Annotated in this window: 48 protein-coding genes (1 of these 48 running past the window's edge); 33 read left to right on the forward strand and 15 right to left on the reverse strand. The window is 71.7% G+C overall.

Features of this window, described 5'->3' with window-relative positions:
- Positions 1-310 precede the first annotated feature (310 nt).
- On the reverse strand, positions 311-1,567 hold the full coding sequence (locus tag OO62_RS41580) for a murein hydrolase activator EnvC family protein (protein ID WP_323135815.1): 1,257 nt from the start codon (positions 1,565-1,567) through the stop codon (positions 311-313).
- Positions 1,568-2,018: 451 nt separating this feature from the next.
- On the opposite strand from OO62_RS41580, the gene rpsB reads away from it, so the two are divergent.
- The 9 genes from rpsB to OO62_RS23010 all read left to right on the forward strand — a co-directional run bounded on the left by rpsB (position 2,019) and on the right by OO62_RS23010 (position 12,202).
- Entirely contained in the window at positions 2,019-2,915 is an 897-nt protein-coding gene (gene rpsB, locus OO62_RS22970) for a 30S ribosomal protein S2 (protein ID WP_033269444.1), read from the forward strand.
- 109 nt (positions 2,916-3,024) lie between these two features.
- Positions 3,025-3,861: a translation elongation factor Ts gene (gene tsf / locus OO62_RS22975; protein WP_033269445.1), complete on the forward strand. Its 837-nt coding sequence runs from the start codon at positions 3,025-3,027 to the stop codon at positions 3,859-3,861.
- 163 nt (positions 3,862-4,024) lie between these two features.
- On the forward strand, positions 4,025-4,795 hold the full coding sequence (pyrH, locus tag OO62_RS22980; protein ID WP_033269446.1) for a UMP kinase: 771 nt from the start codon (positions 4,025-4,027) through the stop codon (positions 4,793-4,795).
- Positions 4,796-4,970: 175 nt separating this feature from the next.
- Positions 4,971-5,528 (forward strand): ribosome recycling factor, encoded by a 558-nt coding sequence (frr, locus tag OO62_RS22985; RefSeq protein ID WP_033269513.1) that lies wholly within the window; start codon positions 4,971-4,973, stop codon positions 5,526-5,528.
- Positions 5,528-6,691 (forward strand): phosphatidate cytidylyltransferase, encoded by a 1,164-nt coding sequence (locus tag OO62_RS22990; protein WP_078617318.1) that lies wholly within the window; start codon positions 5,528-5,530, stop codon positions 6,689-6,691. The genes frr and OO62_RS22990 overlap by 1 nt, the downstream gene beginning before the upstream one ends.
- A gap of 266 nt (positions 6,692-6,957) precedes the next feature.
- Positions 6,958-8,064: a dual-specificity RNA methyltransferase RlmN gene (rlmN, locus tag OO62_RS22995; RefSeq protein WP_033269448.1), complete on the forward strand. Its 1,107-nt coding sequence runs from the start codon at positions 6,958-6,960 to the stop codon at positions 8,062-8,064.
- 257 nt (positions 8,065-8,321) lie between these two features.
- Positions 8,322-9,398: a thiamine ABC transporter substrate-binding protein gene (locus OO62_RS23000; protein ID WP_033269449.1), complete on the forward strand. Its 1,077-nt coding sequence runs from the start codon at positions 8,322-8,324 to the stop codon at positions 9,396-9,398.
- A complete protein-coding gene (locus tag OO62_RS23005; RefSeq protein ID WP_398742076.1) occupies positions 9,374-11,125 on the forward strand; it encodes an ABC transporter permease in 1,752 nt (583 codons plus the stop codon). Before OO62_RS23000 ends, OO62_RS23005 begins: the two co-directional genes overlap by 25 nt.
- On the forward strand, positions 11,126-12,202 hold the full coding sequence (locus tag OO62_RS23010) for an ABC transporter ATP-binding protein (protein ID WP_051733533.1): 1,077 nt from the start codon (positions 11,126-11,128) through the stop codon (positions 12,200-12,202). It abuts the gene before it with no gap.
- Positions 12,203-12,245: 43 nt separating this feature from the next.
- On the opposite strand, the gene OO62_RS23015 is transcribed toward OO62_RS23010, so the two are convergent.
- The 3 genes from OO62_RS23015 to OO62_RS23025 all read right to left on the reverse strand — a co-directional run bounded on the left by OO62_RS23015 (position 12,246) and on the right by OO62_RS23025 (position 14,992).
- On the reverse strand, positions 12,246-13,295 hold the full coding sequence (locus OO62_RS23015) for a DMT family protein (RefSeq protein WP_051733534.1): 1,050 nt from the start codon (positions 13,293-13,295) through the stop codon (positions 12,246-12,248).
- Positions 13,296-13,428: 133 nt separating this feature from the next.
- Positions 13,429-14,583, reverse strand: coding sequence for an LOG family protein (locus tag OO62_RS23020; RefSeq protein ID WP_033269450.1), 1,155 nt, complete (start codon positions 14,581-14,583; stop codon positions 13,429-13,431).
- Position 14,584: 1 nt separating this feature from the next.
- Entirely contained in the window at positions 14,585-14,992 is a 408-nt protein-coding gene (locus tag OO62_RS23025; protein ID WP_033269517.1) for a MarR family winged helix-turn-helix transcriptional regulator, read from the reverse strand.
- 145 nt (positions 14,993-15,137) lie between these two features.
- Here OO62_RS23025 and OO62_RS23030 point away from each other — a divergent pair, with 145 nt between their 5' ends.
- Together OO62_RS23030 and OO62_RS23035 are read left to right on the forward strand one after the other, a co-directional pair.
- Positions 15,138-15,554, forward strand: coding sequence for a RidA family protein (locus tag OO62_RS23030; RefSeq protein ID WP_033269451.1), 417 nt, complete (start codon positions 15,138-15,140; stop codon positions 15,552-15,554).
- Positions 15,555-15,650: 96 nt separating this feature from the next.
- Positions 15,651-16,082 carry a protein-tyrosine phosphatase family protein gene (locus OO62_RS23035; RefSeq protein ID WP_033269452.1) on the forward strand — a complete coding sequence of 144 codons (432 nt, stop codon included), beginning with the start codon at positions 15,651-15,653 and terminating at the stop codon, positions 16,080-16,082.
- A 120-nt stretch (positions 16,083-16,202) separates the two neighbouring features.
- Here the strand turns inward: OO62_RS23035 and OO62_RS23040 are convergent, their stop codons facing one another.
- The 4 genes from OO62_RS23040 to OO62_RS23055 all read right to left on the reverse strand — a co-directional run bounded on the left by OO62_RS23040 (position 16,203) and on the right by OO62_RS23055 (position 20,180).
- The gene (locus tag OO62_RS23040; RefSeq protein ID WP_033269453.1) at positions 16,203-17,375 is read right to left on the reverse strand and encodes a hypothetical protein; all 1,173 of its coding nucleotides are present in this window, start codon (positions 17,373-17,375) and stop codon (positions 16,203-16,205) included.
- Positions 17,357-18,097 carry an ABC transporter ATP-binding protein gene (locus tag OO62_RS23045; protein ID WP_033269454.1) on the reverse strand — a complete coding sequence of 247 codons (741 nt, stop codon included), beginning with the start codon at positions 18,095-18,097 and terminating at the stop codon, positions 17,357-17,359. Before OO62_RS23045 ends, OO62_RS23040 begins: the two co-directional genes overlap by 19 nt.
- 245 nt (positions 18,098-18,342) lie before the next feature.
- Positions 18,343-19,704: an aspartate aminotransferase family protein gene (locus tag OO62_RS23050; protein WP_033269455.1), complete on the reverse strand. Its 1,362-nt coding sequence runs from the start codon at positions 19,702-19,704 to the stop codon at positions 18,343-18,345.
- Between the two features lie 2 nt (positions 19,705-19,706).
- Positions 19,707-20,180: an Lrp/AsnC family transcriptional regulator gene (locus OO62_RS23055; protein WP_033269456.1), complete on the reverse strand. Its 474-nt coding sequence runs from the start codon at positions 20,178-20,180 to the stop codon at positions 19,707-19,709.
- A gap of 178 nt (positions 20,181-20,358) precedes the next feature.
- Between OO62_RS23055 and OO62_RS23060 the strand changes: the two genes are divergently transcribed.
- Both OO62_RS23060 and OO62_RS23065 read left to right on the forward strand, forming a co-directional pair.
- Positions 20,359-21,813: a gamma-aminobutyraldehyde dehydrogenase gene (locus tag OO62_RS23060; protein ID WP_033269457.1), complete on the forward strand. Its 1,455-nt coding sequence runs from the start codon at positions 20,359-20,361 to the stop codon at positions 21,811-21,813.
- A 146-nt stretch (positions 21,814-21,959) separates the two neighbouring features.
- Positions 21,960-23,141 carry a polyamine ABC transporter substrate-binding protein gene (locus OO62_RS23065; protein WP_033269458.1) on the forward strand — a complete coding sequence of 394 codons (1,182 nt, stop codon included), beginning with the start codon at positions 21,960-21,962 and terminating at the stop codon, positions 23,139-23,141.
- 84 nt (positions 23,142-23,225) lie between these two features.
- Here the strand turns inward: OO62_RS23065 and OO62_RS23070 are convergent, their stop codons facing one another.
- Together OO62_RS23070 and ybiA are read right to left on the reverse strand one after the other, a co-directional pair.
- The gene (locus OO62_RS23070; protein ID WP_033269459.1) at positions 23,226-24,248 is read right to left on the reverse strand and encodes an adenosine deaminase; all 1,023 of its coding nucleotides are present in this window, start codon (positions 24,246-24,248) and stop codon (positions 23,226-23,228) included.
- A 65-nt stretch (positions 24,249-24,313) separates the two neighbouring features.
- Positions 24,314-24,922, reverse strand: coding sequence for a riboflavin biosynthesis intermediates N-glycosidase (gene ybiA / locus OO62_RS23075; protein ID WP_033269460.1), 609 nt, complete (start codon positions 24,920-24,922; stop codon positions 24,314-24,316).
- Between the two features lie 201 nt (positions 24,923-25,123).
- Between ybiA and OO62_RS23080 the strand changes: the two genes are divergently transcribed.
- From OO62_RS23080 to OO62_RS23105, 6 genes are all read left to right on the forward strand, one after another.
- The gene (locus OO62_RS23080) at positions 25,124-26,641 is read left to right on the forward strand and encodes a gamma-aminobutyraldehyde dehydrogenase (protein ID WP_033269461.1); all 1,518 of its coding nucleotides are present in this window, start codon (positions 25,124-25,126) and stop codon (positions 26,639-26,641) included.
- Between the two features lie 104 nt (positions 26,642-26,745).
- Positions 26,746-27,993 (forward strand): ABC transporter substrate-binding protein, encoded by a 1,248-nt coding sequence (locus tag OO62_RS23085; protein WP_033269462.1) that lies wholly within the window; start codon positions 26,746-26,748, stop codon positions 27,991-27,993.
- A 55-nt stretch (positions 27,994-28,048) separates the two neighbouring features.
- Positions 28,049-29,212, forward strand: a complete 1,164-nt coding sequence (locus OO62_RS23090; protein WP_033269463.1) for an ABC transporter ATP-binding protein — start codon at positions 28,049-28,051, stop codon at positions 29,210-29,212.
- Positions 29,209-30,147 (forward strand): ABC transporter permease, encoded by a 939-nt coding sequence (locus tag OO62_RS23095; RefSeq protein ID WP_033269464.1) that lies wholly within the window; start codon positions 29,209-29,211, stop codon positions 30,145-30,147. The genes OO62_RS23090 and OO62_RS23095 overlap by 4 nt, the downstream gene beginning before the upstream one ends.
- Positions 30,147-30,995, forward strand: coding sequence for an ABC transporter permease (locus OO62_RS23100; RefSeq protein ID WP_033269465.1), 849 nt, complete (start codon positions 30,147-30,149; stop codon positions 30,993-30,995). The genes OO62_RS23095 and OO62_RS23100 overlap by 1 nt, the downstream gene beginning before the upstream one ends.
- Before the next feature lie 14 nt (positions 30,996-31,009).
- Positions 31,010-32,431 carry an NAD(P)/FAD-dependent oxidoreductase gene (locus tag OO62_RS23105; RefSeq protein ID WP_033269466.1) on the forward strand — a complete coding sequence of 474 codons (1,422 nt, stop codon included), beginning with the start codon at positions 31,010-31,012 and terminating at the stop codon, positions 32,429-32,431.
- Between the two features lie 59 nt (positions 32,432-32,490).
- Here OO62_RS23105 and OO62_RS38265 read toward each other — a convergent pair whose 3' ends face one another.
- Positions 32,491-33,300 (reverse strand): phosphatase PAP2 family protein, encoded by an 810-nt coding sequence (locus tag OO62_RS38265; protein ID WP_228332544.1) that lies wholly within the window; start codon positions 33,298-33,300, stop codon positions 32,491-32,493.
- Positions 33,301-33,866: 566 nt separating this feature from the next.
- The gene (gene gabT, locus OO62_RS23115) at positions 33,867-35,216 is read right to left on the reverse strand and encodes a 4-aminobutyrate--2-oxoglutarate transaminase (RefSeq protein WP_033269467.1); all 1,350 of its coding nucleotides are present in this window, start codon (positions 35,214-35,216) and stop codon (positions 33,867-33,869) included.
- Between the two features lie 336 nt (positions 35,217-35,552).
- On the opposite strand from gabT, the gene OO62_RS23120 reads away from it, so the two are divergent.
- The 10 genes from OO62_RS23120 to OO62_RS23165 all read left to right on the forward strand — a co-directional run bounded on the left by OO62_RS23120 (position 35,553) and on the right by OO62_RS23165 (position 51,273).
- Positions 35,553-37,784: a type IV secretory system conjugative DNA transfer family protein gene (locus OO62_RS23120; protein ID WP_033269468.1), complete on the forward strand. Its 2,232-nt coding sequence runs from the start codon at positions 35,553-35,555 to the stop codon at positions 37,782-37,784.
- A gap of 190 nt (positions 37,785-37,974) precedes the next feature.
- Positions 37,975-39,636, forward strand: a complete 1,662-nt coding sequence (locus OO62_RS23125) for a PucR family transcriptional regulator (protein WP_033269469.1) — start codon at positions 37,975-37,977, stop codon at positions 39,634-39,636.
- A 282-nt stretch (positions 39,637-39,918) separates the two neighbouring features.
- Positions 39,919-41,379, forward strand: a complete 1,461-nt coding sequence (locus tag OO62_RS23130; RefSeq protein WP_033269470.1) for an aldehyde dehydrogenase family protein — start codon at positions 39,919-39,921, stop codon at positions 41,377-41,379.
- 541 nt (positions 41,380-41,920) lie between these two features.
- Positions 41,921-43,840, forward strand: coding sequence for an acyl-CoA dehydrogenase family protein (locus OO62_RS23135; protein ID WP_033269471.1), 1,920 nt, complete (start codon positions 41,921-41,923; stop codon positions 43,838-43,840).
- 112 nt (positions 43,841-43,952) lie between these two features.
- Entirely contained in the window at positions 43,953-45,218 is a 1,266-nt protein-coding gene (gene dxr / locus OO62_RS23140) for a 1-deoxy-D-xylulose-5-phosphate reductoisomerase (protein ID WP_033269472.1), read from the forward strand.
- The gene (locus tag OO62_RS23145) at positions 45,215-46,516 is read left to right on the forward strand and encodes a M50 family metallopeptidase (RefSeq protein ID WP_033269473.1); all 1,302 of its coding nucleotides are present in this window, start codon (positions 45,215-45,217) and stop codon (positions 46,514-46,516) included. The genes dxr and OO62_RS23145 overlap by 4 nt, the downstream gene beginning before the upstream one ends.
- 172 nt (positions 46,517-46,688) lie before the next feature.
- On the forward strand, positions 46,689-47,846 hold the full coding sequence (gene ispG, locus OO62_RS23150; RefSeq protein ID WP_033269474.1) for a flavodoxin-dependent (E)-4-hydroxy-3-methylbut-2-enyl-diphosphate synthase: 1,158 nt from the start codon (positions 46,689-46,691) through the stop codon (positions 47,844-47,846).
- 197 nt (positions 47,847-48,043) lie between these two features.
- Complete coding sequence (locus tag OO62_RS23155) at positions 48,044-48,889, forward strand: GNAT family N-acetyltransferase (RefSeq protein ID WP_033269475.1); 846 nt, start codon at positions 48,044-48,046, stop codon at positions 48,887-48,889.
- Between the two features lie 48 nt (positions 48,890-48,937).
- Positions 48,938-49,474: a GNAT family N-acetyltransferase gene (locus OO62_RS23160; protein ID WP_033269476.1), complete on the forward strand. Its 537-nt coding sequence runs from the start codon at positions 48,938-48,940 to the stop codon at positions 49,472-49,474.
- An 89-nt stretch (positions 49,475-49,563) separates the two neighbouring features.
- Positions 49,564-51,273, forward strand: coding sequence for a proline--tRNA ligase (locus tag OO62_RS23165; protein ID WP_033269477.1), 1,710 nt, complete (start codon positions 49,564-49,566; stop codon positions 51,271-51,273).
- A gap of 57 nt (positions 51,274-51,330) precedes the next feature.
- On the opposite strand, the gene OO62_RS23170 is transcribed toward OO62_RS23165, so the two are convergent.
- From OO62_RS23170 to OO62_RS23180, 3 genes are all read right to left on the reverse strand, one after another.
- Complete coding sequence (locus OO62_RS23170) at positions 51,331-52,242, reverse strand: aminoglycoside phosphotransferase family protein (RefSeq protein WP_033269478.1); 912 nt, start codon at positions 52,240-52,242, stop codon at positions 51,331-51,333.
- An 86-nt stretch (positions 52,243-52,328) separates the two neighbouring features.
- Complete coding sequence (locus OO62_RS23175; RefSeq protein ID WP_078617321.1) at positions 52,329-52,853, reverse strand: ferritin-like domain-containing protein; 525 nt, start codon at positions 52,851-52,853, stop codon at positions 52,329-52,331.
- A gap of 66 nt (positions 52,854-52,919) precedes the next feature.
- The gene (locus tag OO62_RS23180; RefSeq protein ID WP_078617322.1) at positions 52,920-53,423 is read right to left on the reverse strand and encodes a hypothetical protein; all 504 of its coding nucleotides are present in this window, start codon (positions 53,421-53,423) and stop codon (positions 52,920-52,922) included.
- Between the two features lie 160 nt (positions 53,424-53,583).
- Here OO62_RS23180 and rimP point away from each other — a divergent pair, with 160 nt between their 5' ends.
- The 4 genes from rimP to infB form a co-directional block, all read left to right on the forward strand.
- Positions 53,584-54,126, forward strand: coding sequence for a ribosome maturation factor RimP (rimP, locus tag OO62_RS23185; protein ID WP_033269480.1), 543 nt, complete (start codon positions 53,584-53,586; stop codon positions 54,124-54,126).
- A 2-nt stretch (positions 54,127-54,128) separates the two neighbouring features.
- On the forward strand, positions 54,129-55,118 hold the full coding sequence (nusA, locus tag OO62_RS23190; RefSeq protein WP_033269481.1) for a transcription termination factor NusA: 990 nt from the start codon (positions 54,129-54,131) through the stop codon (positions 55,116-55,118).
- A 137-nt stretch (positions 55,119-55,255) separates the two neighbouring features.
- Positions 55,256-55,534: a YlxR family protein gene (locus OO62_RS38270; protein ID WP_077193586.1), complete on the forward strand. Its 279-nt coding sequence runs from the start codon at positions 55,256-55,258 to the stop codon at positions 55,532-55,534.
- 176 nt (positions 55,535-55,710) lie between these two features.
- Positions 55,711-57,671 carry the 5' portion of a translation initiation factor IF-2 gene (infB, locus tag OO62_RS38275; protein ID WP_077193587.1) on the forward strand. Its footprint extends 1,138 nt past the window's final position, so the window shows 1,961 of its 3,099 coding nt (coding positions 1-1,961); the start codon lies at positions 55,711-55,713; its stop codon lies off the right edge, out of view.

Genomic DNA, 57,671 nt, shown 5'->3' on the forward strand with positions numbered 1-57,671 from the left:
ACCCCCACCCCCTCCACACCCGCCTCAAGTTGTCGGCGCAGCCCGCAGCCCGCAGCCCGCAGCCCGCAGCCCGCAGCCCGCAGCCCGCAGGGCAGCGCGGTGCTGCCTGGTGTCGCCTGGCCCGGGCAGGGCGTGGCACTGCTCCTGTGCCGCCGGGCCCCGCCTTTGCCGTCAGGTCCTGCCGACCGGGCCATGCCCTGCCGTCAGCCGGGCACTGCACCCCGCGCCCCTCGCCTCACCCCCTTGCCCCTGACGCCACGACCCTGGGCCCTCTCGCTCTGCTCACTTCCCGGGCGCGACCCGCGCCCGCTCACGCCGCCGGACCAGCGGTACCCGCCCTGCCTGCGGAAACGCCCTCATCGGGGCCTGCCGTCGCGCCCCTACTGGCCCCCTTGTGCCCCGCACGGCCCCGCTTCCTCGCTGAGCGAGCGGGAGAGAGCCGGCCGACGGCCCAGAGGGTTGCGGCCGCGAGCGCGACTGCTCCGGTCAGAGCGGTGCCCGACGGTTTTGATCTTGTCTCTTCGGCTGCGGACTTCGGTGGGCCCGGCACCTGAAGGCGGGTGTGGCCGCCTGCCGGCAGGGGGATTCCGAAGACCGGCAGCAGTCGGGACGGGCCGCTGTTTCGCATGCTCGGGGGCAGTAGCGACAAGGGATCCAGGTAGGTCTTGCCGCGGCGCAGGCCCCAGTGGAGGCACGGTTCGCGGCAGTGGAACGGGCCACGTTGCAGTACACCGACAGGCTGGCCCGCGGTGACGCGCTGGCCCCTGTGGACCGTGGCGCGTACGGGCTCGTACGTGGTTCGTAAGGGAGGGCGGCCCGAGCGGGACAGTTCGATGGTCAGGACGCCACGGCCGGCGACGTTCCCGGCGTAGGCCACCCGGCCCGGCGCGGCGGACCGTACGGTCGCGCCGACCGAGGAGGCCAGGTCCACGCCTCGATGCCCGGCGGCCCAGGGAGCCGGGGGTGGCTCCCAGCCGCGTAGCACCGTGGGCCGTATGCCGCTCTGCCCCTGTCCGTCCACCGGCCAGGACCGGTCCGTCGGGTGGCCCGCCCGGTCTGCCGCCTGCTGTTCGCCGTGCCTGGTGTCCTCGGCCCCCGTTGTTTGCCGTGCCCGCTCCGGTGTGGCCGTTTCGGTGTGCGCGACCCGCGGCGCCGTCGCTGCAGGCGACGTTGCCGCCAAGGGCGGAGCCGTCGCGGGGGACAGCTGGGAGAGGACGGTCGCCGTGGGGAGGGTGAGGAGCAGGGCCGCCGTGGCGGGGGTCAGGAGTGCGGTCGCCGCGCGGGCCGGGAAGAAGCAGCTGGCGCCGGGGGCGCGCGGCTGCTGGTGGGGAAGCGGGCGTAAGGGGGCGCGCCGGGGAGCGGTGGGCGGGGGAGCGGGGCGCTGCCTGTGGTGGGGGTTGCCCCGGCTCGTGGTCTGCGCGCGCCGGAGGAATCGGGGGAGTGTGCCCCGGCGGGCGGCCCCGGTCCTGAGCTGCATGTCTCGCACGGGGTGCGGCAGCTGCATGCCGTGGACCGGGCGGCGCGGGTGTCGGGTGGGTCGGCGTGTTTCTCGGGTCGGTCGTCGCATGGCTCGACAGTGACGTAGGCCGGGTGCGGCGTGGGGATCTTGGTCCGGAGCTGTGGACAAAGGGCCGCTTGTGGACAACGGCGTCACCCGGGAGAGGGGGATCCCGTCGGTCAGGGGCCGGGAATGTGGCCGGCTGCCCGCGCCGCTCCCTCACCCGGTCGGCCCCCGGTTGTCACTCGGTCGGGCTGCCGGGCTCACTCGCTCGGGGCTCGAAATGGTGCGTGTCGCCCGGTGCATCGGCAGTCCCGTACACTTCTGATGGCGATCCGGGTCACCGGGTCGACTTCGCACGCCCCGCCGTAAGTGCCCAGTCCCGTTCGGGCAGCACGACGGCCGCGCCCCTCGGTCCTCGGACGGCTCCGCAAGGTGTCTTCCCCGGCAGGCGCGTCGGGGCGTCAGGCACCGCGGCCGACCGGCCGCAGTGGAACCGAGAACAACGAGGAGTACGGCCATGGCCGTCGTCACGATGCGGGAGCTGCTGGAGAGCGGCGTCCACTTCGGGCACCAGACCCGCCGCTGGAACCCGAAGATGAAGCGCTTCATCTTCACCGAGCGCAACGGCATCTACATCATCGACCTGCTCCAGTCGCTGTCGTACATCGACCGCGCCTACGAGTTCGTCAAGGAGACCGTCGCCCACGGCGGCTCCGTCATGTTCGTCGGCACGAAGAAGCAGGCCCAGGAGGCCATTGCCGAGCAGGCGACCCGCGTGGGCATGCCCTACGTGAACCAGCGCTGGCTCGGCGGCATGCTGACCAACTTCTCGACCGTCTACAAGCGCCTGCAGCGCCTGAAGGAGCTCGAGCAGATCGACTTCGAGGATGTGGCCGCGTCCGGCCTCACCAAGAAGGAGCTCCTGGTTCTCTCCCGCGAGAAGGCCAAGCTGGAGAAGACCCTGGGCGGTATCCGCGAGATGCAGAAGGTGCCCAGCGCCGTCTGGATCGTGGACACCAAGAAGGAGCACATCGCCGTCGGTGAGGCGCGCAAGCTCAACATCCCGGTCGTCGCGATCCTCGACACCAACTGCGACCCGGACGAGGTCGACTACAAGATCCCGGGCAACGACGACGCGATCCGCTCCGTCACCCTGCTCACCCGCGTGATCGCCGACGCCGTCGCCGAGGGCCTCATCGCCCGCTCCGGTGCCGCCACCGGCGACCAGAAGCCCGGCGACAAGGCTGCCGCCGAGCCGCTGGCCGAGTGGGAGCGCGACCTGCTCGAGGGCGAGAAGAAGGCAGACTCCGAGGACGCTGCCGAGAAGCCCGCCGAGGCTCCGGCCGCCGAGGCCCCGGCTGCTGAGGCCCCGGCCGCCGAGGCTGAGAAGCCGGCGGACGCCGAGCAGGCCTGACCTCAGGACCGGTGATGACGGCGGGGGAGGGCGCCACGAGCGCCGCCCCCGCCGTTCACCAGTAGATCTTTCGACTGACTTCGAGATTTCGAGAAGAGATTCACAGACCATGGCGAACTACACCGCCGCTGACGTCAAGAAGCTCCGCGAGCTCACCGGCGCCGGCATGATGGACTGCAAGAAGGCCCTGGACGAGGCCGAAGGCAACGTCGACAAGGCCGTCGAGGCGCTGCGCATCAAGGGCCAGAAGGGCGTCGCCAAGCGCGAGGGCCGCTCCGCCGAGAACGGCGCCGTGGTCTCCCTGATCGCGGACGACAACACCTCCGGCGTCATCGTCGAGCTGAAGTGCGAGACGGACTTCGTCGCCAAGGGTGACAAGTTCCAGGCCGTCGCCAACGAGATCGCCGCGCACGTCGCGAAGACCTCCCCGGCCGACCTCGACGCGCTGCTCGCCTCCGAGATCGAGGCCGGCAAGACCGTCCAGGCGTTCGTCGACGAGGCCAACGCCACGCTGGGCGAGAAGATCGTCCTGGACCGCTTCGCGCAGTTCTCCGACGGCTACGTGTCGGTGTACATGCACCGCACCATGCCGGACCTGCCGCCGCAGATCGGTGTCCTCGTCGAGCTCGACAAGGAGAACGCCGAGGTCGCCAAGGGCGTCGCGCAGCACATCGCCGCCTTCGCGCCGAAGTACCTCTCCCGCGAGGACGTCCCGGCCGAGGTCGTCGAGGCCGAGCGCCGCGTCGCCGAGGAGACCACCCGCCAGGAGGGCAAGCCCGAGGCCGCCCTGCCGAAGATCGTCGAGGGTCGCCTCAACGGCTTCTTCAAGGACGCGACGCTGCTCGGCCAGCCGTACGCGCTCGACAACAAGAAGTCCGTCGAGAAGGTCCTCCAGGAGGCCGGTGTCACCCTGAAGCGCTTCTCGCGCATCAAGGTCGGCATCTGAGAGCCTGCCGCAAGGCAGCGAATGACCTGCGACCCCGCTAGGGTCGTACGCAGTCGGCCGCTCAACGGCCGGCCGCAGATGTGACGAGGAGGCCATTGCCGCACAGGGATCTGGTACAGACCCACGGCAATGGCCTTCTTCGTATGTGCACGAGGAGAGCTCAATGAATCACGGTGCCGACGGCGCGCACACAGACCATGCCGGTCACGGAGGCAGGCGACGCTTCCTGCTGAAGCTGTCGGGCGAAGCCTTCGCCGGTGGCGGCGGACTCGGTGTCGACCCCGACGTGGTGCACGCGATGGCCCGCGAGATCGCCGCCGTGGTGCGCGACGGTTACGAGATCGCCATCGTGATCGGCGGCGGCAACTTCTTCCGCGGTGCCGAACTCCAGCAGCGCGGCATGGACCGGGCCCGGTCCGACTACATGGGCATGCTCGGCACGGTGATGAACTGCCTCGCCCTCCAGGACTTCCTGGAGAAGGAAGGCATCGACTCGCGCGTCCAGACGGCGATCACCATGGGACAGGTGGCGGAGCCGTACATTCCGCTGCGCGCGGTGCGTCACCTGGAGAAGGGCCGGGTCGTGATCTTCGGCGCCGGCATGGGCATGCCGTACTTCTCCACGGACACCACGGCCGCCCAGCGCGCCCTGGAGATCGACGCCGAGGCCATGCTGATGGGCAAGAACGGTGTCGACGGCGTCTACGACTCCGACCCCAAGAAGAACCCCGACGCGGTGAAGTTCGACGCGCTCGAGTACGGCGAGGTCATCGCCCGCGACCTGAAGGTCGCCGATGCCACCGCTATCACGCTGTGCCGGGACAACAAGCTCCCGATCCTCGTGTTCGAACTGCTCGCCGAGGGCAACATCGCGCGTGCGGTGAAGGGTGAGAAGATCGGCACGCTCGTCAGCGATCAGGACACCCGGGCCTGACGGCCCCAACTGCCGTGATTCCGTACGGGCATCGGCCCGTACGGGCGGCAACTCCCGGCCGGGGGAAGACCTCGGTACGGGGATGGACAACTGCCTGCCGGTCGGACACCGTGCAGGAGAAGACGCGCGGCAGGGGCGAGGCTCTGCTTCTTACCGATAAGACCAGGAGCAAGTGGTGATCGAAGAGATCCTCCTCGAGGCCGAGGAGAAGATGGAGAAGGCCGTCGTGGTCGCCAAGGAGGACTTCGCCGCGATCCGCACCGGGCGTGCGCACCCGGCGATGTTCAACAAGATCGTGGCGGACTACTACGGCGCGATGACGCCGATCAACCAGCTGGCGTCGTTCTCGGTTCCCGAGCCCCGCATGGCCGTGGTGACCCCGTTCGACAAGAGCGCGCTGCGCAACATCGAGCAGGCCATCCGCGACTCCGACCTCGGCGTCAACCCGAGCAACGACGGCAGCATCATCCGGGTGACCTTCCCCGAGCTGACCGAGGAGCGCCGCAAGGAGTTCATCAAGGTCGCCAAGAACAAGGCCGAGGACTCGAAGATCTCGATCCGCAGCGTCCGGCGCAAGGCCAAGGAGGCGCTGGACAAGCTCGTCAAGGACAAGGAGTCCGGCGAGGACGAGGTGCGCCGTGCGGAGAAGGAGCTCGACGACACCACCGCGAAGTACGTCGCGCAGGTGGACGAGCTGCTCAAGCACAAGGAATCCGAGCTCCTCGAGGTCTGATGAACGAGTCATCCTGGGGGGCCTCGCCCGGCGCCGGTCGATGGGGACCGCCCGACCACGGACCGGCCTCCTCGCTTCGCGGGGCGGCGCCGCCCTCGGCGGGTCCCGTGCACGACTGGGGCGACGCGGCGCAGACTCGGCCCATGCCCATCGTGCCCGAGCCAGGCGGACACCAGGACGACGACCGGGAACATCGGGACATCCGGAATGACCGGCACGACCCGGACGACCGGGGGGCTGCTCGCCTGAGCGGCCCCCTGTTCCGCGATGAAAAGCCGCAGGAGCCCATGCCCACCTCTTTTCCCGGGTCCGACCGCACGGCGGACTCTGAGAAGCCGAAGAAGAAGAGCGCGGGCCGCAACCTGCGGGCCGCGATAGGGGTCGGTGTCGGCCTCGGCGTGGTCATCCTCGCGTCGCTCTTCGTCTACAAGCCCGTGTTCATCGGCGTGATCGCGATCGCCGTCGTCGTGGGCCTGTGGGAGCTGACCTCGCGGCTGGCGGAGCGCAAGGACATCCGGGTGCCGCTGGTGCCGCTGGCGGTCGGCGGCACGGCCATGGTCGTCGCCGGATACGTACGCGGCGCCGAGGGCGCGTGGGTGGCCATGGCGCTCACCGCGCTGGCCGTCCTGGTCTGGCGGATGACCGAGGCCCCCGAGAACTACCTGCGGGATGTCACCGCCGGCGTCTTCGCGGCGTTCTATGTGCCCTTCCTCGCGACGTTCGTGGCGCTGATGCTCGCCGCCGGGGCCGACGGGCCGCAGCGGGTGCTGACGTTCCTGCTGCTGACGGTCGTCAGCGACACCGGCGCCTACGCGGTCGGCTGGCGCTTCGGCACGCACAAGCTCGCGCCGCGCATCAGCCCCGGCAAGACCCGGGAGGGCCTCGTCGGCGCGGTGCTCTTCGCGATGGTCGCCGGCGCCCTGTGCATGCAGTTCCTGATCAAGGACGGCGCCTGGTGGCAGGGCCTGATCCTCGGTTTCGCGGTCGCGGCCAGCGCCACCCTCGGGGACCTCGGCGAATCCATGATCAAGCGCGACCTGGGCATCAAGGACATGGGCACCTTGCTCCCCGGCCACGGCGGCATCATGGACCGCCTCGACTCCCTGCTGCCGACCGCCCCCGTGGTCTGGCTGCTGTTCGTCGTCTTCGTCGGGGCGGGCTGACCGCGCCCGGCAACCGGAAGCCCCTCACCTCAGCGGCGAAAGCGCTGGTGTGAGGGGCTTCTCGAATGAGCGCCGGCCGTTGCGACGGCGGGTTCGGCCCCGGGCGGCCACCGGAGCGGCGACGTCATCCACGTCACAGGGGCCCGCGGACAGGGCGCGCCCCGGCCGTCCCCGGGCCTCGTTCCGGCCCGGCGCGTGGCCCGCCGGCTCGTACCCTCACCGCTCCGGACGGGCCTCCCCGGACGATCTGCCACACTGGACGGACCATGCCTGCACCCGGAGAACTCACGTTCGTCGCGCCTCGTGGCGCCAAGAAGCCCCCTCGGCACCTTGCCGATCTCAGTCCTGCCGAGCGCCGCGAAGCGGTGGCCGCGATCGGTGAGAAGCCGTTCCGTGCCAAGCAGCTCTCGCAGCACTACTTCGCCCGTTACGCGCACGACCCGGCGGAGTGGACCGACATCCCGGCGGCGGCGCGCGAGAAGCTGGCGGGCGAGCTGCTGCCGGACCTGATGAAGGTCGTACGGCACATTTCGTGCGACGACGACACCACCCGCAAGACGCTGTGGAAGCTGCACGACGGGACGCTCGTCGAGTCGGTGCTGATGCGCTACCCGGACCGGGTCACGATGTGCATCTCCTCGCAGGCCGGCTGCGGCATGAACTGCCCGTTCTGCGCCACGGGGCAGGCGGGGCTGGACCGTAACCTCTCCACCGCCGAGATCGTGCACCAGATCGTCGACGGGATGCGCGCGCTGCGCGACGGCGAGGTGCCGGGCGGGCCGGCGCGGCTTTCCAACATCGTCTTCATGGGGATGGGCGAGCCGCTGGCCAACTACAAGCGGGTGGTCGGTGCCATCCGGCGGCTGACGGACCCCGAGCCGGACGGGCTGGGGCTGTCCCAGCGGGGGATCACGGTCTCCACTGTCGGTCTCGTGCCGGCGATGCTGCGGTTCGCCGACGAGGGCTTCAAGTGCCGGCTGGCCGTCTCGCTGCACGCGCCGGACGACGAGCTGCGGGACACGCTCGTCCCCGTCAACACGCGCTGGAAGGTGCGTGAGGTGCTCGACGCGGCCTGGGAGTACGCGGAGAAGTCCGGGCGGCGCATCTCGATCGAGTACGCGCTGATCCGGGACATCAACGACCAGGCGTGGCGCGGTGACCTCCTCGGACGGCTGCTGAAGGGCAAGCGCGTCCATGTGAACCTGATCCCGCTGAACCCCACGCCCGGCTCGAAGTGGACCGCCTCGCGCCCGGAGGACGAGCGGGCGTTCGTGCGCGCCATCGAGTCGCACGGCGTTCCGGTCACGGTGCGCGACACCCGCGGGCAGGAGATCGACGGTGCGTGCGGGCAGCTGGCGGCCTCGGAACGCTGACCGCCCGCTGGTACTGTGTGATCGAACAAATACACATTCCGACAGGGGAGCGCCACAGCGCTGAGAGTGCGGAAGCGTCGTAGTCCTACGGTGCCCGCAGACCCTTGAACCTCGCCCGGGTCATTCCGGGTAGGAAGTTCGGTCGTTACTCATGCTGTTGCGCCCTGCCCCGGGTCCGCTCCCGACGTCACCGGACGCCGCGAGCCGCCGACCCGGGGCGGGGCCGCGTCTCTTCCTGGCCAGCCAGGAGGACATCAGTGAGCACCACCAGCAGAATCGCCGCCTCGGCCGTCGCCGCCGCGGTCGGCATGACCGCGCTCGCCGGATGCGGCGGCTCGGGCGGCGGGAGCGCGGACGCCAAGACCGTCACGCTCGTCAGCCATGACTCGTTCAACGCCTCCAAGTCCGTGCTCGCCGCGTTCGAGAAGGAGAGCGGCTACAAGGTGAAGGTCCTCCGGGGCGGGGACGCCGGCAAGGCCGTCAACCAAGCGATCCTGTCGAAGGACAACCCCCAGGGGGACGTCTTCTTCGGCATCGACAACACCCTGCTGTCGCGCGGCCTCGACGCGGGCCTCTTCACTCCGTACAAGGCCAAGGGGCTGGCGAACGTGCCGGCCGGGCTGCAGCTCGACAAGGGGCAGCACCGCGTCACGCCGCTCGACTACGGCGACATCTGCGTGAACTACGACCGCGGCTACTTCACCCGGCACAAGATCGCGCCCCCGAAGACCCTCGACGACCTGATCAAGCCCCGGTACAAGGGGCTGCTCGTCACCGAGAACTCCGCCACCTCCTCGCCCGGCCTCGCCTTCCAGCTCGCCACCATCGCCGCGTACGGCAACGAGGGCTGGCAGGGGTACTGGAAGAAGCTCAAGGCCAACGGTGTCGAGGTCGTCGACGGCTGGGAGCAGGCGTACAACGACCGGTTCTCCGGCTCCGCGGCCGGCAAGAACAAGGGCGACAAGCCGCTGGTGGTGTCCTACGCCTCCAGCCCGCCCGCCGAGGTGCTCGGCAAGAAGCCCGCGCCCAAGGAGGCACCGACCGGCGTCGCGACCGGCACCTGCTTCCGGCAGATCGAATTCGGCGGGCTCCTGAAGGGCGCGAAGAACGAGAAGGGCGGCAAGGCGCTGCTGGACTTCCTGCTGAGCCGGACGTTCCAGGAGGACGAGCCGCTGCAGATGTTCGTCAACCCGGCCCGTAAGGACGCCAAGGTGCCGGAGCTGTTCACCAAGTACGGCGCGACGATCGACAAGCCCGCGACGCTGGCCCCCGGGACGATCACCAAGAACCGCGAACAGTGGATCAAGCAGTGGTCCTCGCTCGTCCTGAAGTAACGCCCACGGACGCCGCGGACGGCGCGGGCGCCCGGCGCGGACGGCCCGCGCGGGGAACGGCGGTGCGGCTCGGCCTGATGGCGGTGCCGTTCGCCTTCTTCGCGCTGTTCTTCGCCTACCCGGTCGTGGCGATCGTCGGACGCGGACTGAAGAACGGCGCGCAGTGGCAGCTCGGCCGGTTCGGCGACGTGGTCACCGACCCCGACGTCGTGCACGTCCTGTGGTTCACCGTCTGGCAGGCGGCGGCCTCGACCGGCTTGACGCTGCTGATCGCGCTGCCCGGCGCGTACGCTTTCGCGCGCTTCGACTTCCCGGGCAAGCAGCTGCTGCGGGCGGTGGTGGCGGTGCCGTTCGTGCTGCCGACCGTCGTCGTCGGCTCGGCCTTCCTGGCGCTGCTCGGGCGGGGCGGTCTGCTGGACGACTTGTGGGGCATCCGCCTGGACACCTCGGTCTGGGCGATCCTGCTGGCGCACGTCTTCTTCAACTACGCGGTGGTGGTACGGACCGTCGGCGGGCTGTGGGGGCAGCTCGACCCGCGGCAGGAGGAGGCCGCGCGGGTGCTGGGCGCCGGCCGGTTCGCGGCCTGGCGGCGGGTGACGCTGCCCGCGCTGGCGCCGGCCGTCGCGGCCGCCGCCCTGATGGTCTTTCTGTTCACCTTCACCTCCTTCGGGGTGGTGCAGATCCTCGGCGGCCCCACCTTCTCCACGCTGGAGGTGGAGATCTACCGGCAGACCGCGGACTTCCTCGACCTGCCGACGGCCGCGGTACTCACCCTGATCCAGTTCGCCGCCGTGCTGGGCGTCCTGGCGCTGCACGCCTGGACCGTACGCCGCAGGGAATCGGCGCTGCGGCTGGTGGACGCCGCGCGGACCGCACGCCGGCCGCACGGCCGCGGCCAGTGGGCCCTGCTGTGGGGAACGCTGCTGGTCATCGCCGTCCTGCTCATCGCGCCGCTGGCGGTGCTCGTGGAGCGGTCGTTCGCCGGGCCCGACGGCTACGGCACGGTCTTCTACGCGTCGCTGCGCTCCGCCGCGACCGCCGACAGCACCTTCGCCGTCGCCCCCCTGGACGCCCTGTGGAACTCGCTCGCCTACGGGGCAGCGGCCACCGCGATCGCGCTGGTGGTGGGCGGGCTGGCGGCCGCCGCCCTGACGCTGCCCCGGCTGCGGCGCGGCAGGTCCGGACGGATTCCGCTGGTCAGCCGGCTGGTCCGGGGCTTCGACGCGCTGCTGATGCTGCCGCTCGGCGTCTCCGCGGTCACCGTGGGCTTCGGCTTCCTGATCACCCTCGACCGGCCGCCGCTGGATCTGCGCGCCTCGTGGTGGCTGGTGCCGCTCGCCCAGGCCCTGGTCGGAGTGCCCTTCGTGGTCCGGACCATGCTGCCCGTCCTGCGGGCCGTCGACGGACGGCTGCGGGAGGCGGCCGCGGTGCTCGGCGCCTCGCCGTGGCGGGTGTGGCGGGAGGTCGATCTGCCGCTGGTGCGCCGGGCCCTGCTGATCGCCGCGGGCTTCGCGTTCGCCGTGTCGCTCGGTGAGTTCGGGGCGACGGTGTTCATCGCACGGCCGGACCAGCCGACGCTCCCGGTGGCCGTGGCCCGTCTGCTGGGACGTGCCGGGGAGCTCAACTACGGGCAGGCGATGGCTCTGTCGACCATTTTGATGGTGGTGTGCGCCGGTGCGCTGCTGCTCCTGGAGCGCGCCCGAACCGACCATTCCGGGGAGTTCTAGATGACGGCACGGCACGGGACCACGGCGCCGCGGCCACCGCAGCTGCTGCGGCTGGGCGGCGTGACCGTCCGTTTCGGCGCCTCCGGGCGGCCCGCCCTCGACGCGGTGGACCTGGACGTCGCCGCGCACGAGATCGTGTGCGTACTGGGGCCGAGCGGCAGCGGCAAGTCCACCCTGCTGCGCGTGGTCGCGGGGCTCCAACAGGCGGACGCGGGGCAGGTGTTGCTGGAGGGACGAAATCAGGCGGGTGTGCCCACGCACCGGCGCGGGGTCGGCCTGATGTTCCAGGACCACCAGCTCTTCCCGCAGCGCGACGTCGCCGGCAATGTCGCCTTCGGGCTGCGGATGCGGGGCTCCTCGCGCACCCACCAGGAACGTACGGTCGCCGGCCTGCTGGATCTCGTCGGGCTGCCGGGCGCCCAGCGGCGCGCCGTGGCCTCGCTGTCCGGCGGCGAACAGCAGCGGGTCGCCCTGGCCCGCGCACTGGCACCGAGCCCCCGTCTGCTGATGCTGGACGAGCCGCTCGGCCAGCTCGACCGCGGTCTGCGCGAGCGGCTGGTCGTGGAACTCCGCCGGCTCTTCCACGAGTTGGGCACGACGGTGCTCGCCGTCACCCACGACCAGGGCGAGGCGTTCGCCCTCGCCGACCGGGTCGTGGTGATGCAGGACGGGCGGATCGCGCAGACCGGCACCCCGTTGGAGGTCTGGCAGCGGCCGGCCACGGAATTCGTCGCCCGCTTCCTCGGCTTCGACAACGTCGTCGAGGCGACCGTGCAGGGCGAGGCCGCGGCCACACCCTGGGGGAAGGTGCCGGTCCCGGACGGCACCCCCGACGGCCCGTGCCGTCTGCTGGTCCGCCCGGCCGGCGTACGGCTGACCTCCGCGGCCGAGGGACTGCCCGCCACGGTGGCCGCCCGGACCTTCCGCGGCACCCATGTCGCGCTGCTGCTCCAGCCGGCCGGCGGCCCCCAGGTGGAGGCGGCCTGCGCCCTGCGTGACGCGCCGGAGACGGGGGAGCGGGTGGGCATCGCCTTCGCCGCGCCGGACGTCGTGGTGCTGGACGCGGCGGACGGCTAGGAGGGGCGGAGCGCCGCCCCGTTACGGGCCGGGGCCGGCGGAGTCAGCGCTTGGGGGAGGCCGCGAGGGAGTGCGCGGACGGGCCGGCGGCTGAGCGTCCGGAGCCGGCTTCCGTGCCGGTACCGGCTTCCGTGCCCGCGGCCGGGCCCGCACCGGCGTGCTCCGTGTCCGTACCGGGCTGCGTGTCCGTGTCGTGCTCCATGCCTGTACCGACCGGCTCCGACGGCTCCGGCTCGCCGAACCAGGCGACCGCGACCGCGCCCGCCACCGCCACCACGAAGCCGAGGACGGCGACCCAGGCGAAGCCCGGACGGGAGGCGTCCCCGAGCCAGACGACGCCAAGGATGCCGGGGACCACCGTCTCACCCACCACCAGCGCCGCCGTGGCCCCGTTGACCGAGCCGATCTGCAGGGCGACCGTGTGCAGATACATCCCGCCGAGGCCCGCGACGAGAATCGCGTACAGGGCGGGGTCGGCGAGCAGGGTGGGCAGGTGGAACGGGTCGGCGCCGTTCAGCACCCGTACGCCGACGCCGAGCGCGCCGAAGCCCAGGCCGGACAGCAGGCCGGCGAGGATCGCGGCCCGGCTGCCCATCAGGCGCACGATCAGCGTGCCGCCGCCGATGAGCACGACGGCCGCGGCGAGCAGCCACCAGTGGGTGGCGATCGGGGTGTGCCCGCTGCCCTCCGGCCCGGCCGCCGTGGCGAGCAGCACCAGCGCCGCACAGACCACCGAGATCGAGCCCCACTCGGCCCGGCTGAGCCGGATGCCGAGGAGCTTGATGCTCAGGACGGCGGTGATCACGAGGTTGGCGCTGATCACGGTCTGGGACAGGAACAGCGGCAGCAGGCGCGCCGCCAGGGCGCCGAGCCCGAAACCGATGAAGTCCAGCACCGTGCCCACCATGAACTCCCAGGTCACCGCGGCCTTCGCGGTGGAGGAGAGGCTGGGGCCGCCGTGCTGTGTGACACCGGTGGTGGACGCCTTCGCCGCCTCCTGGCGGGCGGACTTGCGCGATCCCACCGCCTGGAGGACCGAACCCGTGCCGTAGCAGGCCGACGCCGCCACCGCCGTCAGAAGGCCGATGATCACCAAGAGCTCCGTTCGCCCGCTGTCTGCATTACCTGTTCATTACCTGGCCTGGCAGACGCGCATTTCGGGACGGAAGTTGCCTCGGCAGGGCAACATACCCGGCGGGCGCCGTGGGAACGGGTGGAAGCGCAGCTCAGGCCGGCTTCCCGTGCGCGAGCCGGGCCAGTGCCTCCGGGACCTCGTCCACCTCGTCGACCAGGGCGATCCTGCTCTCCATGGGCCGGTCCGACGCCAGGGCCTGGAGCAGCGGCCAGGCAGGCAGCTTCGCCGTCCAGTGCGCGCGGTTCACCAGCACCATCGGCGTGGGCTCGCCCCGCGACCCGTAGTAGTTCGGCGTCGCGTTGTCGAAGATCTCCTGTACGGTCCCGGCCGCGCCCGGCAGGAACACCACGCCCGCGTTGCAGCGCGCCAGCAGGCCGTCCTCGCGCACCGCGTTGACGAAGTACTTGGCGATATGGGTCGCGAAGGCGTTGGGCGGCTCGTGCCCGTAGAACCAGGTGGGGATGCCGACCGAGGCGCCGCCGTTGGGTTGGCTCCGGCGTACGTCGAAGGCGGCGCGTGCCCACTCGGTGACCGAGGGGGCGAAGTGCGGTGCCTTGGCGAGGACTTCCAGCGCCGCGTCGAGCATGCCGTCGTCGAAGGGCGCGGCGTACGCCCCGAGGTTCGCCGCCTCCATCGCGCCGGGGCCGCCGCCCGTCGCCACGGTCAGCCCGTCGCGGGCCAGCCGGCGGCCGAGCCGGGCGGCGCCGGCGTAGGAGGCGGAGCCGCGCTCCAGGGCGTGCCCGCCCATGACGCCCACGACCTGTGCGCCGTCCAGGAGTTCGTCCAGTGCGTCGGAGACGGCGTCGTCGTGGATGCTGCGCAGCATGGAGGCGAAGATGTCGCCGTCCGACTTGGTCCGCTGGTACCAGTGGTAGGCGCGGGCGTCCGGTGTGGCGTCGTAGCCGCCGTCGGCCAGCCCGGTGAAGAGCTCGTCCGGCGCGTACAGGCTGCCCCGGTACGGGTCGAAGGGCAGGCCGGGTATCGGCGGGAAGACCAGGGCGCCGCCGGCGCGTATTTTCGCGGCGGCGTCCGGCTCCATGGGGCAGCCGAGAAAGACGGCCTCCGTGGTGTCCGTGCTGAGCAGAGCGAAGGTACGGTCCGTCAGATCGACCGACTGGACACGGTGTCCGGCGAGACTGCCCGAGGCGACGACCTGGTCGAACTCTTCGAGGGACTCGATCTCCCGGTCGTCGTCGCGGCGGGGGCGGGGCGCTGGGGACTCTGAATTCGGCTGCACGCCCGCCATGTTAGGACCGCAGGGATTCCACCAGCGGGCCGAGGTGCCCGTCGGCGGCAGCGGCGTCGAGCGCTTCCCGCAGCGCGCCGTCATACGTCGGCCGCGCCTTCTTCTGCACCTCCCGCCCCTCCTCCGTGATGACGCTGTAGACGCCGCGCCGGTCGTCCGGGCACAGGTCCCGGCGCGTCAGGCCGGAGGTCTCCAGGCGGGAGGCCAGCCTGCTGACCGAGCTCTGGTTCAGGCCGATGAGGTCGGCGAGTTCCTGCATGCGCAGTTCACCGTCGTCCGCCTCGGCCAGCCGGGACAGTGCGCGGTACTCGGAGAGCCCGATGCTGTGGTGTTTCTGCAGGGCTCGTGCCAGCTCCTGCTCGACGCGTGTGTGCAGCGCTCCGAGCCGGTCCCAGTGCTCCGCGTCCATCGCCATCCGCTTTCTGCTGCCGTTGCCGCTCTTCCGCCGATTGCCGTTCGTGGGCGGGGCCTTGACAGCAGCGTACATGCATCGGAAACTAATGCATGCGCATGCAAGTGATGCAGGTGCATGGAACCGGAGAGGGGACACGACCATGGCAGTGACCGAAGCGAGGGTCGCGCAGGAGATCGAGCGCATCGCCACCACTCCGGACTGGTACGAGCAGTACCGGATCTCCCAGGCCGTCAGGGCAGGCGGCTGGATTCATGTCTCGGGCCAAGCCGGGATCGACGAACAGGGCAGGACCGTCTCGGACGACTTCCTCACGCAAGGGCGGCAGGCGTTCGCGAACGTCGAACGGGTCCTCGCCGCGGCCGGGGCCTCACTCGCGGACGTGGTGAAGGTGGGCATCTTCGTCACGGACATGGCCGCCCACCTCGACGACGTCATCAGGCTGCGCGAGGAGTTCCTCTCCCGGCCCTACCCCGCGGACACCCTCCTGGAAGTGTCTTCGCTGGCCCAGCCGGACTGGCGCATAGAGATCGAGGCGACGGCGCTCGCCCGCGGCTGACCGGAGCCGGCGGCTGACCGGAGCCTGTCGCGGGCCCTGCTTCCCGAGCTGTCCGAACGCGCTCCCCTTCGCCACCCGCGCACGTACGGTGGCCGGATGACCGAGACCTGGCAGACAACCGACGACGGGGTTCTACGGCTTCCCTCCGGGCGGCTGATCCGGGGCCGCGGGCTGAGCCGCCCGCTGCCGTCCGGGCCGGCGCCGACGTATGCCGTCTATCTGCTGGGCAAGCAGCCTCCCGAGGTCGCCTGGGAATCCAAGTGGCTGCGCTGGCCGGACTTCCGGCTGCCGAGCAGTGACGCACAGGCCCGGGCTCTCCTCGGTGAGGCATGGGCGCGCGCCGACCGCGAGCGGGTCGAGGTCGCCTGCGGGGGCGGGCGAGGGCGCACCGGCACGGCACTGGCCTGCCTCGCGGTCCTCGACGGCGTCCCCGCCGATGAGGCGGTGGACTACGTACGCCGGAACTACCACCCCCGCGCCGTCGAAACCCCCTGGCAGAAGCGCTACGTCCGCCGCTTCGGCGACTGACCGGGCGAGCCCGCCCCGGCCGTCCTCGCCGAACCGGGGCCGGCCCGTCCTCAGCCGGCCGTCAGGCCGGGAGCGATGAGGGCTCGCTCCCGGCCGGCCCCGTCAGGGGCCAACGGGGGCTCAATGCACCAGCGGCAGGGTTGCCATTTCGGCGACCGTCCAGGTCAGGGGGGCCAGGACGAGCAGGAGGGAGAGGGTGCGCAGGGCGGCGGCGCGGTGGAGGACCGAGGCGGAGGCGCCGAGGCGGCGGAGCGCGGCGGTGGTGTGGGCGCGCGCCGAACGGGATTCGAGGGCGGCGGTGAAAGCGCTGGCCGTGACACAGGCGAGGACGACCGCCGCGCCGATGGCGGTGAGCGGCCCGAACGGACGGGTGGGAGAAGCCTCGTAGACCTTGACCGCGGCGTAGGCGGCGGAGGCGACCGCGCACAGGACGCCGAGCGGGCGGCCGAGGCGGTGCGACTCCTCCTGGAGGACGCGGCCGGACAGCAGCCGCAGCGCGCCGGGGCGGCCGGCGCAGAGCAGGCGGCCGCACAGATGGACCAGGCCGGGGCCGGCGAGGACGAGGCCGAAGGCGGACAGGGCCCAGCCGGCCAGGACGCCGGGCGGGCTGCCGATGAGCCGGCCGGGAAGGGGGAGCAGCCCGCCGGAGCCCGCCGTGCCGGGGCTGGTGTACGCCTCGATGGCCAGGCCCGCCGCGGCCAGCGCGATGCCCCACGGGAGGCCGGAGGGCGGGGCGGTCCTGGGGAGGCCCTCGTCGTCGGGGGAGCCGGCCTCGTTGCGGGGGCGGAGTGAGAAGGCGGTCGCGACGGCGGCGGTCAGCGGGACGAGCGCCAGCAGCATGAGGGCGCCGACGAGCGGCACGGGGTGGCCGGCGCCCAGCAGGTCGGAGTCGATGCCGAAGGGGGAGTCGCCGGCCGGGCCGCCGAGGTCGCCGCGCAGGCGGAGGAAGCCGAGCAGCGCGAGGAGGACGCCGAGGAAGCAGGTCAGGGCGGTGGAGGCGGTGGCCAGCAGGGTGAGGCGGAGGGGGCCGAGGCCGGCGGCGGTCATTCCGCGCTGGAGTCGGGCGGCGGGGTCCGTACGGGCCGTGGACACCGCGAACTGGGCGGTGGCGGCGAGCGGTGCGGCGCACCACAGCAGGCGCACCAGGGACTCGTCCGCCGCGGCGGGGTGGCCGGCGGCGTGACCGACGGTGGACAGCAGCAGGAAGCCGGTACCGGCCGCGGCGGCGGAGACGCCGAGGCGGCGCAGCAGGACGAGGGGGTGGGACCCGCGGGCTAGACGGAGAGCGAGCACTCTGCCCTGCTTTCCTCGTCGGAGGCACCGGTGGTGACGGGCGCGGCGGTCGACGGGCGGCCGTCGAGCAGCGCGAGGGAGCGGTCGGCGAGTGTGGCGACGTCGGCGTCGTGGGTCGCCAGGACCACGGTGATCTGGTGCGAACGGGCCGCGGTGGTCAGGGTGCGCAGCACCTGGGTGCCGTCGGCGTGGTGCAGCGGTGCGGTGGGCTCGTCGGCGAACAGCACCTGGGGGGTGGTGGCGAGGGCGCGGGCGATGGCGACGCGCTGGCGCTGGGACTGGTCGAGCTGGCCGGGGCGGCGGCGGGCGCACATGCCGACGTCGAGGCGGTCCAGCCATTCGAGGGCGGTGTGCTTGGCCGAGCGGGCGCCGGTGCCGCGCAGCAGCAGCGGGAGCGCGGCGTTCTCCCAGGCGGAGAGTTCGCGGACGAGGTGCGGCTGGGTGTCGATCCAGCCGAACCGGTCCAGACGCAGCCGTTCGCGGCTGGGGGAGGAAAGGGTGTGTACGGGTGCGCTGTTGAACCAGACCTCGCCCTCGGTGGGGACGAGTTGACCGGAGAGACATTTCAGGAGGGTCGTCTTGCCGCTGCCGCGCGGGCCGGTGACGGCGAGGATCTCGCCTTCGCGGACGCCGAGGGAGACTCCGGCGAGGGCGGTGGTGCCACCGAGCGTGTGGTGCAGGCCGCGGGCCCAGAGAACGTCGTTGTCAGGCGGGGCCACCATCTGCGCACCTCTTGATAGTTCGCGTCGACTCGTTCCCCCAAGCGGGTGAACGACCATGGAGGGTATCGGTCACTAGCACGGTAAGGACTGGTGACCCCCGGTATTCGTGGCTTGGCAGCACAACGGCCCAGATTCACTCGTATGGCTTGAAGTGAGTGAATCCGGGCCGATGGATGTTCAGTTGTGCCGCTGAGGCTGTAGGGCCGTCAGGAGCGCCTCGGTGAACCGGGACGCGGCCGCCTCGGTCAGAGCTTGGTCCACGCCTCGGTGAGGACCGTGCGCAGGATCTGCTCGATCTCGTCGAAGACCGACTGGTCGGCGATCAGCGGCGGGGCGAGCTGGATGACCGGGTCGCCACGGTCGTCGGCGCGGCAGTAGAGGCCGTTGTCGTACAGCGCCTTGGAGAGGAAGCCGTACAGGACGCGCTCGGTCTCCTCGTCGTTGAAGGACTCCTTGGTGGCCTTGTCCTTGACGAGCTCGATGCCGTAGAAGAAGCCGTTGCCGCGGACGTCGCCGACGATCGGCAGGTCGTGCAGCTTCTCCAGGGTGCTCTTGAAGGCGCCTTCGTTGTCGAGGACGTGCTTGTTGAGGCCCTCGCGCTCGAAGATGTCGAGGTTGGCGACGCCGACGGCCGCGGAGACCGGGTGGCCACCGAAGGTGTAGCCGTGCAGGAAGGTGTTGTCGCCCTTGTAGAACGGCTCCGCCAGGCGGTCGGAGATGATGCAGGCGCCGATCGGGGAGTAGCCCGAGGTCATGCCCTTGGCGCAGGTGATCATGTCCGGGACGTAGCCGAACTTGTCACAGGCGAAGGTCGTGCCCAGACGGCCGAAGGCGCAGATGACCTCGTCGGAGACGAGCAGTACGTCGTACTGGTCGCAGATCTCGCGGACGCGCTGGAAGTAGCCGGGCGGCGGCGGGAAGCAGCCACCGGCGTTCTGCACCGGCTCCAGGAAGACCGCGGCGACGGTCTCGGGGCCCTCGAAGAGGATCTGCTGCTCGATCTGGTCGGCGGCCCAGCGGCCGAACGCCTCGGGGTCGTCGCCGTGGATCGGGGCGCGGTAGATGTTGGTGTTCGGCACCTTGTGCGCGCCGGGGACCAGCGGCTCGAAGGGGGCCTTCAGGCCGGGCAGACCGGTGATGGACAGGGCGCCCTGCGGGGTGCCGTGGTAGGCCACCGCGCGGGATATCACCTTGTGCTTCATCGGCTTGCCGACGAGCTTGAAGTACTGCTTGGCCAGCTTCCAGGCGGTCTCGACGGCCTCGCCGCCACCGGTGGTGAAGAAGACCTTGTTGAGGTCGCCAGGGGCCTCGTTGGCCAGGCGCTCGGCAAGCTCCACAGCCTTGGGGTGGGCGTACGACCACACGGGGAAGAAGGCCAGCTCCTGCGCCTGCTTGTAGGCGGTCTCGGCGAGCTCGACCCGCCCGTGGCCGGCGTTGACCACAAAGAGGCCGGCAAGGCCGTCGATGTAGCGCTTGCCCTTGTCGTCGTAGATGTTGGTGCCCTCACCGCGCACGATCGTCGGCACGGGGGCGTTCTCGTACGACGACATGCGGGTGAAGTGCATCCACAGGTGGTCGTATGCCGTCTTGGAGAGGTCCTGGCTCATTGCTATCTCGTTCCCCAGGTGTAGGTCTGCTTCCGGAGCTTGAGGTAGACGAAGCTCTCGGTGGTCCGGACGCCGGGAAGCGTGCGGATCCGCTTGTTGATCATTTCCAGAAGGTGGTCGTCGTCCTCGCAGACGATCTCGATGATGAGATCGAAGGAGCCTGCCGTCATGACGACGTACTCGACTTCTTCCATGGTCGTCAGGGCGTCGGCCACGGGGTCGAGGTCACCCTCGACGTTGATGCCGACCATTGCCTGCCGACGGAAACCGACCGTGAGGGGGTCGGTGACCGCGACGATCTGCATCACGCCTTGGTCGAGCAGTTTCTGTACGCGCTGCCGCACCGCCGCCTCGGACAGGCCCACGGCCTTGCCGATCGCGGCGTACGGACGGCGCCCGTCCTCCTGGAGCTGCTCGATGATCGCCAGGGAGACGGAGTCGATCGTCGGAGTGCCGTTTCTGTCACGAGTGGCCACGTCCCTCACTGTGCACGAGCCTCGTCAGTCTTGCAACCCCGAATCGATGAAATTAGTCGTGTCGAGGTCTAAAAATCACTGATTCCGTTGTCTCCGAGTGGCGGGTGTGTTGAAAACGTGGGTTCCGCGGCTAGGGTGGAGGCAAACCACCGGACATCTGACTGAAGGGGGCGCCACAGTGACCACCGCACTGCGTCGTCTGCGCAACTACATCGACGGGGAGTTCCGGGACGCCGCCGACGGGCGGACCACGGAGGTGGTCAACCCGGCCACGGGCGAGGCGTACGCCACCGCCCCTCTCTCGGGCGCCGCGGACGTCGACGCGGCGATGGCTGCCGCCGAGGCAGCCTTCCCCGCCTGGCGTGACCTGGTACCGGCCGAGCGCCAGAAGGTCCTGCTCAAGATCGCCGACCGCTTCGAGGAGCGCGCCGAGGAACTGATCGCCGCCGAGTCCGAGAACTGCGGCAAGCCGATCGCGCTCGTACGCTCCGAGGAAATCCCGCCGATGGTGGACCAGATCCGCTTCTTCGCGGGCGCCGCCCGGATGCTGGAGGGGCGCTCGGCCGGCGAGTACATGGCCGGCTTCACCTCGATCATCCGCCGCGAGCCGGTCGGCGTCTGCGCCCAGGTCGCGCCGTGGAACTACCCGATGATGATGGCCGTCTGGAAGTTCGCCCCGGCGCTGGCCGCGGGCAACACCGTCGTCATCAAGCCCTCCGACACCACGCCGGCCTCCACGGTGCTGATCGCCGACATCATCGGCAGCGTGCTGGACGAGCTCGGCCACTCCCGCGGCGTCTTCAACGTCATCTGCGGTGACCGCGAGACCGGCCGCCTGATGGTCGAGCACAAGGTCCCGGCGATGGCCTCCATCACCGGCTCGGTGCGCGCCGGCATGCAGGTCGCCGAGTCCGCGTCCAAGGACCTCAAGCGGGTCCACCTGGAGCTGGGCGGCAAGGCGCCGGTCGTGGTCTTCGAGGACACCGACATCGCCAAGGCCGTCGAGGACATCTCGGTCGCCGGCTACTTCAACGCCGGCCAGGACTGTACGGCCGCGACCCGGGTGCTCGTCCAGGACTCCATCCACGACGAGTTCGTCGCCGCGCTGGCCAAGGCCGCGTCGGAGACCAAGACCGGCGCGGTCGACGACGAGGACGTCCTCTACGGGCCGCTGAACAACGCCAACCAGCTCAAGCAGGTCAAGGGCTTCATCGAGCGGCTGCCCGCGCACGCCAAGATCGAGGCGGGCGGCGAGCAGGTCGGCGACAAGGGCTACTTCTTCGCCCCGACCGTCGTCTCCGGCCTCAAGCAGGACGACGAGATCGTCCAGCAGGAGGTATTCGGCCCGGTCATCACCGTCCAGTCCTTCTCCGACGAGAAGCAGGCCGTGGAGTGGGCCAACGGCGTCGAGTACGCGCTGGCGTCCTCGGTGTGGACCAAGGACCACGCCCGCGCCATGCGGATGTCCAAGACCCTCGACTTCGGCTGCGTGTGGATCAACACCCACATCCCGCTGGTCGCCGAGATGCCGCACGGCGGCTTCAAGAAGTCCGGTTACGGCAAGGACCTCTCCGCCTACGGCTTCGACGACTACACCCGCATCAAGCACGTGATGACCTCGCTGGACGGCTGAGCCGGCCGCGCGGCCGGACCGGCCGATCCGGGGGATCCCCACCGTCGAGCGGCACGGAACGCTCGACACACCGTCGCGGGCGGAGGCCCGGCAACTGACGCTCTGTCGCTTGCCGCCTCCGCCCGCGACGCGTGAGAGTGCTCGCCATGGCTGATCTTTCGCGGCGTGCGCTGCTCCGGGGTGTGGGCGGAATGGGTGTGACGGGGGCGCTGGCCGCCATGACGGGGTGCGGGGTGCCGCCGGCGTACGTCGAGGCGGCCGACCGCGGCAGCCCGGACCGATCGGCACGGGACCACAGGCTCGTCTTCGCCAACTGGCCGCTCTACATAGACGTCGACGACCACGACAAGCAGCGCCGTCCCACCCTCGACGCGTTCCAGCGGCGCACCGGGATCTCGGTGACGTACACCGAGGAGATCAACGACAACGACGAGTTCTTCGGCAAGGTCAGCCCGGCGCTGATGAACCACCAGAGCACCGGCCGGGACCTGATCGTCATCAGCGACTGGATGTGCGCCCGGTTCGTCCGGCTGGGCTGGGTGCAGGAGATGGACCGCGCCGCCCAGCCGCACGTCGCCAAGTACCTCGACCCGCTGCTGCGCACCCCGCACTTCGACCCCGGCCGCAGGCACTCCGTGCCCTGGCAGTCCGGGATCACCGGCATCGCCTACAACCGCAGGAAGCTCGGCCGGGAGATCAAGCACACCTCGGACCTGTGGAAGGCCGATCTGCGCGGCCGGGTCACCCTGCTGTCCGGTCTCGACGAGGCGTTCGCCCTGCTCATGCAGGGCAACGGGGCCGACATCACCCGGTGGACCGCGGACGACTTCCACCGGATGACCGACCAGATCCGCGGGCTCGTGCGAAAGGGCCACATCCGGCGCTTCACCGGCAACGACTACATCAAGGACCTGGACTCCGGGGACGTGCTCGCCGCGCAGGCGTACTCGGGCGATGTGATCCAGCTCCAGGCGGACAACCCGGACATCGAGTTCGTCGTGCCGCAGGAGGGCGCCGAGCTGTGGGCGGAGAGCCTGATGATCCCCAACCTCGCCGACCACAAGCGCGACGCCGAGCGGCTCATCGACTACTACTACGAGCCGGCGGTCGCCGCCGAGCTGGCCGCCTGGGTCAACTACGTCTGCCCCGTGCCGGCCGCGCGGGACGTCCTGGCCTCCTCCAAGGACAAGGAACGCGCCGCGCTCGCCGAGGACCCGCTGATCTTCCCCGACGACGCGATGCGCAGGCGACTGGCCATCGCCCGCGACATCACCTCCAAGGAGCGCATCGAGTTCGCGAAGGAGTGGAACGCCATCGTGGGGCTGTAGCCGCTGTAGCCGCTGTAGCCGCTGTAGCCGCTGTGGCTGCTGTGCCCGCTGTGGCCGATGGCGCCGCTTTCCGCGGGCGGGGGGTCAGCCGCGCCAGGACGCCGTGTACGTGTCGATCTCGGCGGACAGCCGGGTCTTCGCGGCGGCGTCCATGAAGGAGGCCGCGACGGCGTTCTTGGCCAGGGCGGCGAGCCCGGTGGTGTCCAGGTCCAGCAGGCGGGCGGCGACGCCGTACTCGGTGTTGAGGTCCGTGCCGAACATCGGGGGGTCGTCGCTGTTGATGGTGACCAGGACACCCGCGTCGACCATCTCCTTGACCGGGTGCTCCTCCATGGTGCGCACCGCGCGGGTGGCGATGTTGGAGGTGGGGCAGACCTCCAGCGGGATGCGGTGCTCGGCGAGGTGGGCCAGCAGCTTCGGGTCCTGGGTGGCGCTGGTGCCGTGGCCGATGCGCTCGGCGCGCAGATCGTTCAGCGCGTCCCAGATCGTGCCGGGGCCGGTGGTCTCGCCGGCGTGCGGCACGGAGTGCAGCCCGGCGGCGAGGGCGCGGTCGAAGTACGGCTTGAACTGCGGCCGCGGGACGCCGATCTCGGGGCCGCCGAGCCCGAACGAGACCAGGCCCTCGGGCTGCAGGTCGCACGCGATGCGGGCGGTCTCCTCGGCGGCCTCCAGGCCGGCCTCGCCGGGGATGTCGAAGCACCAGCGCAGCACCACGCCCAGCTCGGCCTCCGCCGCCTTGCGGGCGTCCTCGATGGCCTCGACGAACGCGGCGTCGGGGATGCCGCGGCGGGTGGAGCTGTAGGGCGTGATCGTCAGCTCGGCGTAGCGGATCTGCTGGCGGGCCATGTCCCGGGCGACCTCGTACGTCAGCAGCCGGACGTCCTCGGCGTCGCGGATCAGGTCCACGACGGAGAGGTAGACCTCGATGAAGTGCGCGAAGTCGCGGAAGGTGAAGTAGTCGGCCAGCGCCTCGGGGTCCGTGGGCACGGTCGAGTCGGGGTGCCGGGCGGCGAGTTCGGAGACGATGCGCGGCGAGGCCGATCCGACGTGGTGGACGTGCAGCTCCGCCTTGGGCAGGCCCGCGATGAAGGCATCGAGATCGGACAACGCTTCCTCCTGGTCGAAGAGCGCGCCACGGTGCGCGGCACGGCCTGGTCATGCTATGCGGGTCGCTACGGCTGCCCGTCGGCCGCCTCCCGCAGCCGCTGGCGGGCCTCCATCAGGGCGAAGCCGAGAAGATTCAGCCCCCGCCAGCGCCTCGGGTCCCCGGCCCGCTCGTCGTCGGCGGCGAGGCCGATGCCCCATATGCGGTCCAGCGGGCTGGCCTCGACCAGCACCCGGGAGCCCGTGCCCAGCAGGTACTCCCGCAGCGCCGGGTGCTGCCCGAATTTGTGGACGCTGCCGGTGACGACCAGGCCGAAGCGGTGCCGCTGCCAGGTCTCGTCGTCGAAGCCGCGGACCGCGCGGCCGGCGTCCTTGGCCTGCTTGGGGTGCTTGGCGGCGAGCGCCCGCCGCTCAGCCTCCGCGTCCCCGAACAGACGGGCCTTGCCGGCCATCATCCAGTGCTCCGCGGTGGCGTAGCCGACCCCGTCGACGGTGAAGGGGGCCGGCCACCACTGGCTGAAACAGCTCGGCCCCGGGCTGCCGTCGCGCCGTGGGCTGTGGCCCCAGAAGTGGACGTACTTCACCCGCCGGCCGGTGGCGGTCTCCCGGCGCAGCTCCTCGACCGAGCGCGGTCCGTCCGCCGCCCGGCCCTTCGTCGTCCCCGTGTCGTGCATCATGCCGGGATTCTGTCAGCGGGCACTGACAACGTGTCGGGGCTCAGGACCGGTAAATCACAGAATTCGTCGCGTAACCAAAAGGCAACAACGGAATCACTTGTTGAGGCTCCCTTCCTCTGTCAAGATCGGCCATCAATTCCGGAAGTAGCTACGCCAGGCAGTGCCGCTGAGCGGCCCCGGCGCCCGGCGGAGGAGAGCACCATGGACCACCGTTTCGATGTCACCGAGCGCTTCGCCCCGGGCGCGCAATTCATCGCGGGCAGTCTCCGCGGTGGTACTTCCGGCCGTACCCAGGCCGTCGTGGACCCGGCCACCGGCGAGACGGTGTACTCCTACGAACTCGCAGGTACGGCCGATGTGGACGCCGCCGTCGAGGCGGCGGAGCGGGCCTTCCCGGAATGGGGCGGCGCGACGCCCGGTGAGCGCTCCGACACCCTGCACCGGTTCGCCGCCGCGCTCACCGAGGACGCCGCCGATCTCGCCTACGCCGAATCGCTGAACTGCGGAAAGCCGATCAAGCTCAGCAATGAGTTCGACGTACCGGGCTCCATCGACAACGCCGCATTCTTCGCCGGTGCCGCCCGTCATCTGGAGGGCAAGGCGGCCGGCGAATACAGCGCCGACCACACCTCCGTCATCCGCCGCGAGCCGATCGGTGTCGTCGGCTCGATCGCACCGTGGAACTATCCGCTGCAGATGGCCGCCTGGAAGGTGTTGCCGGCCATTGCCGCCGGCAACACCATCGTCCTGAAGCCCGCCGAGATCACCCCGCTGACCTCGCTGCTCTTCGCGCAGGCCGCCCAGCGCGCCGGTCTGCCGGACGGCGTGCTCAACATCGTCTCCGGCGCGGGCCGGGACGCCGGCGAGCGGCTGGTGGGCCACCCCGCCGTCGCGATGACCTCCTTCACCGGCTCGACCGCCGTCGGCAAGCGCGTCGCCGAGATCGCCACCGGCAGCGTCAAGCGCCTGCACCTCGAACTCGGCGGCAAGGCCCCCTTCGTCGTCTTCGACGACGCCGACCTGGAGGCCGCCGTCCACGGAGCGGTCGCCGGCGCGCTGATCAACACCGGCCAGGACTGCACCGCCGCCACCCGCGCCTACGTCCAGCGCCCGCTCTACGACGCGTTCGTCAGCGGGGTCGCCGACCTGATGGCGACCGTACGGCTCGGCGACCCCTTCGACCCGTCCACCGACCTCGGACCGCTGATCACCCACGCCCAGCGCGACCGGGTGGCCGGCTTCGTCGAGCGGGCCCGCGGCTACGCCACCGTCGTCACCGGCGGCGAGTCCCCCCAGGGCGACCTGGCCAAGGGCGCGTACTACCGGCCCACGCTGATCGCCGGGGCCGCGCAGGACAGCGAGATCGTGCAGTCCGAGATCTTCGGCCCGGTGCTGGTCGTGCTGCCCTTCGACAGCGACGACGAGGGCATCGCGCTGGCCAACGACACGCCCTACGGGCTCGCCGCCTCGGCCTGGAGCCGGGACGTCTACCGCACCGGCCGCGCCACCCGCGAGATCAACGCCGGCTGCGTCTGGGTCAACGACCACATCCCGATCATCAGCGAGATGCCGCACGGCGGCGCCAAGGCGTCCGGCTTCGGCAAGGACATGTCGGCCTACTCCTTCGAGGAGTACACCCAGGTCAAGCACGTGATGTACGACAACACCGCGGTCGCCAGGAAGGACTGGCACCGCACCGTCTTCGGGGACCGCGCGTAACGGAACGCCCGCCCCCCACCGGGCCCCACGCCTGCGGCCAGCGCCGCGCGCCATCGTCACCACCGGCCGAGCGCCGGGCTCACCCCCTTGAAAGGGCACCGCGCATGGACCATCACGAGCAGCCCGAACCCCTGTCCCCGGCGGAACTCACCGCCATGCGCCGGAGCCTGACCGACGGCCGGCTCGCCATGACCCGCCGCTCGCTGCTGCGCGCGACCGGCGCCATGGCCACCGCGATCGGCGGCCTGGGCGCCCTGTCGGCCTGCGGCATCCCGCCCGCCGGCCGTACCGACGCCGCCCGGACCACGGACCATTCCAGGGCGGAGAAGCGCCTGAACTTCTCCAACTGGACCGAGTACATGGACGTCAGCGACAACGGCAAGCACCACCCCACGCTGGACGCCTTCACCCGGCGCACCGGCATCGCCGTCAACTACACCGAGGACATCAACGACAACGACGAGTTCTTCGGCAAGATCCAGGCGCAGCTGGCGGCCGGCCAGGACACCGGCCGCGACCTGATCGTGCTCACCGACTGGATGTGCGCGCGGATGATCTCCCTCGGCTGGATCCAGGAGCTGGATCCGGCCAACCTGCCGCACGCCTACGCCAACCTCTCCCCGCAGTTCCGCGACCCCGCCTGGGACCCCGGCCGCGCGCACTCCTACGTCTGGCAGGGCATCCCCGCGATCATCGCGTACAACAAGAAGGCCACCGGCGGCAAGAAGGTCGACTCGGTCAGCCAGCTGCTGGAGGACCCGCAGCTCAAGGGCCGGGTCGGCTTCCTCTCCGAGATGCGCGACAGCGTCGGGCTGACCCTCCTGGACATGGGCAAGAACCCCGAGGACGTCACCGCCGACGACTACGACGCGGCGATAGCCCGGCTCCAGAAGGGCGTCGACTCCAAGCAGATCCGCCGCTTCACCGGCAACGACTACACCACCGACCTGGACAAGGGCGACCTCGCCGCGTGCGTGGCGTGGGCCGGCGACATCGTCCAGCTGCAGAGCGACAACCCGGACATCGCCTACGCCGTCCCCAAGACCGGCTACATGACGTCCACCGACAACCTCATGGTGCCGAACAAGGCCCGCCACAAGCAGAACGCCGAACGGCTCATCGACTACTTCTACGAGCCGAAGGTGGCGGCCCGGCTCGCGGCGTACATCAACTACGTCTGCCCCGTCGACGGGGTGCGCGAGGAGCTCGCCAAGATCGACAAGTCGGCGGCGGACAACCCGCTGATCCTCCCCGACAAGGAGATGGCCGCCAGGTCCCACTCCTTCCGCGCGCTGACCGCCAAGGAGAACAAGGAGTTCGCCCAGAAGTTCTCCGACCTCACCGGCGCCTGATCCGCACCGGGCCCGCCCGAGCCGTTTCGCCCATCCGACCCACGGGACGACCGACATGACCAAGAACGCGAACACCCGGAGCAGCGGCGGCGACGTCCGCCTCCAAGGGATAAGCAAAACCTACGGCTCCTTCACCGCCGTCCATCCGCTCGACCTGACCGTCCCCGCGGGCTCCTTCTTCGCGCTGCTGGGCGCCTCGGGCTGCGGCAAGACCACCACCCTGCGGATGATCGCCGGCCTGGAGGAACCCACCACCGGCACCGTCGAACTGTCGGGCCAGGACGTCACCGTCCTGCCGCCCTACAAGCGCCAGGTCAACACCGTCTTCCAGAACTACGCGCTCTTCCCGCACCTGGACATCTACGAGAACGTCGCCTTCGGCCTGCGCCGCCGCGGCATCAAGTCCGTCAAGAAGCAGGTCGAGGAGATGCTCGACCTGGTCCAGCTCGGTCCGATGGCGCGCCGCAAGCCGCAGCAGCTCTCCGGCGGCCAGCAGCAGCGCGTCGCGGTCGCCCGCGCGCTGATCAACCACCCCCAGGTGCTGCTGCTCGACGAGCCGCTGGGCGCCCTCGACCTCAAGCTGCGCCGCCAGATGCAGCTGGAGCTCAAGCGCATCCAGACCGAGGTCGGCATCACCTTCGTGCACGTCACCCACGACCAGGAGGAGGCCATGACGATGGCCGACACCGTGGCCGTGATGAACGGCGGCCGGGTCGAGCAACTCGGCGCGCCCGCCGACCTCTACGAGAACCCCGCGACCACCTTCGTCGCCAACTTCCTGGGCACCTCCAACCTCATCGAGGCCGAGGTCGTCGAGGCCGGCGGCGAGGAGCTGCTGCTCAAGGCCGCGGGCGGCAAGCTGCGGCTGCCCGCCGCCCGGTGCAGCGCCTCGGCCCGCACCGGCGAGAAGGTGCTGGCCGGCGTACGGCCCGAGAAGGTCGCACTGCGGCACACCGACGACGCCGGGTCCGTCCCGGAGGGACACAACCGGCTGTCCGGCCGCATCAAGGACGCCAGCTTCATCGGCGTCTCCACCCAGTACGTCGTCGAGGTCCCGGGCCTCGGCGAACTCGCCGTCTACGAGCAGAACATCGAGCGCGACGGGCGGCTGGTCCCCGGCGCGGAGATCGTCCTGCACTGGAGCCCGGCACACACCTTCGGGCTGGACGCCACCCAGGACATCCAGGCCGGCGCGGACCTCGACGAGGAGGCCGCGTGACCACCACCGCGAGGCCCGCGCCACCGGACGAGCAGGCCGACCCCGCGCCCCTGGAGGTGCGCAGAACGCCCGCCCGCAAACGGCTCGTCCCCTACTGGCTGCTGCTGCCCGGCATCCTGTGGCTGCTCGTCTTCTTCGCCGCCCCGCTCGTCTACCAGGCGTCGACCTCCATCCAGACCGGCTCCCTCGAAGAGGGCTTCAAGGTCACCTGGCACTTCGCCACCTACTGGGACGCGCTCGGCGAGTACTGGCCGCAGTTCGTGCGCTCCGTGGGCTTCGCGGCGGTCGCCACCGTGCTCTGCCTGCTCCTGGGCTACCCGCTGGCCTACCTCATCGCCTTCAAGGCGGGACGCTGGCGCAACGTCGTGATGATCCTGGTCATCGCCCCGTTCTTCACCAGCTTCCTGATCCGTACGCTCGCCTGGAAGACGATCCTGGCCGACGGCGGACCGGTCGTCGGCGCGCTCAACAGCCTGCACATCCTGGACCTCACCAGCGCCCTGGGCATCACCGAGGGGCACCGGGTGCTGGCCACCCCGCTCGCGGTGGTCTGCGGACTGACGTACAACTTCCTGCCGTTCATGATCCTGCCGCTGTACACCTCGCTGGAGCGCATCGACCCGCGGCTGCACGAGGCCGCCGGCGACCTCTACGCCCGCCCGGCGACCACCTTCCGCCGGGTGACCTTCCCGCTGTCCATGCCCGGTGTCGTCGCCGGCACCCTGCTCACCTTCATCCCGGCCGCCGGTGACTACATCAACGCCGAACTGCTGGGCTCCACCGACCAGAAGATGATCGGCAACGTCATCCAGTCGCAGTTCCTGCGGGTTCTGGACTACCCGACCGCGGCCGCGCTCTCCTTCATCCTCATGGCGGCCATCCTCGCCATGGTCACGATCTACATCCGCAAGTCCGGGACGGAGGATCTGGTCTGATGGCGGCAACCGGGACCACGGCAACCCCCTCAACCACGGCGGCCCGCACGCCCAACAAGGGTCTGCGCTGGCTGCGCCGCAACATCATCACGATCGCGGGCCTGGCCACCCTGGCCTATCTGGTCCTGCCCAATGTCATCGTGATGGTCTTCTCGTTCAACAAGCCCAACGGGCGCTTCAACTACCAGTGGCAGCGCTTCTCCACGGACGCCTGGACCGACCCGTGCGGCGTCGCCGACCTGTGCGGCTCGCTGGGTCTCAGCCTGCAGATCGCCGTCTGGGCGACCGTCGGGGCGACCGTCCTCGGCACCATGATCGCGTTCGCGCTGGCCCGCTACCGCTTCCGCGCCCGGGCCGGCGTCAACACCCTGATCTTCCTGCCGATGGCGATGCCCGAGGTCGTCATGGCCGCCTCACTGGCCACCCTCTTCCTCAACATGGGCATCCAGTTCGGCTTCTGGACGATCCTCATCGCGCACATCATGTTCTGCCTGAGCTTCGTCGTCACCGCCGTCAAGGCGCGGGTGATGAGCATGGACCCGCGGCTCGAACAGGCCGCCCAGGACCTCTACGCCTCGCCCGTGCAGACCTTCCTGCGGGTGACGCTGCCGATCGCCGCGCCCGGCATCGCCTCCGGCGCCCTGCTCTCCTTCGCCCTGTCCTTCGACGACTTCATCATCACCAACTTCAACGCCGGGTCGACCGTGACCTTCCCCATGTTCGTCTGGGGATCCGCCCAGCGGGGCACGCCCGTTCAGATCAATGTCATCGGTACGGCGATGTTCCTGGTCGCCGTGTTGTGCGTAGTCGTCGGCCAACTGGCCGGCAAGCGCCGTAAGAGGAGCTAGAGGAGCTGAGAGACATGGCACGAGCTGCCATGAACGCCCCGTCCCCCGTCCACGCGCTCGCGGACGCCGCCCCCACCCCCTTCTGGCTGGACGACCCGGCCCGCCCCGACCCCCGGCCGGCCCTGATCGGTGACGAGACCTGCGATCTGCTGGTCGTCGGCGGCGGCTACTCGGGACTGTGGACCGCGCTGATGGCCAAGGAGCGCGACCCGCAGCGCGACGTCGTGCTCATCGAGGGCGCCGAGATCGGCTGGGCCGCCTCCGGACGCAACGGCGGCTTCTGCGCCGCCTCCCTCACCCACGGCCTCGGCAACGGGCTGGCCCGCTGGCCCGGTGAACTCGCCCGGCTGGAAGAGCTCGGCATCCGCAACCTCGACGCCATCGAGGAGGCGGTCGCCCGCTACGACATCGACTGCGCCTTCGAGCGCACCGGCGAGATCGACATCGCCACCGAGCCGCACCAGATCGCCGAACTGGAGGAGGCCGCCGAGGACGCGGCGAAGCTCGGCCTGGACCGGCACACCTTCCTCGACCGGGACGCACTGCGCGCCGAGGTCGACTCGCCGACCTTCCTCGCCGGCCTGTGGGACCGCGACGGCGTCGCCATGCTCAACCCGGCCCGCCTCGCCTGGGGCCTGAAGCAGGCATGCCTCGGCCTCGGCGTCCGCATCTACGAACGCACCCGCGCCACCGCCCTCGCCGCCGAAGGCATGGGCATGGCCGTCCGCACCCCGTACGGCCGGGTCTTCGCCCGTCATGTCGCGCTCGGCACCAACGCCTTCCCCTCACTGGTCAAGAGGGTCCGGCCGTACATCGTCCCGGTCTACGACCACGCCCTGATGACCGAGCCGCTCTCCGACGAGCAGCTCGCCGCCATCGGCTGGAAGAACCGGCAGGGCCTCTCCGACAGCAACAACCACTTCCACTACTTCCGCATCACCGCCGACAACCGCATCCTGTGGGGCGGTTACGACATCGTCTACCGCTACGGCGGCGGCGTACGCGCCGAGTTCGACCACCACCCGGCCACGTACGAGAAGCTCGCCCGGCACTTCTTCCGCTGCTTCCCGCAGCTGGAGGGCCTGCGCTTCACCCACAGCTGGGGCGGTGCGATCGACACCTGCTCCCGCTTCTCGGCGTTCTTCGGCACCGCGCACGCCGGCCGGGTCGCCTACGCCGCCGGCTACACCGGGCTCGGCGTGGGCGCCACCCGCTTCGGCGCCGACGTGATGCTCGACCTGCTCTCCGGCGAGCGCACCGAGCGCACGGAGCTGGAGATGGTGCGCAGCAAGCCGCTGCCGTTCCCGCCCGAGCCGCTGCGCTGGGCCGGCATCGGCATCACCCAGTGGTCGATGACCCGCGCCGACACCCACGCGGGACGCCGCAATCTGTGGCTGAAGGCCATGGACAAGGTGGGGCTGGGCTTCGACAGCTGAGACATCGAAGCGCGCGGGGGCGGACGGCACTCAGCCGTCCGCCCCCGCACTTGTGCACATCAGCCTGACGACTGCCCGCCGCCGGTACCCGGCCCGGTCCGCCGCCCGTCCCCGTGCGGCGCTTCGGTACGGCAGTCCGCGGACCGCCCCCGCGGGCGCTTCGGTACGGCACTGCGCGAACCGCCCGTCGCCGCCGGGCACTGCGGCGCCGCACCCCGCAGGCCGTCCGCTTCCGGTGCCCGGTTGCGCCCACCGCCGGCCCCCGGGCCCCACCGCCCGCACACCGCGCACCACGCCGCGAGCAGGACCCCGGCCAGACACCAGCTGCCGAGCACGTCCAGCGGCCAGTGATAGCCGCAGCGAACCAGGCCGACGCCCACGCCCACCTCGACAACGATCACCCCGGCCACCGTCGCCCGACGGCCCCGGCGGCGCCTCTCCCGGCCCGTCGGCCCCTTGAGCATCAGCAACGCGGACGCGCCGTACGCGACCGCCGCGGTGGCCGCGTGCCCCGACGGATAGAACCCGTCGTGCGCCCCGCCGGCCATCTGCGGCGGGCCCGGCCGGGCGAGCCAGAGCTTGAGCGGGACGACGAGGGCGGGCACCGCGGCGAGGGCGGCCCCGGCGGCGAGCGGAGGCAGCCACCACCGGCCGCGCACGACGCCGTCCACCGCCTGGCGGCTCCCGCGGCGCCACTCCTGCCCTCCCCGCCACCCGGTCCACAGCATCACCAGCACGAGCACCGGCAGTGCGACGGCCGTATTGCCGAGGTCGGCGAGGAAGTGGGCAGCGGAGGAAGGGAAGCCGCCGCCGGCGACGGCGCGGCCCAGCCGCTCGTCGAGCGTGCGCAGCGGCCCGTGGCCCGCCACCTGCCAGGTGAGCAGCGCGAACAGCAGGGCGCTGACGAGACCGACGACCAGGGGGCGGGGGCCGTATCGCCCGGGGTGGGCCGGCCGGCGCGGGAAAAGGGCCGGCCGCCTCGGAACAGGGGGGGTGGTTCCGAGGCGGCCGTGGTGACCGGTGTCCCGCGCGCCCCGGGGGGTGTGGGGCGGGCGGACATCCGATCGGTGAGGATTCCCGGAGCCCCCTCTGCCAGGGGTCCCGGTGTTGTGCGCGAGGGCACGGCCAGATCGGAGCCGGGGAAGCGCCGACCGGGCGTCGCCCGCAGTCCCCTGCGGGCGGGGTGTTTCTCTCATCTGCAGAAACCGTACGGCACAGGGAGCGCACCGGACAGCCGCATCACCCGGCCGCCATTGGCCCCGCACATCTTCTTCACTCGCCGCCTCCAGCTACGCGCGTCCGGCCCCACCAGCCCCACCAGCACCCCCGGCGGACCTGCCGACGGGCGGGCACACACGGGCGCGGCCCGGGGCACGACCGTAGCCGTACCCCGGGCCGCGCCGGCCGGTTCCCCCGCGAGGAACCCGCGGTCCGCTCAGATCTTGGCGAACGCCGCCTCGAGGATGTCCAGGCCCTCGTTGAGCAGGTCCTCACCGATGACCAGCGGCGGCAGGAAGCGCAGCACGTTGCCGTACGTACCGGTGGTCAGGACCAGCAGGCCCTCCTGGTGGCACGCCTTCGCGAGCGCGCCGGTGGCCTCCGGGTTGGGCTCCTTGGAGCCGGACTTCACCAGCTCGATCGCGATCATCGCGCCGCGGCCACGGACCTCGCCGATGATGTCGTACTTCTCGGCCATCGCGTTCAGACGGGCCTTCATGACCTCGCCGATCCGCAGCGCCTTGCCGTTGAGGTCCTGCTCGCGCATGGTCTCGATCGAGCCGAGCGCGGCGGCGCAGGCCACGGGGTTACCGCCGTAGGTGCCGCCCAGGCCGCCCGCGTGCGCGGCGTCCATGATCTCCGCGCGACCGGTCACGGCCGCCAGCGGCAGACCGCCGGCGATGCCCTTCGCCGTCGTGATCAGGTCCGGCACGACGCCCTCGTCCTCACACGCGAACCACTGACCCGTACGGCAGAAGCCGGACTGGATCTCGTCGGCGACGAAGACGATCCCGTTCTCCTTGGCGAAGTTCGCGATCGCCGGGAGGAAGCCCTTGGCCGGCTCGATGAAGCCGCCCTCACCGAGCACCGGCTCGATGATGATCGCCGCGACGTTCTCCGCGCCGATCTGCTTGGTGATCTGCGAGATGGCCTGGTCGGCGGCCTCCTGCGCGCAGTTCTCCGGGCCGGTCAGCCAGCGGTAGGGGTAGGCCACCGGCACGCGGTAGACCTCGGGCGCGAACGGGCCGAAGCCGTGCTTGTACGGCATGTTCTTGGCGGTGAGCGCCATCGTCAGGTTCGTCCGGCCGTGGTACCCGTGGTCGAAGACGACCACGGCCTGCCGCTTGGTGTACGCCCGCGCGATCTTGACGGCGTTCTCGACGGCCTCCGCGCCGGAGTTGAACAGCGCCGACTTCTTCGCGTGGTCGCCCGGCGTCAGCTCGGCGAGCTGCTCACAGACCTCGATGTACGGCTCGTACGGCGTGACCATCACACAGGTGTGGGTGAAGTCGGCGAGCTGCGCGCTGGCCCGGCGGACGACCGCCTCCGCGCTGTTGCCGACCGAGGTCACCGCGATGCCCGAGCCGAAGTCGATCAGGGAGTTGCCGTCCACGTCCTCCAGGACGCCGCCGCCCGCGCGCTTGACGAAGACGGGCAGTACGGCCCCGACGCCACTGGCCACGGTGGCCTGCTTACGGGCCCACAGCTCCTGCGACTTCGGGCCGGGGATCGCGGTGACGACGCGACGCTCCTGGGGGAGGCCGGGGCCTCCGGACAGTTCGGTCATGGCAGTCTCCTGAGTGGGACGGGAACGTACACCGGTCTCGTACGGAGGTCTCTTGTCCGAGGTCTCCTGCCGAGGGCGTGCAGAGGTTGTACAGAGTGCTTGTTCTCGCAGGTTAGGGGCGGCCGGGCGGGTCTGGCATGTTCCGTTCGGGAGAAGTGCGCGTGTTGCGTTGTCCGCACCGGACATAGCGACGGACCGCGGCCAGTAGATTGAGCGGCGGCGTGCCCGGCACCGGAGGGCACGAGCGCGGGCATGACAATGGCAAGGCGGCCGGCCCCACCCCGGCCGCCCCAACAACGCACCAGGCCACGGCTCAAGGGGGACAAGGGGCACCGGATGGACACCGAGGGCACGCACGACGCACAGCACACCGCTCCCCAGCCGTCCGGCGGAGCGCATCCGTCCGAACCCACGGTGCCGCGCCCCGCGGCCCCGCCCGCACAACCGGCCACCGCGCCGCACACCCCACCACCGCCGACCGCTCCGCCCGTACCCGCCATGCCCGTCCCCGCCATGCCCGACATTCCGCCGACGGCGCCGTCGGCCGGGCCCGGCGCGTCCGAGCCGCCGGTGCTGAGCTGGCTGCGGACGGCGCGGCCGGCGGCCGCGCCGGGGGTTTGGACGTATGGGCACCGTCCCCGCGCCGCGGAGGAACCCGACCGCATCCCCGGACGGCAGCTGGTCAGCGGGGCGGTGATTTCGCTGCTGTGCGGGTGGCTGTTGTGGTCGTTGTTGTGGAACGGGTATCTCGGGTCCTACTGGGCGTGGCCCTTCGAGGTCCTCATTCCGGACGCCTGGGTACTCGGAGCCACCTCCGGCGACAAGACCGCCTACGGAATCGCCTCCAACGCCTACTACGGACTGTGGATCCTCGGCATCGCGATCGTCTTCGGGCGTATCGGCCGCTGGCCGGAGCTCATCCGTCGGTATGTGGTGCCGCTCGTCCGTCGCCTCCGCACCCCCGCCCCCGCCCGTACGCCCGCGCCCGCCGTCGATCCGGCGCAGTGGCCCGAACTGCGGGCCCACGGTGCGTCGGACGCGGCCGACAAGCTCGCCGCCGAGGCGCGCACCGGCCGGATGAACGACGTGGACGTGGCGAGGATCGAACGCGCCTGGCGTTCGGTCCGGTCGGGTAAGAACTCCCTCGCCTCGTTCACCGACACCGTGCTCCGGCACGGCGCGGCGGCCTGCGCGCACCCGTCGGGGCGGCGCGATCTGTCCCGCCGGACCGCCCACCACGACCTGCTCGCCCACCAGGTCCGCCTCGGCACCTCCGTCGATCACCCCCGCAACCCCTATCAGCACCGCGGCGTCGGATGCGCCCTGGAGCCGCGCCTGCTGGGCACCTCCCTCCTGGCCGTCGGGCCCGCCGGCAGCGGGAAGACCACGCGGGTCGTCAAGCCGGTCGTGGAGTCGATGTGCCTGCAGGCGCTGGCCGGGCAGTGCGCGGTGATCGCCGTGGGACCGGCCGGTTCCGACCTGGGGCCCGACGACGCGTTCGACGTGGTGGTCAGGGTCGGCCACCGGGACCCGGACTGCGACCTCGATCTCTACGGCGGCACCACCGATCCCGACGAGGCGGCCGGCATCCTGGCCGAGGCGCTGGTCGGCGATCTCGCCGAGCAGCTGCCCGGCGGCGACAGCCGGCGTGCCGCGACCGCACTGGCCCAGCTGCTCGGGCCCTTCCGCGCCGCCCACGACCGCTTTCCCACCGTCCCCGAGCTGCGGGAACTTCTGGACGGCGGCCCTCGGGCGATCGCCGCACTGCGCACCGCCCTGGAGGAGGCCGGAGCGCACACCCTGCTGCGCGAACTGGACGCCCGGGCCCGCCAGTCGGAGCGCCCCGGCGACGCCGCCGTCCTCCTCGCCGACCGCATCGCCCTCCTCGACCGCCCCGCGTTCGCCGCGTTCTTCGACCCGACGGGACGCACCCGCCAGGTCTCGCTGCGCGCCCTCGATCACCCGCTGCGGGTCCGGATCGAGCTCCCCGAACGCGGCCACGCGGAGGCTTCGCGGATTCTCGCCCGGCTGGTCCTGGCGCAGTTCACCGAGTGCGCCGTGGCCCGCGCCGACCGCTCGCTGTTCGCCTGCCTGGTGCTCGACGAGGCCGCGCACACCATCACCGCGGAGGCGCTGCGCGGCCTTCAGCGGCTGCGTTCGGCCAATGCCGGCGCGGTGCTGACGCTGCGCTCCCTCGACGACGTCCCGGACGGGCTGCGCGGCACGCTGCTCGGCGCGGTCGGCTGCCGGATGGCGTTCGCCGGCGTGACGACCTGGGACGGCGCGCGGTTCGCCGAGGTCTGGGGCAAGGAGTGGGTGGAGACCCGCGACGTCACGGACCGTCAGATCATCGCCGAGGGGGCGGCGATGAAGGCGTTCCACATCTTCCGCCACCTGGTCACCGGCAAGGCGGCCACCGCCAAGGCCGTCACCGTGCGCACCGTCGAACGGGAGCGCTGGTCGGCCTCCGACCTCGCCAATTCGGTCCCGGCCGGGCACGCGGTGCTCTCGGTGACGTCGGTGGCGGGGGAGCACGCGCCTCCCGTCCTCGTGGACCTGCGTCCCTGACCGGGGTACCGGAGGCCGGCCAGGGCTGAGGCCGGTCCCCGGGACCCGGGACTGGAAGATTTGGCCGGCGTGGAGTGCCCCCGATTCCTCCGCTGAGGCAGAATCGACACGGGCCGTTCATACGGGGCGGCGCAAATCATCGGTCGGCGGCCGGTCGTCGGTCGCAGTCGTCGAAGCCATCGAAGGTCTCATGCCGCACACCCTCGCTTCCCTGGTCAACCACACCGCGCTCAAGCTGACCGTGCTCGCGGGGGAGGAGCGTCTGGACGTCCCGGTGCGGTGGGCGCACGCCAGTGAGCTGATCGACCCGGTGCCGTACATGGAGGGCGGCGAGCTGCTGCTGATCACCGCGCTCAAGCTGGACGCGGAGGACCCGGAGGCGACCCGCAGGTACGTGCGGCGGGTCGCGGAGGCCGGGGTGGTCGGGCTGGGCTTCGCGGTCGGGGTGAATTACGAGGACGTTCCCGAGGCGCTGGTCGAGGCGGCGAGGGAGCAGGGGCTGCCGTTGCTCGGGGTGCCCCGCAGGACGCCGTTCATCGCCATCAGCAAGGCCGTCTCGGCCTCGGTGGCCGCGGATCAGTACCGCGCGGTGACCGCGGGCTTCGAGGCGCAGCGGGAGCTGACCCGGGCGGCGCTCAGCGCGGAGGGGCCCGCCGAGCTGCTGGCGCGGCTCGCGGCACATCTGGACGGCTGGGCGGCGCTGTACGACGCGTCGGGGGCCGTGGTGGCCGCCGCTCCCGACTGGGCGGCGCGGCGGGCGGCCCGGCTCTCGGAGGACGTGGCGCGGCTGCGGGAGCGGCCCGCGCCCGCCAGCTCGGTGGTCAGCGACACGGACGGCGACGACCGCGTCGAGCTGCAATCGCTGGGTACGGGACGGCGCGCTCGCGGGGTGCTGGCCGTCGGGACGGGGGCGCGGCTCGGTACGGCCGAGCGCTACGCCGTGCACTCCGCGGTCGCCCTGCTGACGCTGACCACCGAGCGGTCCCGGTCGCTGCAGGACGCCGAGCAGCGGCTGGGCGACGCGGTGCTGAAGATGCTGCTCGCGGGGGAGCCGGACCACGCGCGGGCGGTGGCGGGGCGGCTCTACGGAGGGCTGCTGGACGCGCCGTTCCGGGTGGTGGTGGCCGAGCCGGTGGCGGGCGAGGAACCGGCGTCGTCGGGCGGCGCTTCCCCGGCCCGCGGAACGGGCGCGGCGGGGGTGCTGGAGGCGCTCACCGACGCGATGGACTCCGCGGCCGCGCGGACCGGTGAGGCGGTGCTCGCGGTACCGGACGCCGGCCGGCTGATCGTGCTGGTCGCGGACGGCGGGGCGGCCGCGGACGCCTGTGCCGCGTACGCCGCCGAGGCCGAGGCCCGCTCCGGAGCGCAGACGGGCCCGCGCGGCCGGTCGGGGCGCCGAGAGACGGCGAACGGCGGCGCCGGGGTGGCGGTCGGACTGTCGGCGCCGACCGGGCCGATGGCCGCCGCCAACGCCTACCGGCAGGCCGAACAGGCGCTGTCGGTGGCCCGCCGGCGCGGGCGGGTGCTGGTCGAGCACGAGGACGTGGCGGCGGGATCGGTGCTGCCGCTGCTCGCCGACGACGCGGTGCGGGCCTTCGCGGACGGGCTGCTGCGGGCGCTGCGGGAGCACGACGCGACAGGGCGCGGTGATCTGGTGGCGTCGCTGCGCGCCTGGCTCGCCCGGCACGGCCAGTGGGACGCGGCCGCCGCCGACCTGGGCGTTCACCGGCACACGCTGCGCTATCGGATGCGGCGGGTGGAGGAGATCCTGGGCCGCTCGCTGGACGACGCGGACGTGCGGATGGAGCTGTGGCTGGCGTTGAAGGCGACGGCCGGCGGGCCGGCGGACTGACGCCGGCCGGGAGCGACAGCCGGCCCGGAGCGACAAGGGACCGGGAGCGACGAGGGGCCCGCCCCCGCGGCCCCCCGTCGAGCGGCAGGGGGCGCAGCGGCAGTCCCGGCCGGGGAGCGCCCCCTCCACCGCGGAGAGGCCCGCCCCCGCATTACTACGCTTCGGACAAACGCCATGGCGCCGCCGCACCCCTACCGTGGGGGCAGAGTCAAAACCGCAGAGCCGCTCGCTGAGCCATGCCCATGCGCACCACCCACCACTTCTGAAGGGCCGGGTTCCACTGTGCCGATCCACACTGATGCAGCCCCCACCGCCTTCTGGCTCGCCGGCCGCAAGGCCACCGGCGACGCCACCTTCGATGTCACCTCCCCCTGGGACGGACGTCTTGTCGGCACGGTGAGCATTCCCACCGAGGCCCAGGTCGAGGAGGCCATCGCCGCCTCCGTCGCCGTCCAGGAGGAGTTCGCCGCGACCCCCGCCCACGTGCGGGCCGCGGCCCTGGATCACGTGCAGCGCCGGCTGGTGGAGCGCACGGAGGAGTTCGCGCAGCTGATCTCCGCGGAGAACGGCAAGCCCATCAAGTGGGCCCGTGGTGAGGTCGGCCGCGCCATCTCGGTGTTCCGCTTCGCGGCCGAGGAGGCCCGCCGCTTCAACGGCGGCGACGCGCAGCGGCTGGACACCGACGCGGGCGGCGCCGGCCGGCTCGCACTGACCCGCCGCTTCCCGCGCGGCACGGTCCTGGGCATCGCGCCGTTCAACTTCCCGCTGAACCTGTGCGCCCACAAGGTCGCCCCGGCCATCGCGGCCGGCGCCCCGATCATCCTCAAGCCCGCGCCGGCCACCCCGCTCTCCGGCCTGATCATCGGCGAGCTGCTGGCCGAAACCGACCTGCCGGCCGGTTCCTGGTCGATCCTCCCGGTGACCAACGACCGGATGCCGGCGCTGGTCCAGGACGAGCGGCTGCCGGTCGTCTCCTTCACCGGCTCCGAGAAGGTCGGCTACGCCATCCTCGACTCGGTCCCGCGCAAGCACTGCACCCTGGAGCTCGGCGGCAACGGCGCGGCCGTCGTCCTGCCCGACTGGTCCTCCGAGGCGGACCTGGACTGGGCGGCGCAGCGCATCGCGATCTTCTCGAACTACCAGGGCGGCCAGTCCTGCATCTCCGTGCAGCGGGTCATCGCGGACGCGTCCGTGTACGACCGGCTGGTGCCCAAGATCGTGGCGGCCGTCGAGGCGCAGGTCACCGGCGACCCGTCGGACGACGCGACCGAGGTCGGCCCGCTGGTGAACGAGGACGCCGCCAAGCGCGTCGAGGCATGGGTCGACGAGGCCGTGGAGCGCGGCGCGAAGCTGCTCGCCGGCGGCAAGCGCGACGGCGCCTCCTACGCGCCGACCGTCCTGGAGGACGTGCCCGCCGACGCCACCCTCGCCTGCGAGGAGGTCTTCGGCCCGGTCCTCACGATCAAGAAGGTCGACGGGGTGGACGAGGCGTTCGCGGCCGTCAACGACTCCAAGTTCGGCCTCCAGGCGGGCGTCTTCACGCACGACGTGCAGACCGCCTTCCGCGCCCACCGCGCCCTGGAGGTCGGCGGCGTGGTCATCGGCGACGTGCCGTCCTACCGCGCGGACCAGATGCCGTACGGCGGCGTCAAGCAGTCCGGTGTGGGACGTGAGGGCGTGCGCTTCGCGATGGACGACTACACCTACGAGCGGGTGCTGGTCCTCACCGGCCTGGCGCTGTAAACCCTCCGCGGGACGACGACAACCCTCACGTCACTCCCCGACCCGGTCCGGACCGGTGGACAGCGACGGCCATCCCTTGGGCCGTATCACTGTCCGGGCCCCGGCCGGCGCACCCCCCGGCGCCGGCCCTGACGCGGCGCGCTCCGGCACCCTGTTTCCGGAGCGCGCCGCGTCCCCCGTTCTCCCCCCCCGCCCGGCAGCGCAGCCCCCGTGCCGGATCTTGACCGTACGGCGCGGACGCCCACGACGCCTCCTGTCGGAGGCGGAGACGCGGGGGTGCCCCGGGGTGGAGAAGCGGCGGCACGTACAACCAGCGCGGTATGCCGCACCCCCCGAAGGGCCGAGGGCGCCCGACCAACTCGGGCATCTGCCGGGGTGTATGCCCCGTATGGCCAGGAGACGCCGTCCCGCCCTCCCCGGCCCCGTACCTCCAGTGGTGCAACCCGCCCGGATCGGGTAACTCTCACAAGTAGCGCTGTTCCAGCGGCCCGACCGGCCCGCCGGCGCAGAACTCCCGATTCCGCGGCGAGGTGAGCTCCTGATGACCGCTCCATCCATCCGCAACGTCTCCGAGCGCGAAGCACGCCAGGTCGCCGAGGCGGCCCGTGAGCAGGACTGGCGCAAGCCCAGCTTCGCCAAGGAGCTGTTCCTGGGGCGCTTCCGGCTCGACCTCATCCATCCGCACCCCACGCCGGCGATCGATGACGTGCGCCGCGGCGAGAAGTTCCTCGCCACGCTGCGGGAGTTCTGCGAGACCGAGATCGACGGCGCCCGGATCGAGCGCGAGGGACAGATCCCGGACGAGACCGTCAACGGGCTCAAGGAGCTCGGCGCGCTCGGCATGAAGATCGACCCGAAGTACGGCGGCCTCGGGCTCACCCAGGTCTACTACAACCGGGCCCTGTCACTGGTCGGCTCCGCCAGCCCCGCCGTCGGCGCGCTGCTCTCCGCGCACCAGTCGATCGGCGTGCCGCAGCCGCTGAAGCTGTTCGGCACCCAGCAGCAGAAAGAGACCTTCCTGCCGCGGCTGGCCCGTACGGACATCTCGGCGTTCCTGCTGACCGAGCCCGACGTCGGCTCGGACCCGGCCCGGCTCGCGACCACCGCCGTGCCGGACGGGGAGGACTATGTCCTCGACGGGGTGAAGCTGTGGACCACCAACGGCGTGGTCGCCGATCTGCTGGTGGTCATGGCGCGGGTGCCCGCCTCCGACGGCCACAAGGGCGGCATCACCGCCTTCGTCGTCGAGGCCGACTCGGCCGGCATCACGGTCGAGAACCGCAACGCCTTCATGGGCCTGCGCGGCCTGGAGAACGGCGTCACCCGCTTCCACCGGGTCCGGGTCCCCGCAGCGAACCGCATCGGTCCGGAGGGCGCCGGCCTGAAGATCGCCCTGACCACGCTCAACACCGGGCGGCTCTCGCTGCCCGCGATGTGCGTCGGCTCCGGCAAGTGGTGCCTGAAGATCGCCCGCGAGTGGTCCGCGGCCCGCGAGCAGTGGGGCCGGCCGATCGCCAAGCACGAGGCCGTCGGCGCCAAGATCTCCTTCATCGCCGCCACCACCTTCGCCCTCGAAGCGGTCGTCGACCTCTCCTCCCAGATGGCCGACGAGAACCGCAACGACATCCGCATCGAGGCCGCGCTCGCCAAGCTCTACGGCTCCGAGATGGGCTGGCTGATGGCCGACGAGCTGGTCCAGATCCGCGGCGGCCGCGGCTTCGAGACCGCCCCCTCGCTCGCCGCCCGCGGGGAACGCGCCGTGCCGGCCGAGCAGATGCTGCGCGACATGCGCATCAACCGGATCTTCGAGGGCTCGACCGAGATCATGCACCTGCTGATCGCCCGGGAGGCGGTGGACGCCCACCTGTCCGTCGCCGGCGACCTCATCGACCCCGACAAGAGCCTCGCCGACAAGGGCAAGGCGGCCGCCAAGGCCGGCCAGTTCTACGCCCGCTGGCTGCCCAAGCTCGTCGCCGGACCGGGCCAACTCCCGCGCACCTACCAGGAGTTCGGCCGACTGGCCGGTCATCTGCGGTACGTCGAGCGGACCTCGCGCAAGCTCGCCCGCTCCACCTTCTACGCGATGTCCCGCTGGCAGGGCCGGATGGAGACCAAGCAGGGCTTCCTCGGCCGGATCGTCGACATCGGCGCCGAGCTGTTCGCCATGAGCGCCGCCTGCGTACGCGCCGAGTACCTGCAGGAGACCGGCGACCACGGCCGGGAGGCGCAGCAGCTGGCCGACGTGTTCTGCCGGCAGGCCAGGATCCGCGTCGAGGAGCTGTTCGGCCGGCTGTGGACGAACACCGACGAACTCGACCGCAAGGTCGTCTCCGGAGTCCTCGACGGCAGCTACACCTGGCTGGAGGAGGGCATCGTCGACCCCAGCGGCGAAGGCCCCTGGATCGCCGACGCCACCCCCGGCCCGAGCCGCGCGGACAACGTCCGCCGCCCGATCAGCTGAGCCGATCCGCGACCGCACGCCGCGGGGCCCGTACGGCGAAGATCCGCCGTACGGGCCCCGCGGTGCGCCCTCTGTGTCCACGCCACCCCGGCGACCGGCCACAATGGACCGCATGACGGACTCCCTCGCCCATCCGCACCTGCGCTTCGAGCCGGCCTCCGGCGACCCCGACGGCCCGCGCAGCATCGTGATCCTCGGCTCCACCGGGTCGATCGGCACCCAGGCGATCGACATCGTGCGGCGCAACCCCGACCGCTTCCGGGTGACCGCGCTCTCCGCCGCCGGCGGGCGGACCGACCTGCTCGCCGAGCAGGCGCACCAGCTGCGGGTGGCCACCGTCGCGGTGGCGCGCGAGGATGCGCTGCCGGCCCTGCGCGCGGCGCTGGCCGAGAGGTACGGCGCGGGCGAGCCGCTGCCCGAGATCCTGGCCGGCCCCGACGCGGCCACCGAGCTGGCCGCCTCCGAGTGCCACACCGTCCTCAACGGCATCACCGGCTCCATCGGCCTCGCGCCGACCCTGGCCGCCCTGAAGGCCGGCCGGGTGCTGGCCCTCGCCAACAAGGAGTCGCTGATCGTCGGCGGCCCGCTGGTCAAGGCCGTCGCGAAGCCCGGCCAGATCGTCCCCGTCGACTCCGAGCACTCCGCGCTCTTCCAGGCGCTGGCCGGCGGCGAGCGCGCCGAGGTCCGCAAGCTCGTCGTCACCGCTTCCGGAGGCCCGTTCCGCGGCCGTACGAAGCGCGAGCTGGCCGAGGTCACGCCCGAGCAGGCGCTGGCCCACCCCACCTGGTCCATGGGCCCGGTCGTCACCATCAACTCCGCGACCCTGGTCAACAAGGGCCTGGAGGTCATCGAGGCGCATCTGCTCTTCGACGTCCCCTTCGACCGGATCGAGGTCGTCGTCCACCCGCAGTCCTACATCCACTCGATGGTGGAGTTCACCGACGGCTCCACCCTCGCCCAGGCCAGTCCGCCCGACATGCGGATGCCGATCGCGCTGGGCATCGGCTGGCCCGAGCGGGTCCCGGACGCCGCACCGGGCGTGGACTGGACGAAGGCCCGGACCTGGGAGTTCTTCCCGCTCGACGCGTCCGCCTTCCCGTCCGTCCCGCTGGCCTGCCACGTGGGTGATCTGGGCGGGACCGCGCCGGCCGTCTTCAACGCGGCGAACGAGGAGTGCGTGGCGGCGTTCCTCGAAGGCGGGCTGCCTTTCACAGGGATTGTGGATACCGTCGCCGATGTGGTCGCTGAACACGGCACGCCCGCCCGGGGAACTTCTCTGACCGTCGCGGACGTCCTGGAGGCGGAGACCTGGGCGCGCGCACGCGCCCGCGAACTGGCCGCCCGTGCGGCACGGACACCCTCGGAGGCTCGCGCATGACGACCTGGATGACCATCCTCGGCATAGTCGTCTTCGTCGTCGGCCTGCTGTTCTCCATCGCCTGGCACGAGCTCGGCCACCTCTCCACGGCCAAGATGTTCGGCATCCGCGTGCCCCAGTACATGGTGGGCTTCGGGCCGACGATCTTCTCCCGCCGGAAGGGCGACACCGAGTACGGCATCAAGGCCATCCCGCTCGGCGGCTACATCCGCATGATCGGGATGTTCCCGCCCGGCGACGACGGAAAGCTGCAGGCCCGCTCCACCTCACCGTTCCGCGGGATGATCGAGGACGCCCGGTCGGCGGCCTTCGAGGAGCTCCAGCCCGGCGACGAGAAGCGGCTCTTCTACACCCGCAAGCCGTGGAAGCGCGTCATCGTGATGTTCGCCGGGCCGTTCATGAACCTGATCCTCGCGGTCGTGATCTTCATGAGCGTGCTGATGGGCTTCGGCATCAACACCCAGACCACCCAGGTCGGCTCCGTCTCGGACTGCGTCATCTCGGCCGCCGCCAAGACCGACAAGTGCCCGCACGGCGCCAAGGACTCCCCGGCCAAGGCCGCGGGCCTGCGGGCCGGCGACAAGATCGTCTCGTTCAACGGGCACGCCGTCCCCGACTGGGGCACCCTCCAGCAGCAGATCCGCGACACCACCGGGCCCGCGACGCTGGTCGTCGAGCGGCACGGCGTGCGCAGGACGCTGCACGCCGACCTGATCGAGAACAAGGTCGCCAAGACCGACGGGCACGGCGGCTACCTCCCCGGCCAGTTCGTCACCGCCGGCTTCCTCGGCTTCACGCCCGCCAGCGGCGTCGTCCAGCAGTCCTTCGGCCAGTCCGTCGACCGCATGGGCAACATGGTCGAGCAGGGCGTCTCCTCGCTTGTCCACCTGCCCGGCAAGGTCCCGGACCTGTGGGACGCGGCCTTCAACGGCGGCGAGCGCAAGCAGGACTCCCCGATGGGCGTGGTCGGCGCCGCACGCGTCGGCGGCGAGGTCTTCTCGCTGAACATCCCGCCGGAGCAGCGGGTGGCGACGATGCTCTTCCTGGTCGCCGGCTTCAACCTCTCGCTCTTCCTGTTCAACATGCTCCCGCTGCTGCCGCTCGACGGCGGGCACATCGCCGGCGCCGTGTGGGAGGCCATCCGGCGGGCCTTCGCCAAGATCGTCCGGCGCCCCGACCCGGGCCCCTTCGACGTGGCCAAGCTCATGCCGGTCGCCTACGTGGTCGCGGGGATCTTCATCTGCTTCACGCTGCTGGTGCTCGTCGCCGACGTGGTGAATCCGGTGAAATTGACCTGAAAGAAGGTTTGGGGACGGCCGGGCACCTCCGTGGCGTTTGGAGGTGTCCGGCCGTTCTCTTTCGGGGGTCCACGGGGGCGCGATGTGCCTATCGCAATACCGGTGCCGTAATCTCGAAACCCGGAGCCCGCCGATTCGGGACCTTGATCCACACCTTGGGGTTGCTCGCCAGATGACTGCCATTTCACTGGGAATGCCGGACGTACCGACGAAGCTGGCCGACCGCCGGGTCAGCCGCAAGATCCACGTCGGAACGGTCGCCGTGGGCGGAGACGCACCGGTCTCGGTGCAGTCGATGACGACGACGCGGACGTCCGACATCGGCGCCACGCTGCAGCAGATCGCCGAGCTGACGGCCTCCGGCTGCCAGATCGTCCGGGTCGCCTGCCCGACGCAGGACGACGCCGACGCCCTCCCGGTGATCGCCCGGAAGTCCCAGATTCCGGTCATCGCAGACATCCACTTCCAGCCGAAGTACGTCTTCGCCGCCATCGACGCCGGCTGCGCCGCGGTCCGGGTGAACCCGGGCAACATCAAGCAGTTCGACGACAAGGTCAAGGAGATCGCCAAGGCCGCCGCGGACGCCGGCACCCCGATCCGCATCGGCGTGAACGCCGGCTCCCTCGACCGCCGCCTGCTGCAGAAGTACGGCAAGGCCACCCCGGAGGCGCTGGTCGAGTCCGCGCTGTGGGAGGCGTCCCTCTTCGAGGAGCACGGCTTCCGCGACATCAAGATCTCGGTCAAGCACAACGACCCGGTCGTGATGGTCAACGCCTACCGCCAGCTCGCCGCCCAGTGCGACTACCCCCTCCACCTCGGCGTCACCGAGGCCGGCCCCGCCTTCCAGGGCACGATCAAGTCCGCGGTCGCCTTCGGCGCGCTGCTCAGCGAGGGCATCGGCGACACCATCCGGGTCTCGCTGTCCGCGCCGCCCGCCGAGGAGGTCAAGGTCGGCATCTCCATCCTGGAGTCGCTCAACCTCCGCCAGCGCCGGCTGGAGATCGTCTCCTGCCCGTCCTGCGGCCGCGCCCAGGTCGACGTCTACAAGCTCGCCGACGAGGTCACCGCGGGCCTCGAAGGCATGGAGGTGCCGCTGCGCGTCGCCGTCATGGGCTGCGTCGTCAACGGCCCCGGCGAGGCCCGCGAGGCCGACCTCGGCGTCGCCTCCGGCAACGGCAAGGGCCAGATCTTCGTCAAGGGCGAGGTCATCAAGACCGTCCCCGAGTCGAAGATCGTCGAGACCCTGATCGAAGAGGCCATGAAGATCGCCGAGCAGATGGAGAAGGACGGCATCGCCTCCGGCGAGCCGGTCGTCACCGCCGCCGGCTGATCGGCCGCCCACCCACCGCTTCCGAGCCCCGCCGCCCGCCCCGGGCCGCGGGGCTCAGGGCTTCCCCGGCCGGTGCCGCACCCTCCCCGGCGTCCGCCGCCCCCGCGGGCCGGGTGCTCCCGCGCAGGTGGAGGTAAAGTGCCAGAACCTGCTCCCGCCTGGCCTCCCAGGCCCGTACCGGTGAGGCATTCCGAGACGTGCTGACGACCCCCGCCATCAAGGTCCTCGAGCCCGGGGAACTCGACGACGCGCTCGCGGTGCTCGACCGCGACCCGGTCGCCAACGCCTTCGTCGCCGCTCGCGTCCAGATCGCCGGCCTCGACCCCTGGCGGCTGGGCGGCGAGATGTGGGGCTGGTACGCCGACGGCCGCCTGGAGTCCCTCTGCTACGCCGGCGCCAACCTCGTCCCCGTCTGCGCCACCTCCGAAGCCGTCCGCGGCTTCGCCGAGCGCGCCCGCCGGCAGGGCCGCCGCTGCTCCTCCATCGTCGGCCCCGCGGGACCCACCGCCGAGCTGTGGTCCCTGCTGGAGCCCGCCTGGGGACCGGCCCGCGAGATCCGCGCCCACCAGCCCCTGATGGTCACCACCGGGCCGTCCGCCGAGATCGCCCCCGACCCGTACGTCCGGCGCATCCGCAAGAACGAGATGGACCTGATCATGCCGGCGTGCGTGGCCATGTTCACCGAGGAGGTCGGCATCTCCCCGATGGCCGGCGACGGCGGTCTGCTCTACCAGGCCCGTGTCGCCGAACTCGTCGGCGCCGGCCGCTCGTTCGCCCGTGTCGAGAACGGCAAGGTCATCTTCAAGGCGGAGATCGGCGCCGCCACCCAGCGGGCGTGCCAGATCCAGGGCGTCTGGGTCGACCCCGCCTACCGCGGCAAGGGCCTGTCGGAGACCGGCATGGCGGCTGTGCTGCGCTACGCGCTCAGCGATGTCGCCCCCGTCGTCAGCCTCTACGTCAACGACTTCAACACCGCCGCCCGCGCCTCCTACCGCAGGGTGGGTTTCGAAGAGGTCGGCGCGTTCATGAGTGTGCTGTTCTGACCCGCCGCCGGCGTACTGTTCCGGCCCGCGGCCTTGTACGCTCCGACCATGGATGACGTCGCGGTCGGCCCCCTCGATCTCGCTGCCCGCGTGGACGACGCGCTCGCCGTCCAGGCGCTCGCGTTCGGACTGAGCGACGACGAGATCGCCGTCCGCCGGCACATCGTCCTGCGCCACTTCGGCTGCCCCGGCGCCCGCGCCCTCGGCGCCACCACCCCCGCGGGCCGGCTCATCGGCTTCGTCTACGGCATGCCCAACGACCGCGCCCACTGGTGGTCCACCGTCGTCGAGCCCTATCTGCGCAGCCAGGGCCTCGACCACTGGCTCGACGACTCCTTCACCATCACCGAGCTGCACGTCCACCCCGCCTACCAGGGCCGGGGCATCGGACGGTCACTGATCACCCGCATCACCGACGAGGCGACCCAGCCGCGCTCCATCCTGTCGGCCATCGACGTGGAGAGCCCGGCACGCGGCCTGTACCGCTCCCTCGGCTACCGCGACATCGCCCGCCGGGTGCTGTTCCCGAGCGCGCCGACGCCGTACGCGGTGATGGGCGCGGCGCTGCCGCTCAAGCGCCGCTAGGGCGTGTCCGGGCCGCAACCCATTTCCGTGTGCCACACCCGGGCGGCTAACCTCCAGGGAGTCACCTTTCTTACGCAGGAGAAACTCCCATGGCCAACGCCGCACAGGTCCAGCGCATGTCCCGCTTGATGATCAAGACACTGCGCGACGACCCGGCCGACGCCGAGACCGCCAGCCACAAGCTGCTCGTCCGCGCCGGGTACGTCCGCCGCTCCTCCGCCGGCATCTGGACGTGGCTGCCGCTGGGCATGAAGGTCCTGGAGAACGTCTCCCGCGTCGTGCGCGAGGAGATGGACGCGATCGGCGGCCAGGAAGTCCTGCTGCCGGCCCTGCTGCCCAAGGAGCCCTACGAGATCAGCGGCCGCTGGGAGGAGTACGGCGACCTGCTCTTCCGCCTCAAGGACCGCAAGGGCGCCGACTACCTCCTCGGCCCCACCCACGAGGAGATCTTCACCCTCACGGTCAAGGACCAGTGCACGTCCTACAAGGACCTGCCGGTGATCCTCTACCAGATCCAGATCAAGTACCGCGACGAGGCCCGCCCCCGCTCCGGCGTGCTGCGCGGCCGCGAGTTCCACATGAAGGACTCGTACAGCTTCGACACCACCGACGAGGGCCTGGCGCAGTCCTACGCGCTGCACCGCGAGGCGTACCAGAAGATCTTCGCGCGCCTGGGCCTGGACTACCGCATCGTCTCCGCCGTCTCCGGCGCGATGGGCGGCTCCGCCTCCGAGGAGTTCCTGGCGCCCGCCGCGGCCGGTGAGGACACCTTCGTCGACTGCCCGAGCTGCGACTACGCCGCCAACACCGAGGCCGTCACGGTCAAGGTCGAGCCGGCCGACGGCTCCGCCCACGGCCCCGTCGAGGAGCTGGACACCCCCGACACCCCGACCATCGAGACGCTCGCCGAGCACCTCGGCGTGCCGGCCTCCGCGACCCTGAAGAACCTGCTGGTCAAGGTCGACGGGGAGATCGTCGCGGTGGGCGTGCCCGGCGACCGCGAGGTCGACCTCGGCAAGCTCGGCGAGCACCTCGCGCCGGCCACCGTCGAGCTGGTCACCGCCGAGGACTTCACCGACCGCCCGGAGCTGGTCCGCGGCTACGTCGGCCCGCAGGGCCTGGCCGGCAAGGCGTTCCGCTACATCGCCGACCCCCGCATCGCCCCCGGCACGGCCTGGATCACCGGCGCCAACAAGGAGGGCAAGCACGCCCGCAACGTGGTCGTGGGCCGGGACTTCGAGGTCGACGACTACCTCGACGTGGTCGTCGTCGAGCCCGGTGACCCCTGCCCGAAGTGCGGCGCCGGCCTGAAGATCGACCGCGCCATCGAGATCGGCCACATCTTCCAGCTCGGCCGCAAGTACGCCGACGCCTTCGAGCTCGACGTCCTCGGCCAGAACGGCAAGCCGGTGCGGGTCACCATGGGCTCGTACGGCATCGGGGTCTCCCGTGCGGTCGCCGCGCTCGCCGAGCAGACCCACGACGACAAGGGCCTGTGCTGGCCGCGCGAGATCGCGCCGGCCGACGTGCACGTCGTCGCGGCCGGCAAGGCCACGCAGACCGAGCTCGCGCTGGAGCTCGGCGAGCGGCTCGGCGCCGCGGGCCTGCGGGTGCTGGTCGACGACCGCGCCGGCGTCTCGCCCGGCGTGAAGTTCACCGACGCCGAGCTGCTGGGCATTCCGACCATCGTGGTCGCCGGCCGTCGCGCCGGCGAGGGCGTCGTCGAGGTCAAGGACCGTCGCACCGGTGAGCGCGAGGAGCTCACGGTCGAGGAAGCGGTCGCGCGACTCGGCGCCTGAGCCAACGCGAACGGGCCGGCCGGGGAACACCCCGGCCGGCCCGTTCGCGTTCCCGCGCTACAGCCAGGCCGCGAACTCCAGCAGCAGTTCGCCGCGCTGACGGTCGCCGGCGGCCACCTCGCGCACGCCGGTGTCCACCGCCCGGTAGAGCGTCCAGTCGCGCAGCCGGTCGCGGTCCACGTCCAGCGAGTCGGCGAGCTTGGCGACCCGGCGGCGGGCCGCGGCGGCCGCACCGGAGCCGGCCATCACGTCCTCGAACCGGTCCAGCACCAGCGCCGCCAGGTCGTACGCCCGCTCGCCGACCACCGGCGCGGGCCCGGTCGCCAGCCACGGCGCCCGCTCGCCGGCCAGCACCTTGCCCTGCCGGAAGGCGCCGTGCAGCAGGAACTCCTCGTCGGAGCCGGCCGGCAGGGCACGGCGCAGCTCCAGCGCCTCGTCCACCAGCGGCGCGGCCGTACGGACGTCCGCCCCGGCGGTCCGCAGCGCCTCCGCCGCCTCCTCCGTACGGCCGGCCACGGTCGCGAACGGGTGCCCCGCACCGGGCGGCACCCACAGCCGGCGCGCCGTGCCGGCCGCCTCCAGCAGCGCCTTTGCCTCCGGCAGCGAACGCAGCGACACCCCGCTCTGCAGCCGCTCCAGCAGCAGCGCGCCGCTGCCGTCGTCGGAGCGCAGCAGCCGCACCGCGCCCCAGCCGTCCCACACCGCCAGCGCGGCCGCCTCCTGCGCGGACCGCGCGCCCGGCACCGGCAGCTTCAGCGCCGCCGGGGTGCCGTCCTGCTGCCGTACGAGCGCGAGCAGGCTGCTGCGGCCACCGGGCGCGTGCACCCGCTCCAGCGTCAGCTCCCAGGCGTCCAGGCGCTGCTGAACCAGCGTCGGCAGCGCGTGCAGCCACTCCTGAGCGGCGCTGTCCGGATCGCCGCTCAGCGAACTCACCAACCGCTGCGGCGGTTCGATGGGTGCCGTTGCCATGCTCGAGCTGTCCCTTCAGGTGGGGCGGCCGCGCGATCCCGCGCCCGCCCACCACGTCGTCCTGGGCCAAGGCCCCCGGCGGTCGTTCAGAGCGCGCCCGCGGAGGCGTCCTCGGAGCCGGACGGAGCGGCGGCCGCGGCCCGCTCCACGAGCCCAGGGAAGGCTACGCCGCCGCCGCGCCAGCGCACCGCCCGCACCGCTGCCTCCCGCAGCGCCCCGGCCGCCTCCCGCCGCCGGGCCCGGCCGCCGGCCCGTACGAGGTCGGCGTAGACGGCCGCCAGCCGGTCCTCCAGCTCCGCCGCCAGCCGGACCGCGGCGGCCGCGTCCGGAACCGGGAACGGCAGCTCGTACGCGGCGGCCGCGGCCTGCGGGGTGCCACCCAGGTCGCGCACCTCGCGGTGCAGCGCGTCCCGGCGTGCCCGATGCGCGTCGTACGCGGCCATCGCCTCCTTGCGCCGGCCGGCGGCGATCCGGCCGCCGACCACGCCGTAGCCGTAGACCGCGGCGTGCTCGGCGGCCAGCGCCGCCTGTACCGCCGTCAGCTCGTCCGTGCCGTCCGCGTCCTCCGCGTCGTCCCGCTTCTTCGCCTGGTGAGCCGTTCGTGTGCTCATGGGTGCGCCCCTTCGCTGGTCGGTGCCGTACGTCCTGCCGTGCCGGGTGCCGTCATCCGGCGGACGTCACCCGGCCGGTTCGGCGAGCAGGTACGCGTGCGCCGCGCCGGACGCGGCCACCGAGGCGAGCAGCCGGGCCAGCTCCGGCGGCGCGGCGAGCAGTTCCTGGGTCCGGACGTCGGCGAGCTTGCGCTCCGCCTCGGCCAGCGCGCTGCGGGCGGCCTTCTCGTCGTGCGGCACGGCGGGTGCGGCGGCCTCGTGCGCCCGGCCCTTGGCAGGGGTGCCGCTGGGGGAGGGGGCGGCACGGTGCTCGGTGAACGCCCGGGCGTGCCGGGCGACTTCGGAGCGCAGCGGACGCAGCCGTTCCGCCAGGGCGGGGTGGGCGGCCAGCGTCGCGTCGTAGCGCGCCAGCAGGGCCGTGCTGTCGCGGGCGGAGCGCTCGCGCAGCCGTTCGGCGGCGGAGGAGTCCTCGCCCCGGTCGGGGCCGTCGTCCGAGGAGCAGCCGGTGAGCAGTGCCGCGCCCCCGAGGGCGGCGCCGGCCAGCAGGGTCCTTCTGCGTGAGAGCGCCACTTTCGGCACGTTGCACTTCCCGGGGTCTTTCGTAGTGATCACCGCAGGCGAGAGTATCCGTGACGACCCACCGAATCGTCAGTACCCCGCCGGAACCGATAGGCTTTGACCCGACACGCGACCTACCCACAACAGCACACGCGGCCGAGGAGTCACCCGGATGAGCACCACCCAGAGCGAGAGGCTGCGCGGACTGCTTGAACCGCTCGTCGCCGCGCGAGACCTGGATCTGGAAGAGATCGAGGTGACACCGGCGGGAAAGCGGCGGGTGCTGAGGATCGTGGTCGATTCCGACGAGGGCGTCCAGCTGGACGAGTGCGCCGAGCTGAGCCGCGAGGCGTCGCAGGTCCTGGACGACACCGAGGTGATGGGCGGCGCGCCCTACACCCTCGAAGTGACCTCCCCGGGCGCCGACCGGCCGCTGACCGAGCTGCGGCACTACCGCCGCGCCGCCGGCCGCCTCATCAAGGCCCAACTGACCGACGCAGCAGGGTCCGGAGAGCTGGTCGCCCGGATCATCGCCGTTGACGAGGACGGACTGGACCTCGAGGTACCGGGTGTGAAGGGCCGCAAGCCGACCGCCCGCCGGGTCTCCTTCGACGAGATCGCCAAGGCGCGCGTCGAGCTGGAGTTCAACCGCAAGTCCGACAAGCGCGACGCGCAGCACGACGAGAAGATCGACGAGAACAAGGAGGAGGCGTAGCCGTGGACATCGACATGAGTGCCCTGCGGGGGCTGGTGCGGGAGAAGGAGATCTCGTTCGACCTGCTGGTCGAGGCGATCGAGTCGGCCCTCCTCATCGCTTACCACCGCACCGAAGGCAGCCGCCGGCGGGCGCGGGTGGAGCTGGACCGCAGCACCGGTCATGTGACGGTGTGGGCGAAGGAGGACCCGGAGGACCTGGAGGAGGGTGCCGAGCCGCGCGAGTTCGACGACACCCCCTCGGGCTTCGGCCGGATCGCGGCGACCACCGCCAAGCAGGTCATCCTGCAGCGGCTGCGGGACGCCGAGGAGGAGATCACGTTCGGCGAGTACGCCGGACGGGAGGGCGATGTCGTCACCGGCGTCGTCCAGCAGGGCAAGGACCCCAAGAACGTCCTGGTCGACATCGGCCGCCTGGAAGCAATCCTGCCGGTGCAGGAGCAGGTCCCCGGTGAGGACTACGCCCACGGCACGCGGCTGCGGTCGTACGTCGTCCGGGTGGTCAAGGGCGTGCGCGGGCCGTCCGTGACGCTGTCGCGGACACATCCCAATTTGGTGAAGAAGCTCTTCGCCATGGAGGTGCCGGAGATCGCGGACGGGTCGGTGGAGATCGCCGCCATCGCCCGCGAGGCCGGGCACCGTACGAAGATCGCCGTGCGGTCCACCCGCTCGGGACTCAACCCCAAGGGCGCCTGCATCGGCCCGATGGGCGGCCGGGTGCGCGCGGTGATGGCCGAGCTGCACGGCGAGAAGATCGACATCGTGGACTGGTCGGACGACCCGGCCGAGCTGGTCGCCAACGCGCTGTCGCCGGCCCGGGTCAGCAAGGTCGAGGTCGTGGACCTGGCGGCGCGGTCCGCCCGGGTCACCGTCCCCGATTACCAGCTGTCACTGGCCATCGGCAAGGAAGGGCAGAACGCCCGGCTCGCCGCCCGTCTCACGGGCTGGCGGATCGACATCCGCCCGGACACCGAGCACTCGGCGCAGGACTGAAATCACCCACAGTGATCGACGGGTGCCGCGCATTCCGGAAAATCGGTGGTGTCGCGGCGCCCGACCGGGAATTCTGAGCAGCGCTCCGGCCCTTACCCCATCGGGGTCGGGTCGGTGCGGGGAGGTAGACTTAAGCAGTGTCTGGCCGGACGCATGCCCGGGCATGCCCTGAGCGCACCTGTCTGGGATGCCGGGAGCGAGCGGCCAAGGGCGATTTGCTGCGCATCGTGGCGATCGAGGGTGAGTGTGCCCCCGATCCTCGCGGTACGCTGCCCGGCCGGGGTGCGTACGTGCATCCCACATTGGTCTGCCTCGACCTGGCGGTTCGCCGCCGGGCGTTCCCCCGGGCCTTTCGGGGCCGGGGACCGTTCGATTCGACGGAGTTGCGTCGGTTCCTCGAACGGGGCGCCGGTTGAAGCCGCCCATGCAATAACGCACAGCAAGAACGCACAGCGCACGGAAAACCGTGCGGTCAGGTACCTCGCGAGTCGGAAGTAGGTCGAGATTGCGATGAGCACTCGATGAGTACGCGATGAGTACGCCCATGAAGTAGCGACGGTCCGGTGGACAACCCGGACCTAGAAGGAGCGAAGTGGCTAAGGTCCGGGTATACGAACTCGCCAAGGAGTTCGGCGTTGAGAGCAAGGTCGTCATGGCCAAGCTCCAAGAACTTGGTGAATTCGTCCGTTCGGCGTCCTCGACGATCGAGGCGCCGGTTGTTCGCAAGTTGACCGACGCTTTCCAGGCAGGCAGCGGCAACGGCCGCGCCGCCGGTAAGCCCGCGGCGCCGCGCAAGTCGGCCCCCTCGAAGCCGTCGGCGCCCTCTCCGGCGCAGGCGGCCCGTCCTGCTGCCCCGAAGCCGGGCGCCCCCAAGCCGGGCCCCGCGGCTCCGGCAGCCCCCGAGGCGCCGAAGGCCCCCGAGGCCCCGGTTGCCCCTGAGGCCCCGGTTGCCCCCAAGAGCACTCCCGCCGCCGGCCCCACCCCGGGCCCGCGCCCCGCACCGGCGCGCCCCGCGGCACCCAAGCCCGCTCCGGCCGCCCCCGCGCAGCCCGAGTTCCAGGCTCCGCCGGCCGCCTCCGCGCCGTCGGCTCCCCGCCCCGGTGCCACCCCCGGCCCGCGCCCGGCCCGTCCGGCGTCCGGTTCCGGTCAGGGTGGTCAGGGTCGCGGTGGCGCCCCGCGTCCCGGTGGCGAGCGTCCGGCACCCCGTCCCGGCGCGCGTCCCTCCGGTCCGCGTCCGGGCAACAACCCCTTCACCTCCGGTGGCTCCACGGGCATGGCCCGTCCGCAGGCCCCCCGTCCCGGTGGCGCCCCGCGTCCCGGCGGCCAGGGTGGCCCCGGCGGCCCGCGTCCGCAGGGCGGCGGCCAGGGTGGCCCCCGTCCCCAGGGCCAGGGCGGCGCGCGTCCGGCCCCCGGTGGTATGCCCCGTCCGCAGGGTGCGGCTCCCGGCGGTGCCGGCCCGCGTCCCGGCGGCGGTAACCGTCCGAACCCGGGCATGATGCCGCAGCGTCCGGCTGCCGGCCCGCGTCCGGGCCCCGGTGGCGGCGGCGGTCGCGGTCCCGGCGGTGCCGGTCGTCCCGGCGGTGCCGGTCGTCCGGGCGGTGGCGGCGGCTTCGCCGGTCGTCCCGGTGGCGGCGGCGGTCGTCCGGGTGGCGGCGGCGGTTTCGCCGGTCGTCCCGGTGGCGGCGGTCCCGGTGGTGGCGGCGGCTTCGGCGGCGGTCGTCCTGGCTTCGCCGGTCGTCCCGGCGGTCCCGGTGGCCGTGGTGGCACGCAGGGTGCGTTCGGCCGTCCCGGCGGTCCGGCGCGTCGTGGCCGCAAGTCGAAGCGGCAGCGCCGTCAGGAGTACGAGGCCATGCAGGCCCCGTCGGTCGGCGGCATCATGCTGCCGCGCGGCAACGGTGCGACGGTTCGCCTGTCGCGCGGTGCCTCGCTGACGGACTTCGCGGAGAAGATCAACGCCAACCCGGCGTCGCTGGTCCAGGTCATGCTGAACCTCGGCGAGATGGTCACCGCGACCCAGTCGGTCTCCGACGAGACGCTGCAGCTGCTCGCCGACGAGATGAACTACGTCGTCGAGATCGTCAGCCCGGAGGAGGAGGACCGCGAGCTTCTCGAGTCCTTCGACATCGACTTCGGTGAGAACGAGGGCGGCGAGGACATGCTCGTCGCGCGTCCGCCGGTGGTGACCGTCATGGGTCACGTCGACCACGGTAAGACCCGACTGCTCGACGCGATCCGCAAGACGAACGTCATCGCGGGCGAGGCCGGCGGCATCACCCAGCACATCGGTGCCTACCAGGTCGCGACCGAGGTCAACGAAGAAGAGCGTCGGATCACCTTCATCGACACCCCGGGTCACGAGGCGTTCACCGCCATGCGTGCCCGTGGTGCCAAGTCGACCGACATCGCGATCCTCGTGGTGGCGGCCAACGACGGTGTCATGCCGCAGACGATCGAGGCCCTGAACCACGCCAAGGCGGCCGAGGTGCCGATCGTGGTCGCGGTCAACAAGATCGACGTCGAGGGCGCCGACCCGACCAAGGTGCGCGGTCAGCT

This window comes from Streptomyces lydicus, assembly GCF_000717345.1.
Classification (GTDB): Bacteria; Actinomycetota; Actinomycetes; order Streptomycetales; family Streptomycetaceae; genus Streptomyces; species Streptomyces lydicus.

Bases quoted from the DNA above. Each gene is read 5' to 3' on its own strand.
- OO62_RS41580 (WP_323135815.1), bottom strand. From the start codon at position 1,567: ATGCGACGACCGACCCGAGAAACACGCCGACCCACCCGACACCCGCGC.
- rpsB (WP_033269444.1), top strand. From the start codon at position 2,019: ATGGCCGTCGTCACGATGCGGGAGCTGCTGGAGAGCGGCGTCCACTTC.
- tsf (WP_033269445.1), top strand. From the start codon at position 3,025: ATGGCGAACTACACCGCCGCTGACGTCAAGAAGCTCCGCGAGCTCACC.
- pyrH (WP_033269446.1), top strand. From the start codon at position 4,025: ATGAATCACGGTGCCGACGGCGCGCACACAGACCATGCCGGTCACGGA.
- OO62_RS22990 (WP_078617318.1), top strand. From the start codon at position 5,528: ATGAACGAGTCATCCTGGGGGGCCTCGCCCGGCGCCGGTCGATGGGGA.
- rlmN (WP_033269448.1), top strand. From the start codon at position 6,958: ATGCCTGCACCCGGAGAACTCACGTTCGTCGCGCCTCGTGGCGCCAAG.
- OO62_RS23010 (WP_051733533.1), top strand. From the start codon at position 11,126: ATGACGGCACGGCACGGGACCACGGCGCCGCGGCCACCGCAGCTGCTG.
- OO62_RS23020 (WP_033269450.1), bottom strand. From the start codon at position 14,583: ATGGCGGGCGTGCAGCCGAATTCAGAGTCCCCAGCGCCCCGCCCCCGC.
- OO62_RS23025 (WP_033269517.1), bottom strand. From the start codon at position 14,992: ATGGACGCGGAGCACTGGGACCGGCTCGGAGCGCTGCACACACGCGTC.
- OO62_RS23030 (WP_033269451.1), top strand. From the start codon at position 15,138: ATGGCAGTGACCGAAGCGAGGGTCGCGCAGGAGATCGAGCGCATCGCC.
- OO62_RS23035 (WP_033269452.1), top strand. From the start codon at position 15,651: ATGACCGAGACCTGGCAGACAACCGACGACGGGGTTCTACGGCTTCCC.
- OO62_RS23045 (WP_033269454.1), bottom strand. From the start codon at position 18,097: ATGGTGGCCCCGCCTGACAACGACGTTCTCTGGGCCCGCGGCCTGCAC.
- OO62_RS23050 (WP_033269455.1), bottom strand. From the start codon at position 19,704: ATGAGCCAGGACCTCTCCAAGACGGCATACGACCACCTGTGGATGCAC.
- OO62_RS23065 (WP_033269458.1), top strand. From the start codon at position 21,960: ATGGCTGATCTTTCGCGGCGTGCGCTGCTCCGGGGTGTGGGCGGAATG.
- ybiA (WP_033269460.1), bottom strand. From the start codon at position 24,922: ATGATGCACGACACGGGGACGACGAAGGGCCGGGCGGCGGACGGACCG.
- OO62_RS23080 (WP_033269461.1), top strand. From the start codon at position 25,124: ATGGACCACCGTTTCGATGTCACCGAGCGCTTCGCCCCGGGCGCGCAA.
- OO62_RS23085 (WP_033269462.1), top strand. From the start codon at position 26,746: ATGGACCATCACGAGCAGCCCGAACCCCTGTCCCCGGCGGAACTCACC.
- OO62_RS23090 (WP_033269463.1), top strand. From the start codon at position 28,049: ATGACCAAGAACGCGAACACCCGGAGCAGCGGCGGCGACGTCCGCCTC.
- OO62_RS23100 (WP_033269465.1), top strand. From the start codon at position 30,147: ATGGCGGCAACCGGGACCACGGCAACCCCCTCAACCACGGCGGCCCGC.
- OO62_RS23105 (WP_033269466.1), top strand. From the start codon at position 31,010: ATGGCACGAGCTGCCATGAACGCCCCGTCCCCCGTCCACGCGCTCGCG.
- gabT (WP_033269467.1), bottom strand. From the start codon at position 35,216: ATGACCGAACTGTCCGGAGGCCCCGGCCTCCCCCAGGAGCGTCGCGTC.
- OO62_RS23120 (WP_033269468.1), top strand. From the start codon at position 35,553: ATGGACACCGAGGGCACGCACGACGCACAGCACACCGCTCCCCAGCCG.
- OO62_RS23125 (WP_033269469.1), top strand. From the start codon at position 37,975: ATGCCGCACACCCTCGCTTCCCTGGTCAACCACACCGCGCTCAAGCTG.
- OO62_RS23135 (WP_033269471.1), top strand. From the start codon at position 41,921: ATGACCGCTCCATCCATCCGCAACGTCTCCGAGCGCGAAGCACGCCAG.
- dxr (WP_033269472.1), top strand. From the start codon at position 43,953: ATGACGGACTCCCTCGCCCATCCGCACCTGCGCTTCGAGCCGGCCTCC.
- OO62_RS23145 (WP_033269473.1), top strand. From the start codon at position 45,215: ATGACGACCTGGATGACCATCCTCGGCATAGTCGTCTTCGTCGTCGGC.
- ispG (WP_033269474.1), top strand. From the start codon at position 46,689: ATGACTGCCATTTCACTGGGAATGCCGGACGTACCGACGAAGCTGGCC.
- OO62_RS23160 (WP_033269476.1), top strand. From the start codon at position 48,938: ATGGATGACGTCGCGGTCGGCCCCCTCGATCTCGCTGCCCGCGTGGAC.
- OO62_RS23165 (WP_033269477.1), top strand. From the start codon at position 49,564: ATGGCCAACGCCGCACAGGTCCAGCGCATGTCCCGCTTGATGATCAAG.
- OO62_RS23170 (WP_033269478.1), bottom strand. From the start codon at position 52,242: ATGGCAACGGCACCCATCGAACCGCCGCAGCGGTTGGTGAGTTCGCTG.
- OO62_RS23175 (WP_078617321.1), bottom strand. From the start codon at position 52,853: ATGAGCACACGAACGGCTCACCAGGCGAAGAAGCGGGACGACGCGGAG.
- rimP (WP_033269480.1), top strand. From the start codon at position 53,584: ATGAGCACCACCCAGAGCGAGAGGCTGCGCGGACTGCTTGAACCGCTC.